This is a genomic window from Kribbella sp. NPDC004138, assembly GCF_053603655.1.
The window spans coordinates 115,344-171,119 of record NZ_JBSGFZ010000018.1; the positions used below are offsets into that span (position 1 = coordinate 115,344).

Sequence of the window (55,776 nt, forward strand, 5' to 3'; positions counted from 1 at the left end):
ACAGACGGCAGTGGCGCGGTGGGTACGGTCGAGGCGCCGCGGCGCGGGCGCTGGATCGACGTCTGGGATCCCGAGGACGCCACGTTCTGGGCCGGGAAGGGCCGGGCGCTGGCCCGGCGGAACCTGTGGCCCTCGATCTTCGCCGAGTTCCTCGGTTTCTCGGTGTGGCAGCTGTGGAGCATCGTCGTGGTGTCGATGCCGAAGGCCGGCTTCACCTACAGCACCGATCAGCTGTTCTGGCTGGTCGCGCTGCCGAGCCTGGTCGGCGCGACGCTGCGGTTGCCGTACACGTTCGCCGTACCGCGGTTCGGCGGGCGGAACTGGACGGTGTTCTCGGCGCTCCTGCTGCTCGTCCCGACCACCGGGCTGGCGTACTTCATGACGCAGCCGGACACGCCGTTCTGGCTGATGGGCCTGGTCGCGGCGACCGCGGGCGTCGGCGGCGGCAACTTCGCCAGCAGCATGACGAACATCTCGTTCTTCTACCCGGAGAAGGAGAAGGGCTTCGCGCTCGGCGTGAACGCGGCCGGCGGCAACCTCGGCGTCGCCGTGGTGCAGCTGCTGGTCCCGGTGGTGATCGTCGCCGGCGCCGGTCTGTCGCTGAACCGGTCCGGCCTGATGTGGCTGCCGCTGATCGTGCTGGCCGCGTTCTGGGCCTGGAAGGCGATGGCCAACCTGTCGGTCGCGAACTCGTCGTTCCGGACGTCGATCGCCGCGGCGAAGCGACCGCACACGTGGGTGATCTCGTTCCTCTACATCGGCACGTTCGGGTCGTTCATCGGCTTCGGCGCCGCGTTTCCGCTGCTGATCAAGACCACGTTCCCCGACATCACGCCGGCGCACTACGCGTTCCTCGGCGCGCTGGTCGGGTCGGTCTCGCGGCCGTTCGGCGGCAGGCTCGCCGACCGGGTCGGCGGTGCGTGGGTGACGGTCTGCTCGTTCGTGGTGATGGGCCTCGGAATCCTGTCCGCGGTGTTCGCGCTGAAGGCGGAAAGTTTCCCCGCGTTCCTGCTCAGTTTCCTGGTCCTGTTCGTGGCCAGCGGCATCGCGAACGGGTCGACGTACCGGATGATTCCGGCGGTTTTCCGGCTTACCACGCCGGGTGACCCGGGCCGGGCCCGGCGGGAGGCGGCGGCCTGTATCGGGATCGCCTCCGCGGTCGGCGCGTACGGCGGTTTCCTGGTCCCGCGCGGGTTCGCGATGTCGACGAGCCACTTCGGCTCGCTGATCCCCGCGCTGTACGTGTTCTGTGGCTTCTACGTGGTCTGCCTCGCGGTGACGTACTTCTGCTACCTGCGCAAGGGTGGCCCGCTCACCCAGGAGCGCGTGTGACTTCTACCCACTGTCCGTACTGCGCTCTGCAGTGCGCCACCACGCTGCACCCGGTCGCGCGACCGGGTGCCGTGGAGGTGCGGCCTCGCGACTTTCCCACCAACCGGGGTGGGTTGTGCCGGAAGGGCTGGACGGCGCCCGAGGTCCTTACGGTGCCGGACCGGCTGACCGTGCCGCTCGTCCGCAACGCGGCGGGCGACCTGGTGGAGACGAGCTGGGACGCCGCGCTGGACTTCGTGACCGAGCGGATCGAGGCGCTGCAGGCCGCCCACGGGCGGGACGCGATCGCCGTGTTCGGTGGCGGCGGGCTGACGAACGAGAAGGCGTACGCGCTGGGCAAGTTCGCCCGGGTGGCGCTGAGGACCGCGAACGTGGACTACAACGGCCGGTTCTGTATGTCGTCCGCCGCGGCGGCGACGAACCGGGCGTTCGGGATCGACCGCGGACTGCCGTTTCCGCTGGCCGATCTGGGCGGGGCCGGTGCTGTCCTGCTGGTCGGCAGCAACATCGCGGAAACCATGCCGCCGGCCGTGGCACATCTGCAGGGCGCACGCGACTCGGGTGGACTTCTGGTCGTCGACCCGCGTCGCTCCGCCACCGCAGGCCTGACCGAGGAAAACGCCGGCATTCACCTGCAGGCAACGCCGGGGACGGACCTCGCGCTGGTGCTCGCGCTCACCCACGTCGTACTGCAGGAAGGCTTGGCGGACACCGCATTCCTGGCCGAACGGGTCGACGACCCCGACGTGCTGATTCGTTCTACGGCGTCGTGGTGGCCGGAGCGGGCCGAGCGGGTCACTGGTGTGCCCGCCGCCACGATCCGGCGGGCCGCTCGAGTGCTGGCCGCGGCCGCACCGGTGCACGGCGGCGCCGGGGCGTTCATCCTCACCGGACGTGGAGCCGAGCAGCACAGCAAGGGCACGGACACGGTGACCGCTTGTATCAACCTCGCGTTGGCGCTCGGGTTGCCCGGGCGGGTGGGGAATGGATACGGGTGCATCACCGGGCAGGGGAACGGGCAGGGCGGGCGCGAGCACGGGCAGAAGGCGGATCAGCTCCCCGGGTATCGGAGCATCGAGGACCCGGCGGCACGCTCGCACGTTGCGCAGGTCTGGGGTATGGACCCCGAGGACTTGCCGCGGTCCGGGAAGAGCGCTGTCGAGCTGATCGATTCGCTCGGTACGGCGGATGGTCCGAAAGCGCTGTTCGTGCACGGGAGCAACCTGCTGGTGTCGGCGCCCAATCTCGCCTCGGTGCGGGAACGGCTGTCTGCGCTGGATCTGTTGGTGGTCGCAGACGTGGTGCCGTCCGAGACGGCGCTGCTGGCGGACGTGGTGTTCCCGGTGACGCAGTGGGCCGAGGAAGAAGGCACCATGACGTCGCTCGAAGGGCGGGTGCTGCGGCGGCGTGCCGCGGCGACCGCTCCGGGTGAGGTGCGCAGCGACCTCGCGGTGTTCGCGGGGATCGCGGAAAGGCTCGGAATCGCAGGGTTTTCCGCCGACCCCCGCGAAGTGTTCGAGGAGCTGCGGCGGGCGAGCGCCGGCGGAAAGGCCGACTATTCCGGGATTTCCTGGGCGCGGCTGGACGCGGACGAGGCGCTCTTCTGGCCGGTGCCGCACGACGGGCATCCGGGCACGCCGCGGCTGTTCGCCGACGGTTTCCCGACCGCGGACGGCCGGGCCCACGTCGTACCGGTCGATCACCGGCCGGTGGCGGACGATCTCAACGCCGACGCACCGCTCTATCTGGTGACGGGGCGGTTGCTGCAGCACTACCAGAGCGGTGCGCAGACGCGGCGTGTTCCGGAGCTGGCGGAGGCCGAGCCGGAGGTGTACGCCGAGATCCACCCGCGGGTCGCCGCGCAGCTCGGGATCGGCGACGGCCGCCCGGTGCGGCTGCGTACGGCGCGCGGGTCGATGGTGCTGCCGGCCCGCGTGACGGCCGACGTCCGGCCGGACACCGTTTTCGTGCCGTTCCACTTCGGTGGCGCGGAGGCGGTCAACGAGCTGACCAACGACGTCCTCGACCCGGTGTCGCGGATGCCCGAGTTCAAGGCGTGTGCCGTCGAAGTCACCGCCGCTGCCCTGCCAGCGACGGGAGTGCCGGCATGAGAGTAGTGATCATCGGCGGTGGAATGGCCGGCCGGCGGCTGGCCGAGCTGCTGCCGCCGGACGACGTGACGGTCCTCGGCGACGAGCCGTCGTACAACAGAGGCCGGCTGACCGAGTACGTCGCGGGCCGCGCAGAGGTTGCTCGCGGCAACGAGCCGAGAGCAATCGCGGTCGCGGTCGACCGGCGGCGACAGGTGGTGACAGACGCCGAGGGATGCCAGTATCCGTACGACCGGCTGGTCTTCGCGACCGGCGCGGTGCCGGTTGTGCCGGAAGGAGTCGGCCCGGCGGCGGGCATTCGTACGCTGCGGTCGGCCGACGATGCCGAGGCGATCGTCGCCGAGGCGGCGCAGGTACGGCGCGCGGTGGTGCTGGGCGGCGGCGTACTCGGCGTCGAGACGGCCTGTGCGCTGCGTGAACGCGGCGTCGCGGTGACCCTGGTCCACGACGGGGAAACCCTTCTGGACAAGACGGTTCGGCCGTCCGCGGGACGGAGGGTGACGCGCGCCGTCCGGCGGCTCGGCGCCGAGGTGCTCCTCAACGCGGAGCTGGCCGGCGCCGACACGAAGGACGGCCGGTTTCGCCGCCTGAGGTTGCGGAACGGCTCCGAGGTGTACGGCGAACTCCTGGTCGTGGCGTGCGGTGTGCGCGCGCGAACCGAGCTGGCGGACGGCCTGACGGTGCGCGGTGGGATCGTCGTCGACGGCACGCTGACGAGCCCGGACGATCCGCGCGTGCACGCGATCGGCGACTGTGCCGAGATCGAAGGCCGGCTGACCGGCACGGTCGAGTCCGCATGGACACAGGCCGAGGCGCTGGCGAAACACCTGACCGGCGAGGCCGCCCAGCTGCCGGACTACGAGGTCGTGCGGGTGACCGCCGGCGGACTCGACCTGCTCGTCCTCGGCGACAAGGACGAGGACGGCGAGGTGGTGCGGCTCGAGGACGACGCGCGCTACGTACGAGCCGTCCTGCGTGACGGCGTGGTGCGCTCGGCCGTTGCGGTCGGTGCGCCGGACGTCGCCGCGGAGCTGGTGCTGCTGGCGGACCGGGGCACGCCGGTGGTCGCGGACGGGCTGCTCGGCACGCCGCCCGCCGTACCGACGAAGAAGAAGGTGGCGACCGTCTGCAGGTGCAACGGCGTCACCAGGGTCGCGATCGAGGCGGCCTGGCGTGGAGGTGCCGACAGTGTCGCCGGCATCGCCGCCACGACGCGGGCGACGACCGGGTGCGGCAGTTGCACCGGCGCCGTCGGCGAACTGCTCGACCGCTTCCGGCGCGGCGAGACCGAACCAGTCCCGAGCAGGAGGGCGACGATGGCAGAGCTGAACAAGGCCAAGCACGTGGTGGTGGTCGGTGGCGGAATGGTCGCCCACCGGCTGGTCGAGGCGCTCCGGCAACGCGACACCGAGACCACCTACCGGATCACGGTCTTCGGCGAGGAGCCGCGGCTGCCGTACGACCGCGTCGCACTGACCAGCTACTTCTCCGGCCGCGACCCGCACGATCTCTCGCTCGGCGACCCGGGCCTCTGGGACGACCCAGCGGTCAACCTGCGCAAGGGCGTCCAGATCACGTCGATCGACACCAAGGCCATGACCGTCACGACGGCCCGCGGCGAAGAGGTCCTGTACGACGAGCTCGTACTGGCGACCGGTTCCGCGGCGTTCGTGCCGCCGGTGAAGAACAACGACGCGCAAGGCTGCTTCGTCTACCGGACCATCGACGACGTCGCCGCGCTGCGGGTGTACGTCGAGCGACTGAAGAGCGAGGGCAAGCAGGTCAACGGCGTCGTGGTCGGCGGCGGCCTGCTCGGCCTCGAAGCGGCCGGTGCGCTACGGGCGCTCGGCGCCGGGACGAAGGTCGTCGAGTTCGCGCCGCGGCTGATGCCGCTGCAGGTCGACGAGGGCGGCGGTTCCGCGTTGGCCCGGTTGATCGAGGGCCTCGACGTCGACGTCCTGACCGGGACGCAGTGTCAGCGCGTGAAGCTGACCTCGCAGGGCGCGGCGCGTGCGATGGGCGTTGCCGACGGCCCCGATCTGCCCGCCGATGTGGTCGTGTTCGCGGCCGGTGTCCGGCCGCGTGACGAACTCGGTCGCGAAGCGGGGCTGCAGATCGGGGAACGGGGCGGCGTCGTGGTCGACGAGGCCTGCCGGACGTCGGTTCCCGGTGTCTGGGCGATCGGCGAAGTCGCTTGTATCGAAGGGCGGGTCTGGGGCCTGATCGCCCCCGGCTACACGATGGCAGAGATCGTCGCCGACCGGTTGCTCGGTGGCGAGGCGACCTTCCCGGGCGCGGACACGTCGACGAAGCTGAAGCTCCTCGGTGTCGACGTGGCGAGCTTCGGCGACGCGTTCGGCGCCACCGAGGGCGCGCTGGACATCGTGTACGCCGACCCGGTCGCGGGGGTCTACAAGAAGCTCGTGCTGTCCGACGACGCCCGTACGCTGCTCGGCGGCATCCTGGTCGGCGACGCGTCGGCGTACTCCGGACTGCGGCCGATGGTCGGTCGCGAGCTCGGCGCGGACCCGGCCGCGTTCCTGCTGCCGGAAGGCGCCGGGCCGGTGCAGCTCGAGCTGCCCGACGACGCGCCCGTCTGCTCCTGCAACAACGTCGATGCCGGCACGATCCGCTGCGCCGTCCGCGACGAGGGCTGCACCGACATCAAGTCGGTCTGCGGCAAGACCAAGGCCGGCACGTCCTGCGGATCCTGCCTGCCGATCGTCAAGAACCTGCTGAACAGCGAGCTCACCAAGGCCGGCGTCGAGGTCAGCAAGGCGCTGTGCGAGCACTTCGCGCTGTCCCGGGCCGAGCTGTTCGACGTCGTCCGGATCACCGAGCTGCGGACGTTCAGCGAGATCGTCGAGCGGCACGGCACCGGCCGCGGCTGCGACATCTGCAAGCCCGTCGTCGGGTCGATCCTGGCGAGTCTCGACCCGGCCGGTCACGTGCTCGAAGGCGAACGCGCGACGCTGCAGGACACCAACGACCACGTGATGGCCAACATGCAGAAGGACGGCACGTACTCGGTCGTCCCGCGGATCCCCGGCGGTGAGATCACGCCCGAGGGGCTGATCACGATCGGCGAGGTGGCCCGCGACTTCGGCCTGTACACGAAGATCACCGGCGGCCAGCGCGTCGACCTGTTCGGGGCCCGGATCGAGCAGCTGCCGGCGATCTGGAAACGGCTGGTCGACGCGGGCTTCGAGTCGGGCCACGCGTACGGCAAGGCGCTGCGGACCGTGAAGTCGTGTGTCGGGTCGACGTGGTGCCGGTACGGCGTCCAGGACTCGGTCGGGATGGCGATCGCGCTGGAGCTGCGGTACCGCGGGCTGCGCTCGCCGCACAAGCTCAAGCTCGGCGTCTCCGGCTGTGCGCGCGAATGCGCGGAGGCGCGCGGCAAGGACGTCGGCGTGATCGCGACCGAGAAGGGCTGGAACCTGTACGTCGGCGGCAACGGCGGGATGACGCCGCGGCACGCGGAACTGCTCGCGTCCGACCTGACCGACGAGCAGCTGTTCCAGGCGATCGACCGGTTCCTCATGTACTACGTGCGGACCGGCGACCGGCTGCAGCGGACCTCGGTGTGGATGCGCGAGATCGGTCTGGACCAGGTGCGGGACGTTGTCCTCAACGACAGCCTCGGGATCGCGGCCGACCTGGACGCGGCGATGGCGAAGCACGTGGATGCGTACGTCGACGAGTGGCGCGCGACGCTGAACGATCCCGACAAGCTGGCCCGGTTCGTGTCGTTCGTGAACGCGCCGGACCAGCCCGACGCCGACCTGCGGTACGTGGTCGAGCGCAACCAGCCGCGCCCGGCCACCTCGGCCGAACGCGGGCAGCTGGAGCCGGTCCTGCTGGCCGGCCCCCGATTGGAGGTACGCCGATGAGTGTCACGGCCGTTGGTACGACGGTGATCTGTGCTGTCGACGCGCTGCTGCCCGAGCGCGGGGTCGCCGCGCTGCTCGGGGACGTGCAGATCGCGTTGTTCCGCACCCACGACGGCGAGGTGTTCGCCATCGGCAACCAGGATCCGTTCAGCGGGGCGAACGTGATGTCGCGGGGCATCGTCGGCAGTCGCGGCGACGTACCGACGGTGGCGTCGCCGATGTTCAAGCAGGTCTTCGATCTGCGCACCGGGGCGTGCCTCGACGATCCGGACGTGTCCCTGCCCGTATATCCGGTCGAGATCGTCGACGGACGGGTCGTGGTGGGTACCCAGTGACGACCAGGCCCGGGCCGCTCAGCGGCTGCACGATCGCGATCACCGCGCACCGGCGCGCGGAGGACCTGATCGCGTCGTTCGAGCGGCGCGGCGCGAAGGTGCTGCACGCGCCGACGCTGCAGATCGTGCCGGTCGCGGACGACCACGCACTGCTCGAGGCGACCCGGCGGGTGATCGCGAACCCGCCGGACGACGTCGTGGTGACCACCGCGGTCGGGTTCCGCGGCTGGATCGAGGCGGCCGACACCGCGGGCCTGGCCGCGGACCTGCTCGGCACGCTGGAGCAGTCGCGGCTCCTCGCCCGCGGCCCGAAGGCGCGCGGCGCGATCCGGGCGGCCGGGCTCGTCGAGCACTGGTCGGCGCGATCGGAGACGACGGCCGAGGTCGTCGACTGGCTGCGCGCGCAGGGCGTCGGCGGGCGGAAGATCGTCGTACAGCTGCACGGCCTGTCGGATCCCGCCCTGCAGGACGCGCTGCGCTCGGCCGGCGCGTCGGTGCGCGGGCTCGAGGTGTACCGGTGGGGCCCGTCGCCCGATCCGGTGCTCGTGGAGCGGATGATCTCGCAGGTCTGCGCGGGCACCGTGGATGCTGTCGTCCACACGTCCGCGCCCGGGGCGCAGGCGATGCTCGACGCGGCGGCGCTGAACGGGCAGTACGACGAGCTGACGTCGTCGCTGCGGACCGGTCGCGTGCTGAACGCCTGCGTCGGCCCGGTGACCGCGGGACCCTTCGTGGCGCTCGGACTGGACCCGCTGGTGCCGGACCGGTACCGGTTGGGTGCGCTGATCCGGATCGTCACCGACAGGCTCACCGACGACAACGCCCGCTCGATCGAGACAGCCTTCGGCCAACTGGTCATCCGCGGCGGCGCGGCCGTGCTCGACGGCGTCGTCCTGCCTTTGGGCCCCGGCCCACGCGCCGTGCTCGCGGCCCTGGTCGCTGCCGGCGGCGACGTGGTCTCCCGCCCCGAGCTGCTCGCCGTACTCCCCGGCGCCGAAGACGTCCACGCCGTCGAGGTCACCGTCAACCGCCTACGCACAGCGGTAGGCCGCCCCGAACTGGTCCGCACAGTAGTCCGCCGCGGCTACCGCCTCGCCGTAGAACCCGCCGGAGTCCCCTCATGACCGACCTCGTCGCGGTAGCCCACGGAACAGCCGACCCGGCCGGCATCCGCGTCGTCCACGACCTGGTTCGGGAGATGGCCGCGCAACGCCCGGACCTCCCGATTTCTTTGGGTTTCGTGGACCTCCTCACTCCGGCGCTCCCGTCGCTGGTCCGGCGCATCACCTCGGACACCGACGACGCCGTCGTGGTCCCGCTGCTGCTCAGCGCCGGTTACCACGTGTACGTCGATGTCGCCGCAGAAGCGCGGCGCTATCCGGGGAGGGTTCGCGCGGCCGGCGCGCTGGGTCCGGATCCGGTCCTGGCAGAGGTTCTGGCCGATCGGCTCGGCGACCTGAACCGCATCGATCACGTCGTACTGGCGGCCGCCGGCTCGTCCGACCCCCGCGCGCTCCTGGACTGCGAGGAAACCGCGGCTCTCCTCGCGCGCCGCATCGACCGCCCGGTGACCGTCGGGTACCTGTCCGGCGCCGGCGACCGCCTCCCGGCCGTCCTCGCCCGCACCCCGGGCCGCGTGGCAGTGGCGAACTATCTCCTGGCCCCAGGCTTCTTCAACTCCCTCGTCCACCGCCACGCCCACGGTCACCAGATCGCGGACCCACTCGGCGCCGACCCCCGCCTCGCCACACTGGCCCTCCAACGCCACGCCGCCGCCCTCCACCCCACCGCCGTCGCCGTCTGATCCCACCCCCAGCCGATAACCTCGCGCCTATGGCGGATTCGGCGATCGCGGCCTGGGGCGCGCTCCTCGACCGATCGGTGGAGCAGATCGCGGCGGCGTCCCAGGACGCGCGCACGTTCGACCGGGAGCTGATCATCAAGGTCTCGGACGTTTGGGACAACAACACGTACCCGTTCGTGAAGGCTGCCCTCGCTCGTGGTGCTCGCCGCGAGCAGCGGGCCGCGGAGGGCATGCGATGGATGGCGGATCTCGGGTCCGAGCGCCGAGCTTGGGTGCTCGAACAGCTGAGGGTCTCGGGGTACGACCTCGAGCTGCCACCGCCGTCGTACCTGGAGGGCGTGCACGGACGGGACTCTGCGGGACGCATCATGCCGACCCAGGACCCTCTGACTGCGGAAGTGGCGGCCCGGATCCGGAACGATTACGTGCTGACGACGGCGGCCGTCAGCACGCTGGTGGTCGAGCGCTCGGGCACGAGATTGCGAGGTCGGCTCTTACTGGTGTTGGAGCGTCGGTACGTGCTCGACGCGGCTGACGTCCCGCCGGCGGAGCTCGACCTGCGTTTCGACGGCATCACCGACGTACGGTTCGACCTCGACGACTCCGACGGGGTGACCATCGATCCGGCCGCCGCGCTGACGATCGGGCAGAACGGGCTGATCCGCGCAGCCCGTGCCACCGCCTGGACTCATGACTCGCACTGGCATCTGTCCGACGCCGGCCGGGCGGCCGATGCGCGGACCTCGGCGAAGATCTGGCGGCCTGTCCCGCCACCTTCGGCAGGCCGTGCGCTCGGAGGTGCGGCCCGGGTGGCTGAGGCCCTTCTGCACTGGGCGATGCTGGAGATCCGGATGGTGCGGTACCCGCATCATGCCGACCGCGCCCCGGTGCATCGCATCGCGCAGGTCCTCGCCGGCGCCGGGTCGGCCATCGTCGCGGCCGGGGCCCGTCGGTGGGGCCGCGAGGCCGCGTTCCGGCGGCTGGTCCAGCAGTGGATCACCCTGGGCGGTGACGAGCTCGCCGAAGTCTTCCGCCGCGTGCTGCTCGACCTGGCACAGGACGAGCACGAGCAGCCCTCGGTACGACGCTTGGCGCGCGAGCTGGCACCCGACGCCGCGGACGAGATCACGCTGCGCACTGCCGAGGCACCCGCGGAGGTGGTGCTGGTGTGCTACTCGGCTCGCCAGGACCCCCATCCACGCGCGGTCGTCATCCAATCCGCCGTACCCGAAGGCACCCGGTGGGTTCTGTGCGGCTCCGAGGTCGAGGATCCGCACCACGTTGCCATCGCCGTACGGGCGGACTCGATCACGGTCGGCCTGGGATGAGTTGTCAGGCGGGCACTGCAGGGGCATCGTGGAGGGATGGCCGGGAAGAAATGGGCTGAGTTGAGCCCTCAGCAGCAGCGGTTGGTCATTGCGGGAGTCGTTGTCGAGAGCGTGTTGAAGGCCGTCGCGCTGGCCGATCTGGCGCGGCGTCCTGCGGCTCAGGTTCGCGGGCCCAAGCCGATGTGGGCCTTGCTCCTCACCCTGTCCAACTCCCTCGGCGTGGCTCCGGTCATCTACTGGTTGTACGGGCGCCGGACGTAGGCGGAATCGGAGGGGCGGCATGCCCGAGGCTGTGCACACGGTTCGGATCCGGCGGCCGGTGGGGGTCGTGTTCGCGTACTTCGCGGACGGCGAGAACGATCCGCAGTGGCGTCCACTGGTGAAGGACATCGTTCGGAACGGACCGATCGGGCCGGGGGTGACGTACCGCCAGCGGATCGCCGGACCCGGCGGCCGCGCGATCCCGTCGGACTACCGCGTCACGGCGTTCGAGCCGGACAGCCACCTGGCGTTCGAGGTCATCGCCGGCCCGGTGCGACCGGTCGGGGATTACCGCTTCACGCCGGTGGCCGACGGGACCGAGGTCACCTTCAAAATCTCGGCCGGACTGTCCGGCCTCAAGAAGCTCCTGATGACCAAGCCGGTTCAGCAGTCGATGAATACCGAGGTCGCCGCCCTCGATCGCGCAAAGGAAATCCTGGAGCAGCAGGGCTAGCGCCTACGAGGACGCTGCCTGGCGGTTGCGGAGGGTGTTCAGGTCGGCGTGGCAGCGGGCCTCCACCTCGGCGAGGTCCTGGAGGGTTTCCTCGATGTCGCGGCGGCGTTGTTCGAGTTCGGTGCGACGGTGGGTGATCTGGTCGAGGAGGTAGACGAGCTGGCCTTCCTCGCCGGGTTCGGCGTCGTACATGTCGACGATCCTGGCGATCTCGTCGAGGGAGAAGCCGAGGCGTTTGCCGCGCAGGATGAGGGCGAGGCGGACGCGGTCGCGCGGGTGGTAGACGCGGGTGGTGCCGCGGCGTTCGGGGGTGAGCAGGCCGCGGTCCTCGTAGAACCGGATCGTGCGGAGCGTGACGTCGTACTCGGCGGCCAGTTCGGCGATCGACCAGGTTTCTGCGGGCACCTGGCTATTGTGCATGCTGCCTAGCGTGCTTTACGTTTACGTAAGCGTCAAGCATGAAGGGGTGCCGCATGTTCGAGTTGTCCGCGGAGCATCAGGAGTTCCGCCGTAGCGTTCGCGACTTCGCGGAGGCGGAGATCGCGCCGCACGCGGCCGAGTGGGACCGCAAGCACTACTTCCCGGTGGAGGTCGTGCAGAAGATGGGGCGGCTCGGGCTGTTCGGGCTGACCGCGCCGGAGGAGTACGGCGGCGCGGGCGGCGACTTCACCAGTCTCTGCGTGGCGATCGAGGAGATCTCCCGGGTCGACCAGTCGATGGGGATCACGCTCGAGGCGGCGGTCGGGCTCGGGATCAACCCGATCCTGACCTTCGGCACCGACGAGCAGAAGGCCACCTGGCTGCCGGACCTGGTCGCGGGCACCAAGCTGGCCGGGTTCGGGCTGACCGAGCCGGAGTCCGGGTCGGACGCCGGCGCCACCAAGACCCGCGCGGTGCTCGACGGCGGCGAGTGGGTGATCGACGGCTCGAAGCAGTTCATCACGAACTCGGGATCCAGCATCACGAGCTGCGTCACCGTCACCGCGCGCACCGGTGAGCGTGCGGACGGCAAGCCGGAGATCTCCACGATCATCGTCCCGAGTGGTACGCCGGGATTCACCGCGGAGGCGGCGTACGACAAGCTCGGCTGGCACGCCAGCGACACGCACCCGCTGTCGCTGGTGAACTGCCGCGTCCCGGAGGCCAACCTGCTCGGCGAGCGCGGCAAGGGGTTCGCGCAGTTCCTCGCCACGCTCGACGACGGCCGGGTCGCGATCGCGGCCGTCGCGCTCGGCTGTCTCCGGGCGTGCCTGGAGATGTCGGTGCAGTACGCCGGTGAGCGCCAGACGTTCGGCGTACCGATCGGGCGGAAGCAGGGCGTCGCGTTCCAGATCGCGGACCTGAAGGTGATGGCCGACGCAGCGGAGCTGCTCGTCTACCGGGCCGCGGCGCTGAAGGACGCCGGAGCGTCGATGGCGGACTTCAAGCAGGCCGCGTCGGTGGCCAAACTGTACGCGACCGAGTCCGCGGTGACCGCGACCCGGATCGCCACCCAGGTCTTCGGCGGCTACGGCTTCATGGAGGAGTACCCGGTCACCCGCTTCTACCGCGACGCCAAGATCCTGGAGATTGGCGAGGGGACGTCGGAAGTCCAGCGCATGCTCATCGCCCGCAGCGTGGGCCTCCCCGTCGAATGAATCGTTACGTCCGAAGAACTGGAGGGAGGTCTGTCCGGTTCTTCGGACGTAGCAGGTAGAAAGGCATTTATGACGCGCGATCACTGGACCGAGGTGAAGGTCGCTCGCGAGGCGACGCTGGCGCCGCCCGACAAGGCTGCCGCGAAGCTCGCGAGCCAGAACAAGCTGTATGTCCGCGACCGGATCGCGCTGCTGGTCGACGAGGGCAGCTTCGTCGAGGACGCGCAGTTGGCGAACGCGCTGAAGGCCGGCCTGCCCGCCGACGGCGTCGTCACCGGCCGCGCGCTCGTCGACGGCCGCCCGGCGCTGATCGTCGCCAACGACCCGACCGTGAAGGCCGGCTCGTGGGGTGCGCGGACGGTCGAGAAGATCGTCCGGGTCACCGAGGTCGCGATCCGCGACGAGCTGCCGATCTTCTGGCTGATCGACTCCGCCGGCGCCCGGATCACCGACCAGGTGGAGCTGTTCCCGGGCCGCCGCGGCGCGGGCCGGATCTTCCACAACCAGGTCGCACTGTCCGGCAAGGTCCCGCAGATCTGCTGCCTGTTCGGCCCGTCGGCGGCCGGCGGCGCGTACATCCCGGCGTTCTGCGACATCGTGATCATGGTCGACGGCAACGCGTCGATGTACCTCGGCTCGCCCCGGATGGCCGAGATGGTCGTCGGCGAGAAGGTCACGCTGGAGGAGATGGGCGGCGCCCGGATGCACACCAGCATCTCCGGCTGCGGCGACCTGCTGGCGAGCGACGACACCGAGGCGATCGAGCTCGCGAAGCAGTACTTCTCCTACCTGCCCGGCTCGTGGCGCTCGCGGCCGCCGTCGTACGACGCCTCGGACGCCGGCCGCGACTTCACCCGGGACCTGGTGCCGGCCGAGGAGAGCGTCGGGTTCGACATCCACGACGTGATCGACGCGGTCGTGGACGCGGACACCTTCTTCGAGATCAAACCGGCGTACGCACCGGAGCTCGTGGTCGGGTTCGGGCTGCTCGCCGGTCAGGTGGTCGGGATCGTCGCGAACCAGCCCGCGGTCAAGGGCGGCGTGCTGTTCGTCGACTCCGCCGACAAGGCGGCCCGGTTCATCTGGCTGTGCGACGCGTTCAACGTGCCGCTGGTGTACCTGTGCGACGTGCCGGGCTTCATGATCGGCAGCGAGGTGGAGCGGGCCGGGATCATCCGGCACGGCGCGAAGATGATCACCGCGGTGTCCGAGGCGACCGTGCCGACGGTGTCGGTGATCGTCCGGAAGGCGTACGGCGCGGGGCTCTACGCGATGTGCGGCCCGGGGTTCTCGCCGGACGCGTGCGTGGCGCTGCCGACCGCGAAGATCGCGGTGATGGGTCCGGAGGCGGCGATCAACGCCGTGTACTACAACAAGATCCAGGAGATCGCCGACGAGGGCGAGCGGGTCGAGTACGTGTCCAAGCTGCGCGAGGAGTACGAGACCGACATCGACATCCTCCGGCTGGCCGCCGACCTGGTCATCGACGCGATCATCGAGCCGGAGGACCTCCGCGCCGACCTGATCGCCCGGCTCGCCGCGGCCCAGTCCAAGGACCGGACGTTCTCCCACCGCCGACACGGCGTCCCGCCGGTGTAGATAGGCTAAACCCGTGAATGCAAACGATTTCGCGCGCAGGGTCAGGTCGCGGGAGAAGCTCGTCGGGTACTGGGTCACGCTGGACGTGCCGCCGGCGGCCGAGCGGATCGCCCGGTTGGGGTACGACTATGTGGTGCTCGACGGGCAGCACGGCCTGATCGGGTACCAGGGGCTGATGACCGGGCTGCTCGCGATCGACGCCGGGTCCGCGATCGGGCCGCGGCCGACCGCCGGGATGGTGCGGGTCGAGGCGAACGACCCGACGCCGATCGGGCGGGCGCTGGACGCCGGCGCGACCGGTGTGATCGTGCCGCTGGTCGACAGTGCGGACGACGTGGCGCGGGCGGTCCGCGCGGCGAAGTACCCGCCGGCGGGGGCGCGCTCGTTCGGTCCGATGCGGGCCGCGCTGCGGATCGGGCCGGTGCCCGCGGACAGCAACGACGCGACCGTCGTGCTCGCGATGATCGAGACGCCGCTCGGCCTGCGCAACGTCGCCGAGATCTGCGCGACGCCCGGTCTCGACGGCGTGTACGTCGGCCCGTCGGACCTGAGCCTCGCGCTCGGGGCGCGGTTCCCGGGCGACCCGGAGGTCGAGGGGCCGTTCGAGGAGGCGGTGGAGCTGATCGCGCGCACCGCGCAGGAGGCCGGCATCGCGGCGGGCATCCACACCTTCGACGGCGACTCGGCGAAGAAGCGGCTGGACCAGGGCTACACCTACGCGACGGTGGCCTCCGACCTCAGCCACCTCGAGGCGGTCGCCGCCGCGCACCTGAACACAGCCCGCTCCTAGAGCGGACTTCCATCACTCACCAAGCGGCCGCCCCTCGGGCGGCGCACGCTCAGCGCGGTCCCGCATCCGGCCGGCGGCGTGGGTTGGTGAGTGGTGGCGGTCCGGAACATCTCGGTGCGTTCTCGGGTTAAGTTCGTCAGAGCACACCGAGGAGGCCGGGATGAAGGCACCCGAGCGCGGCGCGTTGCCGCTGGGGCTGGCGGCGACGCTGGGGCGAGCCTACGGGCGGCTCACCGAGACGGTGCAGGGGCTCAGCGACGCGGACTTCCAGCGCGAGACCCGCTGCACCGGTATGCCGGTCGGTCCGCTGCTGGTGCACCTGCTGTACGACGCCGAGCGCGCGCTGATCGCGTTCGCCAGCCCGGCCGTCGCCGAGCCGGACCGGGACTTCGTGACGTACTGGCACGACTTCCCGCCGAACCCCGACGGCGACACCAGCTTCGTGCAGGGCGTGGCGGCGTCGTACCGCAAACCCGGCCTGCTCGTGCAGCACTGGCGTGAGGTGTCCGAGGCGGCGGTCCGCGCGGCCGCGGCGGGCCTGGCGACCAAGGGCCGTCGGGTCGAGACCCAGGGCCATGTCCTGCGGGCGACCGACCTCGTGGCCACCTTGGTGCTCGAGGCAACCGTCCACCATCTTGACCTGACCGTCGGCCTGCCGGACGCGCCGGAGCCCGATCCCGAGGCGTTGCAGGTCACCGCGCGGACGCTGGACGGACTGTTCGGTCCGGAGGCCTGGGACGTGATCGGCTGGGACACCACGACGTACGTCCTGAAGGCCACCGGACGGCTGCCGCTCGACGAGGCCGACCACGACATGCTCGGCCAGCACGCCGGCCGGCTCCCGTTGCTTGGCTAAAGCACCCCGGCGAACGGGTCGTCGAGGCTCGTCCAGTCGAGGTCGGCCAGCTCGGACTCGGTGAGCAGGCAGGCGTCGAGGATCGCCTGCAGACGAGCCGGGTCCAGGCCCATGCCGGTCGCGACGACGGTGCACTCGGCCAGGTGCTCGGTCTCGGACCACTCGCCCAGCGTCCCCAGCGAGGCGCTGTAGCCGGCCGACTCCCACCGCACCCGCTGCGTCGGCCGGTTCGCCAGCCAGACCACGCCGCGGCTGCGCACCACACCGTCCACGATGTCCTCGAGCGCATCGTTCAGCCGGGCGGGATGCAGCGGCCGCGCCGACCGCCACAGGACCGTCGTCACGCCATCGCCGCTCGGCTGCACCCGATCCGAAGCCGCGAGCTCGCCGGCCCAGGCTTCGGCCGCGTCGAAGTCGAACCGCCCGGTCCGCGCGACCGGTCCGCGGGGCACGCCGGCCAGGTCCGCCGGCGTCACCGAGGTTCGCGGGTTCAGGTGCAGCAGCAGGTGCTCCAGCCGGGCGGCCGCCGTACTGCGATGCGCGTTCGCCAGCACGCAGACGTCGGCGTACTCGATCTGGCGGGCGGTCAGCTCCGCGACGTTGCGCCGGTCCGGTACGCCGAGGGCCAGGCCGCGCTCGGCGAGCAGCTCGTCACCGGACAGTTGCTCGACGAGCAGCACGGCGTCGGCGACGCAGGTGACCGTGTCGACGGCGATCTCCGGCAGGGCGGACACCAGCGCGCCGACGAGCGGCCGCGCCTCCATCGCCGGCGGTGCCGCGAGCACGATGTGGTCCCAGTGCTCGCGGGCGGCGAGCGTCTCCAGCAACGGCACGAGCGACTCGATCAGCTGGCACGCGCCGCAGTCGTCCCCGACCGCGAACTCGCCCGCGTCGATCGGCCCCGACGCGTCCCGCACCCGCCAGGACAGCACGCCCCGGCCCGGCAGGTCGTCCTGGTCGATCGCCACGACCACGGTGGCGGCGTCGGTCATCGCCTCCAGCACGGGCTCCCTCAACGTCGTGGAGAGCCCCACCAGCAAGGACAACGGGGTTTTCGCTCGGGCGGTCATCTCCGCATTATATGAAAACGGTTTTCATCAGTCCAGAGCTGGGCGTGCCGTGAAAAACGGCAGGTGAAGCGCCCGGTCGTCTGATAGGCAAGGGGACATGGCGATCGAGATCGGGCGGTACACCGGTGAATGGGACGAGCTCCTGGAGCTCCTGGACATGGCGTTCTCGGCGCCGTGGACCGACGAGCAGTACGAGTCCGAGCGGCGGGTGTGGGAGCGGGACCGCAGCGTCGTCGCGAGCGAGGACGGGCAGCTCGTCGGACACACCGGGACGTTCTCGCACCTGATGACAGTGCCCGGCGGGCAGTTGCCGGTCGCGGGCGTGACGATGGTCGGCGTCCGGCCGACGCACCGGCGGCGCGGCATCCTGCGCGACCTGATGCGCAGGCAGCTGACCGACGTCCACCAGGCGGGTGAACCGCTGGCCGCGCTGACCGCGAGCGAGCCGGTGATCTACCCGCGGTTCGGGTACGGGCTGGCGTCCGACCACCAGGAGATCGTCGTACCCAAGGCGTCGCGGGGACTGCGCCCGGTGGCCGGCATCGACGACGTCCGGATCCGGCACGTCGACATCCGCGAGAACCGCGCCCGCTGCGCCGAACTGCGGAACACGCTGGCCCTGGAGCGACCCGGTCTGTTCGTGCACGACGAGCGCTGGCAGGAGTACGCGATCAGCAACACCGTCACGCTCAACTCAGGGAACGCCTCCAAGCGCCGCTGTGTCGTCGCCGAGCGGGACGGCGAGCTCACCGGTTTCGCGTACTACCGCACGCGGCGGGCCGACAAGGGGTACGTCGACGTGCAGCGGGTGCATGCGGTCGACCTCGCGTCCCACGCGGCCCTGTGGAGGTACCTGCTCGAGCCGGATCTGCTCAGCGAGACGCGCTGCGAGATGGTCGCTTCGGACGACCCGCTGCTCGACCTGCTGCTCGATCCGCGCGCGCCGAGGCCGATCACCCGGGACGGGCTGTGGGTCCGGCCGGTCGATGTCGGACGCGCGCTCGCCGGCCGCACGTACGCGCGGGACATCGACGTCGTGGTCGAGGTGGTCGACGACTTCCTCCCGTGGAACGCGGGGCGCTGGCACCTGAGCGGCGGACTCGACGGCGCCTCGTGCGAGTCGGTGTCGCGCGACGCCGACCTGACCCTCGACGTGCGCGACCTGGGCGCGGTGTACCTCGGCCGCCCGTCGCTGGAGCGGCTCGGTCGCGCGGGTCTGGTCGCCGAGCACACCGCCGGTGCGCTGGCCGCGGCCTCGGAAGCGTTTTCCACATCTCGGCTTCCGTTCCTCGACACGGGCTTCTGAGGGGGTAGCCTGCCGAGATGCAGACGCAGCGTCGGGGTGCGCTCGCGGTGGTCGCCGTGCTGCTCGTGGGGGTTGTGGTGGCCGGCTTCGTCGTGCTCGCCTCCGCGAGCGGGCCGGTGCGCCCGGTCAGCGACAGCACGCTGAGCGCGAGCCCGCGCCCGCTGCCGACCCGGTCGCTCAACGCGACCCCGCCGCCGCAGTCGCAGCCGACGCCGAGGCTCACGATCCCGCCGGGCAGGACGCCCGGGTGGGTGCTGTCGCTGTGGCAGGCCGTGGTCTACCTGGTGATTGCCGCGGTAGTGGCGTTCGTGATCGTGGTGATCGTCCGGATCCTGCGCCGGGTCCGGCTGCCGCATTTGGAGGCGGAAGAGCCCGATTGGGAGCGGATGAAGACCGAGCGGCTGGCCGAGGCGGTCGACACCGGGCTCGCGCGCATCGACAGCGGTACGGCGACGGACTCGGTCATCGCGTGCTGGGTCGCGCTGGAGCAGGCGGCCGCGTCGGCCGGCGTACCGCGGGATCCGTCCGAGACACCGGCCGAGTTCACCGTGCGAGTGCTCGGAGTCGGCGGGATCTCCGAGCAGCACCTGGTCCGGCTCGGCGAGTTGTATCGCGAGGCCCGGTACTCCACGCATGGCTCGAGCGAACCGGCGCGTTGGGAGGCCCGCGCGGCACTGCTCCGACTGCGCGAGGAGCTCACCGCAGGCGAGGCTGCCCGATGACGTCGTACCGCTGGTCTCCCTTGGAGGAGAAGGGGCCGCCGCCGGAGGTCAAGCCGAAGTGGCGGCTGTGGCCGAGCAAGCTGCTCGTGCAGCATCTCGGGCTGGCGGTGCTGGCGAGCCTGTTGTTCGTCGGGATCTTCAGCGCCGCCGGGATGGCGCCGCGGCCGTTGTGGTTCGTGGCGACGGGGATCGCCGTCGCGGTGGCGTCGCTGGCGATCCGGCTGGTGGTGCCGCAGATCCTGGAGACGAGCTGGCCCGGCCGGAACGACGACAAGCTGGCCGTGCTCCGCGCCCGGAACAGCGACAACCGCACGCAGTTCGTCGCCACCTGGCTGCTGGAGTCGGGCCGCGAGCGACGCGCCGGCGAGGGATCGCGGACCTTCCAGCGCCGGATCCAGCCGCTACTGCTGGAGCTGGCCACCGACCGTCTGGTGCACCGGCACGGCGTGAACCCGGAGCTCGAGCCCGAGCGCGCCCGGGCGATCACCGGCGACCGGCTCTGGCTGTTGATGACCGACGACGACAAGCGCACCGCGTCCCTCGACGAGATCGAGTACGCGATCCACACCATCGAGAACCTGTGAGGGATAGCAGTGACTGAGGCGGAGTTGACACTCGGTGAGGTGTCCGCACTGAGCCGGCAGGTGCTGGAGCGGGTCAGCCAGGCCGTGGTCGGGAAGGCCGAGGCGCTGGAGCTGGTGCTGGCGGGCATCCTGGCCGGCGGCCACGTGCTGCTCGAGGACTACCCGGGCCTGGCGAAGACGCTGGCCGCGCGGTCGTTCGCGCAGGCGCTCGGGCTGGAGTTCCGGCGCGTGCAGTTCACGCCGGACCTGCTGCCGTCGGACGTGACCGGCGCGTTCGTGTACGACCAGAAGGAGTCCGAGTTCGTCTTCCGCCCGGGCCCGATCTTCACCGGCCTGCTGCTGGCCGACGAGATCAACCGGACGCCGCCGAAGACCCAGGCAGCGTTGCTCGAGTCGATGCAGGAGCACCAGGTCACGGTCGAGGGGCAGACGTTCCCGCTGCCCAGCCCGTTCCACGTGCTCGCCACCGCGAACCCGGTGGAGTACGAGGGCACCTACCCGTTGCCGGAGGCGCAGCTCGACCGGTTCATGCTGCGGATCGGCTTCGGGTACCCGAGCCCCGCGGAGGAGTGGGAGGTGCTGCGCCGGCGGATGAGCCGCCGTCGCGAGGACCAGTCGGTCGAGGCGGTCACGGACGCCGAGGGGCTGCTCGCGGCGCAGCGTACCGTCGAGACGGTGACGGTGGACGACACGGTCGGTCAGTACTGCGTGGACCTCGCCACCGCGACCCGCCGCGACTCTCAGGTGCTGGTCGGTGCGTCGCCCCGTGGCTCGCTGGCGTTGCTGCTGACGGCACGCGCGTACGCCGTGATCCAGGGCCGCGACTACGTCGTACCGGAGGACGTGAAGGCGGTCGCGGTGGCCGCGCTGGCGCACCGGATCACCGTGCGGCCAGAGCTCTGGCTGCACGAGGTCACCGGCGCCACGGTCGTCCGGGCGGTCCTGGGCTCGGTCGCGGCGCCGCCCACCGTGTCGGGCCCGGCCGTCGCCCGCGCATGAGCTGGCGGCCGACGCACGCGCAGATCCGGGCGATCTGCGTCGCTGCGGTGCTGCTCACCGTCGCCGTCCTGCTGCGGCGACCCGATGCCGCCGTGTTCGGGTTGCCGCTGGCGTTCCTGGCGGCGTGGGGCCGGTTCTTCCGTCCTCGGGAGCGGCCCGAGGTGCACACCGAGCTGGACGCCGACGTGCTGTTCGAAGGGCAGGGGACTACGTACCGGCTGCGTGTCACGCCGTCGAGTTCGGGATCCGTGGACCCGGACATCGATCTGATCGTGGCCGCGCTGCCGCGGGCGGCGTGGTTCCAGTTCGACCCGCCGCAGGCCGCGATCGCCGAACCGGTGACGCACGGTGCGGTGCGGCTCGAGGTCGGCGTACGGTCGAAGCGGTGGGGCCTGCGCTCGTTGGATCGGCCAACGGTCGCGGCGACGTCGACGGTCGGGGCGTACCGGATCCAGGTGACGTCGGCCGAGACGCTGGCGGTGACGACCCTGCCGCTGCGCGAGGGGTTCGCGGCGGTGGACGCCGTACCGCGGCCGGCCGGGCTGGTCGGGCTGCACCGGTCGCGACGGCCCGGCGAAGGGACGGAACTGGCCGGTGTCCGGCCGTTCCGGACCGGTGACCGGTTGCGGCGGATCAACTGGGCGGTGTCCGCGCGGACGCAGGAACTGCACGTCACGTCGACGTGGTCGGACCGCGACACCGAGGTGGTGATCCTGGTCGACACCGGCGGTGAGATCGGGATCAGCGAAGGGATCGACGGGCGCTCCTCGAGTCTCGACACCGCAGTCCGGGGCGCCGCCGCGATCGCCGAGCACTACCTGCGCAACGGCGACCGGGTGCGGCTGATCGACACCGGGAGTCTGTTCCGCGGCGTGCGATCGGGGAGCGGCCGCGGGCATCTGCGGCGGATCCTGGACACGCTCGTGCACGCGGACCAGCGCGGCCGGCAGCAGGACGAGGAGCAGTTGGCGCGGCGCAACCGGATCCGTTCGGACAGCCTGGTGCTCGTCCTCAGTCCGCTGCTGCGGCCGACGATCCTCGGGTACGTCGTCACGCTCGTGCACTCCGGCTGCACGGTGATCGCCGTCGACACGCTGCCGCCGGACATCGCCTCGATCATGGATCTCGACGCGCACGACGCCCGTACCTGGCCGCTCGCCTGGCGCGTACGGCTGCTCGAACGCCGCCGCGACCTCGACCGCCTCAGCGACCTCGGCGTACCGACCGTCCGCTGGCAAGGCGCCGGCACCCTCGACGAGGTCCTGCGCGACGCCTCCCGCCTGTCTGCGGCTCCAAGGATCCGCTCATGACCGCGGATGAGCAGATCACCCTGTGGCTCGCGCAGTTGCGGGCGGCGGGGCGTGGTGTGCTGGTGGCCCGGTTGGTGATTGCGGCGGCGGGGATCCTCGCGCTCGTCGTACCTGCGGTGCAACCGTGGGATCAGGCGGATCTGGTTCCGATCGCCGGTGCGGTGCTGCTGGTCGGCACGGTCGTCCTGCCCGACTCGCTGGCCGGGATGATCTTCCTGTTCGTGGTGGCTCTCGGCTGGCTGCTGCGCGGACCCGCCGCGCCGAGCTGGGACCTCGTCCTCACCGCGGCCGCGCTCGTCGTCGTCCACCTGGCAGCCGCCTTCGCCGGCCAGATGCCGTCGTACGCCCGCGTCCACCGAGCCGCCCTCCGTCGCTGGTGGTTGCCCGGGGCAATCGCCGTCGTCCTGACACCCGCCGTCGCCCTCGCGACCGCGCTGATCCGAGGCGCCGACGTACCAGGCTCGCTCCTGGTGACAGTCGCCGCCATCACCCTCACCGCCACCACCATCTGGTTCGCAGCCGGCCAGAAACTCGGCCGCGACTAAGCGACGTCAGGAGTGCGCCGTCGGCAAACTAGTGGTCCTCGTGTCCCACGATCCGTAGACCCTCGTACTCCGCGAAGTCGATGAAGTCCTTGACGTTGAGCGTTGCCAGCGACAAGTCATAAACCAGGCAGCATGCCGCGATCCAGCTGTCGTTCTGAGGGCGTGGACGGCCTCGTCTGGTGGCATAAGCGGAGATCTCACCCCACCGCCGAGCCACAGCTTCGGTGTATGGCAGCGTCGGACGGGTGCTGAGCCAGGCCTCGAGCCCGGCGACCTTGGAAGGCCCCCAGTTGCGAAGGTGGGCCTAGCGACTCAGCTCTCCCAAGGTGACGAACGTGATGCCGACCTGAGCACCTAGCAGCTCGCGAAGCAACGCAGGTGGAAGCGCGTTCTTGATGCTCAGAGAGGCAACATCGGTGTCCAGCACGATCCTGCGTAGGGTCACGCGACGTCGGCCCGGCGCATCGTGCTCAGGTCGGCGAGGAACTCGCGCAGTTCTCCGTCGTCATCGAACACGCCGTCTGCGGCGAGATCCTCGGCGGACCGCACCGGAGCAGTCTCGCGGAAGAGTTCGTCGACGGACGCGGCCGCGCGCGATCGGCCGGAGTGTTCAGCGTTGTCAGCAGTCACGGCGCACCTCCAATGTCGACTACTGCTCCGAGAATATCCCACGCTTGTCGGACGGGTCGGCGCAGCAACGGCCGCGACTAGGGAGTGTCCTGGCCGAAGGTGTTGGTGATCTCCTCGGCCCAGGGCATCGGGATGGCGTTGGGGCCGAGGACCTGCATCGCGGCCATGACGGTCATCAGCATGCCCGCGGACAGGAACTCGCGGGCCTCCTGGGGTGACGCGCCGGTGAGGTCGCGGACCAGGGTGTAGATGCGGCCGAAGCGGTCGCGGACGCAGTCGCCGATGGCCGGGTCGCCGCTGGCCGAGAAGCCGTGCAGGAGGACGAGCAGGAGCTCGCGCTCGGACAGCAGCCGCTTGTAGTTGTGGCCCAGCGCGCTCAGCTCCGGCGTCTCGGCCGCGGCCTCGCGGAAGATCTCCTCGATCCGCCCGCAGACGCTGTGCAGCGCGGCGAGGAACAGCTGCTGCTTGGTCCCGAACAGCCGGATCACGTACGGCTGCGAGACCCCGGCCAGCCGCGCGATCTCGTCGGTCTTGGTGCCCTCGTACCCGGACGCGGCGAATGCCTGCACCGCGGCCCGCAGCACCTCGTCGCCGCGCTCCTTGGCGGTCAGCCGGACCTTCGTCGCCATACCTGCTCCTTCCGTTCCCTTGACATGTTATCAGTGGATGCATACTCTCGTCATCAAGCTTGTTATCAGTCAATTACAACTAGGAGTACGAGATGACCTCGACCGCTCTCGAGAGGGAAGTGGCGGCGGTACCGCGGCGCCGTGGGCTCGGTGTGGTGCTCGCCGCCGTGGGGATCCCGACGTTCATGGTCACGCTGGACAACCTGGTGGTGACGAACGCGCTGCCGGTGATCAAGTCCGAGCTGGGCGCGTCACTGTCGGACCTGCAATGGTTCGTGAACGCCTACACGCTCGCGTTCGCCGCGCTGCTGCTGACCGCGGCCGCGATCGGTGACCGGCTCGGCCGGCGGCGCGTGTTCCTGGCCGGGATCGCGCTGTTCACGCTCGCCTCGGCCGCGTGTGCGCTGGCCAGCGAGCCGTGGATGCTGATCGGGGCCCGCGCGATCCAGGGCATCGGCGCCGCGGCCGTGATGCCGCTGTCGCTGACGTTGCTCGCGGGCGCCGTACCGGAGAAGCTGCGCAGCGCCGCGATCGGCATCTGGGGCGGCATCTCCGGCCTCGGGATCGCGGTCGGCCCGGTGGTCGGCGGAGCCGTCGTCGACGGCCTGAACTGGCAGTGGATCTTCTGGCTGAACGTTCCGATCGGCGCGATCGCCGTCGTACTGGCCGCGCGGGTGCTGACCGAGTCCCGGGGTGCGGCGAAGCGGCTCGACCTGGTCGGACTCGTGCTGGCGACCTCCGGTGTGCTGTCCGTCGTCTGGGGTGTCGTGCACGGGGCTGACGACGGGTGGACCTCCGCGGGTGTGCTGGGCTCGTTGGTCGCGGGCGGTGTGCTGCTGGCCGCGTTCCTCGGCTGGGAGCGCCGTACGCCGGCGCCGATGTTGCCGCTGCGGCTGTTCTCGGTCCGCTCGTTCAGCGTGGTGAACGTGGTGGCGTTCACGTTCGCGGTCGGGGTGTTCGGTGCGGTGTTCCTGCTGGCGCAGTTCTTCCAGGTGGTGCAGGGGTACACGCCGTTCCAGTCCGGCGTCCGGACGCTGCCGTGGACCGCGGCGCCGCTCGTCGTCGCGCCGATCGCCGGCCTGATCGTCGACCGCGTCGGTCCGCGCACGCTGATCGTCGCGGGGCAGGCGCTGCTGGCCGTCGGGCTCGGGTGGATCGCGCTGATCACCACGGCGACCACGCAGTACGGCGACATGGTCGCACCGTTCGTCCTCGCCGGGATCGGCATGGGTCTGACCTTCGCCCCGTCCGCGAGCGTGGTGATGGCCAGTGCCTCCGACGCCGACCGCGGCGTCGCCTCCGGCACCAACAACACGATCCGCGAGGTCGGCGTCGCGATGGGCGTCGCCGTACTCGCCTCCGTCTTCGCGTCCTCCGGCTCCTACGAGTCCCCGACCCAGTACGCCGCCGGCCTGGTCCCTGCCGTCTGGACCGGGGCCGCCATCGTCGCCGCCGGCACCCTCGTCGCGCTCCTGCTGCCGGGGCGTGAGCGCTCTAGAGTGTGAGCGTGCTGGACGCTGATGACGTACGACGGATTGCGCTGTCCTTCCCCGGGACCGTGGAGAAGCAGCGGTGGGGGCATCCGACGTTCGACGTGGCGGGGCGGATGTTCGTGACGGTGCCGGACGACCAGTCGTCGTTCGCGGTGCGGTGTCCGCGGCTGGAGCGGGACGAGTTGATCGCCGCGGAGCCGGAGAAGTTCTGGGTGCCGAAACACGAGGCGGGCTCGAACTGGGTTCGAGCCCGCCTCGAAGCACTCGAGGACGCCGACGAACTGCACGACATCCTCGTCGACTCCTGGCGGCAGGTCGCGCCGCCGGGACTCGTCAGCTGACGTTGGCCGGTGAGGCCGAGAAGGTGTTGCAGCTGGCCGGGTTGGCCGTGTTGAACGACTTGCCCATGAACCGCGCCTGGCTGGCCACACTTCCGTGGTCGCCCTCTTCGGGCTTGTCGCCCGCGGTGACGACGTACTTCTTCCAGACGTACAGCAGGTTCCCGTTGATCGGGTAGCTGCGCTTGTTCGCGGCCAGGAAGACGCCGGCGAAACAGTTCGCCTGCAGCTCCATCCGGCGCGTCATCCGTGTCCGGCCCTCGTAGTCCGGCTGCTCGTAGCGCAGGTTGCTGGACGCCTGCAGGATGCCGGTCATGAACTGCACGCTGTGGCCGTACTCGTGGGCGATCGACCGGCTGTACCACATCCGCGCGTACGCCTGACCGATCGGATCACCCGGGTACTGGGTGTACGCCTTCACGAAGACGTCCACCTTCATGTACATCATGTGGTTGCCCGAGCAGTAGAACGGTACGGCGACCGGGCCGTCACCGCACGGGGTCGACATCGACGTTCCGGACCAGTACGTCATCCGCGGCGCGGTGAACTTGTAGCCCGCCTTCGCCACCAACGGCGCCCAGGACCTGTCCAGGCACGGTTTGATCGCGGCCCAGTAGGCGGCCGCGCCGCTCGCGTTCGTCGGCCGGGCCTTCGGCTCCTTGCAGTTGACCGTCCGCATCTGGCCGACCTTGTAGAGCGCGTTCTTGCCGACCACGACCGCGTCCGACGGCTTGTTCGGCGTGCTCGAGGTCTCCGTCGTGGTCGGCTCGGTCGTGGTGGGCTCGGTGGTCGTCGGCTCTTCGGTCGGCGACCCGGTGGGCTCCTCGGTCGGCGACCCGGTCGTGGTCGGCTCCGGTGTGTACCGCGACGGGGTCACCGGCGGCGTGGTGACGTCGGTGGTTGCCTTCCGCACCAGACCGATGATCGCGCCGCCGACGACGGCGATCCCGACGATCGTCAGGATCGCGATCAGCGGCGCCTTCGACTTCTTCCGCGGCTGCTGCGGCTGCCACCCCATGCCTGGACCACCAGGACCACCAGGGCCGCCGGGACCACCAGGACCGCCCGCGCCGAAGCTCGGACCCCAGCCGAACCCAGGCCCCTGCTGCTGCGGCGGCGAGCTGTACTGCGGCGGACCGCCGTACTGACCAGGGGGCGGACCGCCGTACTGACCCTGCGGCGGCGGACCGTACTGACCGGGCGGAGGACCCTGCGGCGGCGGGCCGTACTGCCCCGGGGGCGGGCCCTGCTGGTACGGCGGGTTCTGGCCGGGCGGCCCGTAGGGTGGCTGGCTCAACGCCGTTCCTCTCGTCCCTCGTGCTGGCATTCAGCGACCGCCACAGTATCGGCAACAAACAGGTCAGCCCCGCCGACCCTCGGCGGGTAGGGTCGGCGTGTGACCGATGTCAGTACGCCGAACAGCCCGATCGACCAACTCGCCGAGCGGCACCTCGAGCAGGAGATCGCGCTCGACCCGCTGCTGGCCACCGAGCTGGGCGTCACCGGCCACGACCACGAGCTGCCGGACTTCACACCTGCTGGGTTCGCGGCCCGCATCGAGCTGACCCGCGGGTCGCTCGCCGAGGCCGCGTCGATCGAGCCGGGAAGTCCGCGCGAGGAGGTCGCGAAGGACGCCTTCGTGGAGCGGCTCGGCCTGGAGTTCGAGCGCTACCAGGCCGGCGTACCGCAGCACCAGCTGAACTCGATCGCCTCGGTGCCGGTGGGCTTGCGGCAGGTGTTCGACCTGATGCCGACCGCGACCCCGCAGGACTGGGAGATCGTCGCGATTCGGCTCAACCAGATCGGTACGGCGCTCGACGGGTACCGCGACACGCTGCTCGAGCAGGCCGATCAGGGGCGGGTCTCGGCCGTCCGTCAGGTGACCGGGCTGGCCGACCGGATCGCCAGCTGGACCGGTGCCGACGGCGACGACTTCTTCGGCAGCCTGGCCGCGCAGGCGCCGGACGACGCGGTCAAGCCGACCGTGGAAGCCGCGGCCGCCGCGGCGCGGAAGGCCTTCGACCAGTTCGGCGCCTGGCTGACCAGCGACCTCGCGCGGCGCGCGCCGCAGCGCGACGCATGCGGCCGGGAGGTGTACGAGCTGGCGTCGCGGAGCTTCCTCGGCGCCGCGGTCGACCTCGAGGAGGCTTACGCGTGGGGCTGGGCGGAGCTGGCCCGGATCGAGTCGGCGATGCAGGACATCGCGGCTGGGCTGAACGGCGGCGACCGGACCATCGAGGCGACCGCGGCCCTGCTGGACGCCGACCCGGCGCGGACGATCCACGGCAAGGAAACCTTCCGGGACTGGATGCAGGAGCTGTCCGACACCGCCGTCGCCGAGCTGGCCGGCACCCACTTCGACATCGCCGACGAGATCCGCCGGCTGGAGTGCATGATCGCGCCGACCTCGGACGGCTCGATCTACTACACGCAGCCGAGCGAGGACCTGACCACGCGGCCGGGCCGGATGTGGTGGGCGGTCCCGAACGGCCTGGACACGTTCGCCACCTGGCGTGAGGTCACCACGGTCTACCACGAGGGCGTGCCCGGGCATCACCTCCAGGTCGCGCAGACGATGTTGCGCACCGACCTGCTGAACCGCTGGCAGCGGCTGGCCTGCTGGGTCTCCGGCCACGGCGAGGGCTGGGCGTTGTACGCCGAGCGCCTGATGGAGGAGCTCGGCTACATCGAGGACCCCGGCGCGCGGTTCGGCATGCTGGACGCGCAGGGGTTCCGCGCCGCGCGGGTGATCGTCGACATCGGCATGCACCTGGAGCTGGAGGTGCCGCGGGACAACCCGTTCGGCTGGCGGCCGGGCGAGCGGTGGACCGCCGATCTCGGGTTCGAGTTCCTGCGGGCGCACTGCCGGATGGAGACCGAGTTCCTGCAGGCCGAGCTGAACCGGTACCTCGGGTGGCCGGGCCAGGCGCCGGCGTACAAGGTCGGCGAACGGATCTGGCTGCAGGCGCGCGAGGAAGCCAAGCAGCGCAAGGGTTCCGCGTTCGACCTGCGGGCGTTCCACTCCGGCGCGCTGAACCTGGGATCGATCGGCCTGGACCCGCTGCGACGCGCGATGGCGAAGCTGTGAGCCCCCGGTTCGTCCTGGCGTCGGCGTCGCCGGCCAGGCTGAAGACACTGCGGGCCGCGGGGATCGAGCCGGAGGTGATCGTCTCCGGCGTCGACGAGGACGACATCACCGCGGAGAACCCCGGCGAGCTCGCCCGCCTGCTCGCGACGCTGAAGGCCCGCGCGGTCGTCGCGAATCTGACGGACCACGCGACCGTGCTCGGCTGCGACTCGGTTCTCGAGTTCGACGGGGAGCCGTACGGCAAGCCCGAGACGCCGGACATCGCCCGCGAGCGCTGGCGGATGATGCGCGGGCGCAGCGGCGTACTGCACACCGGGCACTGCCTGATCGACACCGCCGGCAAGCAGGAGCTGCGGGAGCTGTCGTCCACGAAGGTCGAGTTCGCGGACCTGACCGACGAGGAGATCGACGCGTACGTCGCCACCGGCGAGCCGCTCGTCGTCGCCGGAGCCTTCACCGTCGACGGCCTCGGCGGCCCGTTCGTGACCGCGATCGAGGGCGACTACCACAACGTCGTAGGCCTCTCGCTGCCGTTGCTGCGCCGGATGCTGATCGAGGTCGGGATGTCCTGGCCGGAGCTGTGGAAGACGCAGCAGCCGTACAGCTACGACGAGACCGTGGCGTCGTCGTACGACGAAACCCGCGGTGGTCTCGTCCGCGCGGAGGCCGCGGCCCGCGCGGTCGACTCCCTGCTGCCGAAGGGCGGACGGGTGCTCGAGCTCGCGGTCGGTACCGGCATCGTCGGGGCGGAGCTGGTTGCTCTCGGCAACTTGGTGCACGGCGTCGACCTGTCCACCGCGATGCTGCGCCGCGCGCGGGTCCGGCTCCCCGGGCACGTCGCCGCGGCGGACGCGGCCCGCCTCCCGGTGGCCGACCGGCGCTGCGACGCGGTCGTCGCGGTCTGGCTCCTGCACCTGCTCGACGACAGCGAGCCCGTGATCGCCGAGGTCGCCCGCGTCCTCCGCACCGACGGCGTCTTCGTCACCACCACCGAAAAGTCCGACGCCAGCCGCTACGCCGACAGCCGCACCCCCGACGACACCCGCTCCCAGGACGCCCTCACCCACTTGGCCGCCACCGCAGCGCGCTACGGCCTCGTCCTGGACGGCGCGACAAGTTTCGTTGGCCCGACCCGCAACACGGGAGACGCGCCGGTCTATCCGCTGGTCCGCTTCCGCCGAACCTGACCGCTAGGGTTCGCCCGTGGACGAGTACATCAACGGCGTCCGGGTGGTGCGGCATCCCGGCGAGCAGCGGCAGACCGACGTCACCTTGACCTTCGCCGTCGGCAGCCGGGACGAGACGCTGCGCACGATCGGGGTCGCGCACGCGCTCGAGCACCTGGTGATGTACAGCGTCCGCGACCTGCCGATCGAGATGAACGCCGAGGTCGACCTGCTGACCACGACGTTCGTCGCCTCCGGCTCATCGGCGCGGGTCGGCGAGTTCCTCGACCGCATCGCCCGCGCGCTCGCCGCGCCGCCGGTCGACCGGCTCGCCCTCGAAGCGCAGGTGCTGACAGCGGAGGAAGGCCACGTCGCCCACCCGGTCGTCGCGTTTCTGCTCAACGTGCGGTTCGGCGCTCGGGGGCCGGGGCTCGCCTGGCTCGAAGGGCCGGGGTACGACGGGCTCACGTCCGAGCAAGTGCTGTCCTTCGCCAAGGAATGGTTCGTCCCGCAGAACGCGGTGCTGCAGGTGACCGGTCCGCTCCCCGAGGGACTCGAGCTGGCCTTGCCGAGCGGCCCGGCGCCGGTGCGGGTGCTGCCGCCGGCACGGTCGTTCGACGGCCCGGCCGTGGTCGGGTTCGGCATTCCCGCGGCCGGCGTACTGCTGACGTTGCCGCCGGAGGACGACGTACGGCTCTCGACGCTCGCGATCATGACGTTGCGGCAGCGGATTGAGGAGAAGTGCCGCTTCGTCGGCGGGCACAGCTACGAGATCGACCTCGACATGGTCCCGGGCCCGGGCGGATCGAGCGACTGGGTGGTGTACGCCGAGGCGCGTGACGGCAGCGAGGAAGCGGTCTCCCGGGCGGTCGTCGAGGCGCTGACCGACCTCGCGGCGAACGGGCCGACGCCGTCCGAGCTGGCGCACCAGATCGCGCGCGCCGAGGAGAAGCTGGTCGCCGACGATCCCGAGCTACGGCGAGCGTGGAGCATCGCGATGAGCCGGATCTTCGGCGAGCCCGAGTTGCCGCGGGTCGACCCGGCGCGGCTGGCGGCAGTGCAGTCGCCGGACATCGCCGCCGTACTCAAGACCGCGCTGCCCGGTGCGATCGGGTATGGCGAGGAGGACGCGCTGGCGGCCTGGCAGGAGGCGGGGTTCACGGTCGTCGCGCCGTGCCCGGTGATCGCCGAGCTACCGGCCGGCCGGATCTTCAAGCCGCCGCTGACCGCGCGGGCCTTCGTCAAGGAAGCCCGCTCGATGCTGTGGGTCCGCACCAACGACGCGCTGGTCCTGCGCGACGCGGACGGAATCCACGAGGTCCGCTGGGACGAGATCGCCGGGGTGCTGCGCAGCCCCGACGGCATGACCCTGGTCTTCGGCGCGAACGGCTGCACGATCCCCGTCGACCCCGACATGTTTCGCGGCGCGACTGCCGTCGTCGACGAACTGACCACCCGCGTCCCCGCCGACCTCTGGTTCGACGAGTCGAAATTCAGCAGCGACGACTAAGCATCGGCGGTGAGTCCGGTCTTCTCGTCGAGGTACTGCAGCAGGTCGTGCGCGGCGAGCTCGACGGCCTTGTGGCGCCATTCGGAGGCTCGGTAGACCGAGGCGATCAGCGCGGTGCGGTGGATACGGCGGAAGTCGCCGAGCACGAACCCGTAGCGCGCCTTGGTCTCCTCGCCGGCGCCTTCGGTGAGCCCGAGGTGCCAGGCGCCGTACTCCTGCCAGCTGTGCTTGTCCAGATACGTGTTCTGGTCGTCGGCGCGCGGCTGCACTTCACCCCAGTCGCTGTCCAGCACGTACTGCCGCGCGTCGATCAGCTTCCGCGCGTTGTCGATCGCTTCGGGATTGACCGCGTATTTGGCCATACCGCCAGTGTTTACGGATGAGCGCTGGCGCGCCACTGGCCCGGGCCCGGGTGGAACGGGGTGCGGGCGTTGCGCCAGTAGGTGGACCAGTTGCTGGCTCGGTCGGTCTCCGCCTCGGCGGCCGGTGCGGCGGCGCGCGCGGCGATCACCGTGATCAGGGCCGCGAGTTCCTCGGGCGTCGGGTCGCCCTTGACGATCTTCACGATGTCGCTCACAGGGGGATGTTCCCATGCTTCTTGGGGGGCAGGGTGTCTCGTTTGGTGCGGAGGAGGCGGAGGGCGCGGACGATTTCGGCGCGGGTTTCGCTGGGTTTGATCACCGCGTCGATGTAGCCGCGTTCGGCGGCGATGTAAGGGTTCGCGAGGTGGTCCTCGTACTCGGTGATCAGTTGCTGCCGGCGGCTGTCCGGGTCCTCGGAGCCGGACAGTTCGCGGCGGTAGAGGATGTTGACTGCGCCCTGGGCGCCCATCACCGCGATCTGCGCGGTCGGCCAGGCGATGTTCATGTCCGCGCCGAGGTGCTTCGAGCCCATTACGTCGTACGCGCCGCCGTAGGCCTTGCGGGTGATCACGGTGATCATCGGGACGGTCGCCTCGGCGTAGGCGTAGATCAGCTTGGCGCCGCGGCGGATGATGCCGTTCCACTCCTGGTCGGTGCCGGGCAGGAAGCCGGGCACGTCGACGAAGGTGAGGATCGGCAGGTTGAACGCGTCGCAGGTGCGGACGAACCGGGCCGCCTTCTCGGAGGCGTCGATGTCGAGGGTGCCGGCGAACTGCATCGGCTGGTTCGCGACCACGCCGACCGGACGGCCCTCGACCCGGCCGAAGCCGACGATCATGTTCGGCGCGAACAGCGTCTGCACCTCGAGGAAGTCGCCGTCGTCGACGACCGCCTCGATCGCGGTGTGCATGTCGTACGGCTGGTTCGGCGAGTCCGGGACCAGGGTGTCGAGCGCCAGGTCGGTCTCGGTCGGCTCCAGGCCCCCAGTGTCATACAGCGCGTCGTACACCGGCGGGTCCTCGAGGTTGTTCTGCGGCAGGTGACCGACGAGCGCCTTCACCCACTCGATCGCGTCCTCCTCGTCGGAGCCGAGGTAGTGCGCGTTGCCGGACTTGGTGTTGTGCGTCCGGGCGCCGCCGAGCTCCTCCTGGGTGACGTCCTCGCCGGTGACGGTCTTGATCACGTCCGGGCCGGTGATGAACATGTACGACGACTCGTCGACCATGACCGTGAAGTCGGTGACCGCGGGGGAGTAGACCGCGCCGCCCGCGCACGGGCCCATGATGAGGGAGATCTGCGGGATCACGCCGGACGCGCGGACGTTGCGGCGGAAGATCTCGCCGTACAGGCCGAGCGAGACCACGCCCTCCTGGATCCGGGCGCCGCCGGAGTCGTTGATGCCGATCAGCGGGCAGCCGATCTTCATCGCCAGGTCCATCACCTTGACGATCTTCTCGCCGAAGACCTCGCCGAGACTGCCGCCGAAGACGGTGAAGTCCTGCGCGAACACGCACACCTGACGGCCGTCGATGGTGCCGAACCCGGTCACCACGCCGTCGCCGTACGGGCGGTTCCCGTCCAGGCCGAAGCTCGTCGACCGGTGCCGGGCGAACTCGTCCAGCTCGGAGAAGGAGCCCTCGTCCAGCAGCAGCTCGATCCGCTCGCGGGCGGTCTTCTTGCCGCGCGCGTGCTGCTTCTCCACCGCGCGCTCCGACCCGGCGTGCACGGCCTCGTCGAGCCGGTGCTCGAGGTCCGCGATCTTCCCGGCGGTGGTGTGGATGTTCACGGTCTCTCCCATGAATGGGCAGCCTACGCGCCAGTACGCCGTACCGCTTGTGACCTCGCTCGCAGACCCCTGACTGAACCGCTCCGGGGATAGGTTTCCGGCGTGGCTGCCGTCGACAGACTCGTCCAGCAGGTGATCCGGCTCGTCGAGAGGGACACCGTCGACGGTGTCGCTTCGAGACGGCCGCCCGAGCTGAGCGAGGGGCACGTGGAGATGCTCCAGCCGCTCGCCGACAACCTGGACCTGCCGGGACGGCTGGCGACGACGCTCCGGGTGGTCTCGAACCGCCAGGACGGCCGCTGGTACGACCGGCGCGAGGACGCCCGCGCCGGGCTGACCGAGCTGGTCGCGCTGTGTGCGGACTCCCTCGAGCCGGACCCGGCACTGCCGCCGCCCGTCGACGCCGGGGCGCGGGACCGGCTGGCCGGGGCCGTCAGCCGGGCGTACGCCGCCAACGCGACACCGCGGCTGGTCGCGGACCTGTTCACGGACGGACGGCCGGACGACCTCGGACGGTTCGCGCTGCCGCAGCTCGAAGGGGACGTTGCGGCGGCCCGGGCGATGGCGATCGCGATCGGCGCCCGGACCGCGACCCGGGAGGAGGACGTCCTGCGGAAACTCGTTGCCGAGGGCCACGGCGGGGCGGCGTACGCGGCCGCGGGGATGCTGCTGGACGACCGGCTCGACTACCAGCGGCTGCCGGCTGAGCAGCAGCCGGGGATCCGCCGGCACCTTGCCCGGAGCATCGAAGCCGGCTTCGCCACCCGGGACATCCGGGAGGCCAAGCAGCGGGAATTCACCGAGGAGCTGGAGAACCGGCGCGAGGACGTCACCGGCGGCGCGGGGACGATCGACGACGCCAGCAAGATGGCCACCGAGGAGCTGGGCAAGCTGAACGGGTTCCTGGCGGACATCGACTACTGGCAGCGCTCGGCCGAACCGCGCCTCGAGGACGTCCGCGGGATCGTTGCCGAGCACCTCGTGTCCAGGGTGGAACACCATGCCGGGATCCAGACCGATCTCACCGCCGGCCAGGTGACCTCACCCGCTGCCGCGACGACCGCCGCAGCGCAGACGATGGTGACGGCCTCGTCCATCCCAGCCGCGAGCCGTCCGGCGGCCGCCGCTGCGACCGCCACCATGCTGACCGAGGGCTTCGACGAACTCCCGGCGCTGGTCGCCAGCTGGCAGGCCGACGGCGCGAACGTGAGCCGCCAGGCAGAGCTGTACGGCGCCACCCTCGGCGACCGGACTCTGACAGCTGTCCGCACCTTCGAGCAGCAGCCGCCCAACCCCAACGGCGCGGCCCTGAACCGCGAGCAGGCCGGCCCGGCGGCGTTCGCGGCCGATCCGGCGATCCCGCCGCTGCGCCGCATCCACTCCGGCGAAGCGCGCCGCCCCGACGAAGGCGCCACCCGCCCGCGGACCGGAGGATCCGACGGCCTGACCCGGTGACTAGGCCGGGCCCGCGCTGAAGAGTTTGGGCAGGCGGGCGGCCTGGGCCAGGTCGCCGCGGACGGTGAGGCGTTGTTTGAGGACGGCCACGACCGGGTCCTCGTTGCCGGTGACGATCCGCAGCAGCGTGGTGGGGTCGGTGCGGATCGAGATGTCCGGGGGAGTGGGCCCCCGGGGCACCAGCTTGCACCGGCCGTCGTGGACGCGGGTCCAGTACTCGTCGACCGCGTCCGGACGACCGGCCCCGCCCGCGCCGGTGATCTGCCAGCTGATCACAGCGTCGAACCCGGCGGCCCGGGCGGGTCGGAGGTACTCCGGCATCCGGCGAAAGATCTCGCGCAACGCGATCTCTCGTACTCCCCCGATGAGTCGATGCCGAAGCTCCCGCTCCGACGTCCGGTCGACCAGCCGGGCGAGCTCGCTCGCGTCCAGGGCGGTGATGCCCGCGGACTCGAGCCAGCCGGCACTGCCTCGCTCGGTCATCGACCACCCCCGCGGCAGTTCCTACCAGACCGTAGGAATTTCCTACGATGAGGTAGGTTTGTCAAGTGGTCGCGGATGCTGAGAAACGCCGGCGCGCGCGGCATCTCGGCCCTGAGCGCCGCCGGCCGATGATTCTGGACGCCGCGCTCGAGGTCTTCAACGCCAAGGGGTATCCCGGCACGACGATGCAGTCGGTGGCGGACGCGGCCGGCGTCACGAAACCGGTGGTCTACGACTCATTCGCGAACCGAGACGAGCTGCTGCTCGCCCTGCTGGCCCGCGAGGAGCAGCATCTGGTCATCTCGATCGTGTCCGCGCTCCCGGCCGACCCGACCGTCGGCACCCCCCAGGAGCACGTGCTGGAGGGACTGACGGCCTTCCTGACCGCGGTGCAGAAGAATCCGCAGTCCTGGCGGATCGTGTTCGGTGCGCAGTACGGCGCCGCGCCGGTCGTCTCGGAGCGGGTCCGCGCCGCCCGGGCGTTCCTGGTCGAGAGCCTGCGACTCACCCTGCTGCAGTCGTTGCCCGGCGTCACGGACCCGGACGCGAACCTCCCGGTCCTGGCCGAGCTGCTCGCCTCGATGACCGAGGCGTGCGCGCGGATGCTCGTCATCGACGGAACCACCCGCACCCCGGCCGAGCTGGCCCGGACCGTCTCCCAGGTCGTCGGCGGCGGATTCGGCAACGTCTGACGGACCTGTCCGGCGTACATACTGTGAAGTAGCTGAACAACCGGTCACGATCGGCTTCCAGTGGGCGGACTCGGCAGCGTGGACGGGCGTCCGCCGATAGGGTGGGCGAACGTGAGCGAGACCGGTAGTGAGACCCGTACCCGCGCGCGGTTCGAGGTGCCTGAAGAACTCAGGGCCGACGTCCGCCTGCTCGGCGAGATCCTCGGCAAGGTCCTGGTCGAGTACGCCGGTCAGCCGCTGCTCGACGACGTCGAGAAACTGCGCGAGCTGACCATCGCCGGCGACGGCGCCGCGGCCGAGGAACTGGTCGCGTCCTGGCCGCACGAGCGCGCCGAGGACGTTGCCCGGGCGTTCACCTGCTACTTCCACCTGACGAACCTCAGCGAGGAGCTGCACCGGGCGCGGGTCCTGCGGGAGCGTGACCGGGCCGGCAGCGAGGCCGTCGTGTCGGAGCTGGCCCAGGCCGTCGAGCAGATCTCCCGCGACAGCGGCGAGCAGCAGGCCCGCGCACTGCTGAACGGCCTGGAGTTCCGCCCGGTGCTGACCGCGCACCCGACCGAGGCCCGGCGCCGCGCCGTGCTCGCGACGATCCGCCGGATCACGTCGCTGCTCGACGAGCGGCACGACCCGCGGGCCGGCGACAGTGACCTGGCCGAGAACCGTCGCCGCCTGGTCGAGCAGGTCGACGTCCTGTGGCGTACGTCGCAGCTGCGCACCAGCCGCCCGTCCCCGCTGGACGAGGTGCGGTCGGCGATGGCGGTGTTCGAGGAGACGCTGTTCACCGTCGTCGGCAACGTGTACCGGCGCCTCGACGACGCGCTGGCCGGTGACGCGGCCGGGACGCGGACGCCTGTGGTGGCGCCGTTCGTGCACCTCGGTTCGTGGATCGGCGGCGACCGCGACGGCAATCCGAACGTCACCGCCGCGATCACTCGCGAGGCGATGCAGATCCAGGCCGACCACGTGCTCCGCGCACTGGAGCAGGCCACCGAGGCGCTCGGCCGCGCGCTGACCCTGGACGCCGCGACCACGCCGCCGTCGGCCCCGGTGCGCCGCATCCTGGAAGACGCGCGGGCGGTCAACCCGGAGCTGATCACCGACATCGAGACGCGCTCCCCGGCCGAGCCGCACCGGCAGCTCCTGCTGCTGGCTGCTCGCCGGCTGGCCGCGACCCGGTCCCGCGACGCGGACTTCGGGTACCCGCGGGCCGCCGACTTCCTGCACGAGCTCAAGGTCCTGCAGGACTCGCTGGTGACCGCCGGTGCTCCGCGCCAGGCGTTCGGCGAGCTGCAGCAGCTGATCTGGCAGGTGAACTCGTTCGGGTTCCACCTGGCCGAGCTGGAGATCCGTCAGCACTCCTCGGTGCACGCGAAGGCGCTGGAGGAGGTGCTCGGCGGCGGCGAGCTGTCCGACCAGACGGAGGAAGTGCTCGCGACGCTCCGGGTGATCGCGCAGATCCAGCAGCGCTTCGGCCCCGAGGCCTGCCGCCGGTACGTCGTGTCGTTCACGCGCAACGCGGGCGACCTGGCGGCCGTGTACGAGCTGGCCGACGCGGCGCTCGACGGACGTCCGATCGAGCTCGACGTCGTACCGCTGTTCGAGACCGGCGAGGACCTGCAGAACTCGGTCGAGGTGCTCGACAACGCGATCCAGCTCACCCGGGTCCGGCACCGGCTCACCGCGAACGACCGGCGTTTCGAGGTCATGCTCGGGTACTCCGACTCCGCGAAGGACGTCGGCCCGGTCTCGGCGACGCTGGCGCTGTACGACGCGCAGGCGCGGATCACGGCGTGGGCGCAGCGCAACGCGATCCGGCTGACGCTGTTCCACGGCCGGGGCGGCGCACTGGGGCGTGGTGGTGGCCCGGCGAACCGCGCCGTCCTCGCCCAGGCTCCCGGATCGGTGGCCGGGCGGTTCAAGCTCACCGAGCAGGGCGAAGCGATCCCGGCCCGGTATGGCAACGCGGCGATCGCGCAGCGGCACATCGAGCAGGTGACGGCAGCGACGCTGCTGGCATCGACCCCGGCTGTCGAGGAGCGGGCCGCGGTGGCGGCCGAGCGGTTCTCGGTGATGGAGAAGACGCTCGACGAGGCCGCGCGGACGGCGTACCACCGGCTGGTGAAGGCGGACGGGTTCGCGGAATGGTTCAGCACCGTGACGCCGCTGGAGGAGCTGGGGCAGCTGCCGCTCGGATCGCGCCCGGCGCGCCGGGGCGTCGCGGTGTCGTCGCTGGAGGACCTCCGGGCGATCCCGTGGGTCTTCGCGTGGTCCCAGGCCCGCGTGAACGCGCCCGGCTGGTTCGGTCTCGGTACGGCGCTCGCCGCGGTCGGTGACGTCGACCTGCTGCGCGACGCGAACCAGAACTGGCCGCTGTTCCAGGTGATGCTGGAGAACGCGGAGATGTCGCTGGCCAAGACGGACCGGCGCATCCTCGGCCGCTACCTCGAGCTGGGCGACCGGCCCGAGCTCACGCAGCAGATGCTCGACGAGCACGAGCTGACCACCGAGTGGGTGCTCAAGGTGCTCGGCCAGGAGCGTCTGCTGCAAGGGCGGCGTGTGCTGGGCCGTGCGGTCGAGCTGCGCAACCCGTACGTCGACGCGCTCAGCTACCTGCAGCTGCGGGCGTTGCGGACACTGCGGACCGACGACTCACTGGACGAGGAGCAGATCGTCCGCACCCGCCGGTTGCTGTTGCTGACCGTTTCGGGTGTCGCCGCCGGTCTGCAGAACACCGGCTGATGTTCAGCGACCTGGACCGGCCCCCGCTGGACGAGAAGTTCCTGCGGGGGCGGCTGGTGCGTCCCGGTGCGCTGTGGACGCAGATCGACGTACTCGCGGAGACGCCGTCGACGAACGCTGTCGTGGCGGCTGCGGCCGCGGCTGGTCAGCCCGAGGGGCTGGTCGTTGCCGCGGAGTACCAGTCGTCCGGGCGCGGACGGCTGGGGCGGACGTGGACCACTCCACCGCGGTCTGCGTTGCTGATGTCTGTGCTGCTGCGTCCTGTTGCGGTCGATGCCGCGCGCTGGCCGTGGCTGGGTCTCCTTGTGCCGCTGGCCGTTGCAGCCGCCGTACGAAAGGTCGCCGAGGTCCCGGCACAGGTGAAGTGGCCGAACGACGTGCTGGTCGAGGACCGCAAGCTCGCCGGCATCCTGCTGGAGCGCGTCGACGGTGCCGCGGTCGTCGGCATCGGCTTGAATGTGACGCTCCGCTCCGACGAGAAGCCCCACGAGGCCGCCACGTCCCTGGCTCTCGAGGAGGCGACCACGACCGACCGAGCCACTGTCATGGCGGCAGTACTGCGCGAGCTCGCTGGTCGTTATCAGTCCTGGGTCGACGCCAGTGGCGATCCGTCGGTCGTACTTCCGGAATACCGCGCGCTGTCGGCAACCCTGGGACAGGCAGTCCGCGTGGAGTTGCCCGATGGCACCTTCCTCGAAGGCACCGCCCGCGACCTGGCCGACGACGGCCGCCTCATCGTCGACACCCCCGACGGCCCACGCCCCCTGGCAGCAGGCGACGTCACCCACCTACGCCGAGCCGGCTGACTTTGTGCACCAGGTCCGCACATTCGGGCGCCGAAGGTGCGGATCTGGTGCACAAAGTCGCCCTACCAGCCGCGCTACTCGGTGAAGATCTTGGCTGCGGTGATCAGGGTTTCGATGACGCCGTAGCCGAGGAGTACGGCGACCAGGAGCCAGGAGATGACGAGGCGCGGGGTCTGGTTCATGACGTTGCCTCCAGCGTGGACTCGGACTTCTCGTGGAACCGTTGGGAGACGGAGCGGATCAGCAGGTTCGCGACGAACCCGACGGCCAGCACGCCGACCATCGTGAACAGGGCCGGCCGGTACGCCGACGCGGTCAGCGTGCCCGGTTTGCCCTCGCGGTCGAGGAACCCGTTGATGATCAGCGGACCGGCGATACCGGCCGCGGACCACGCGGTCAGCAGCCGGCCGTGGATCGCGCCGACCTGGTAGGTGCCGAACAGGTCCCGCAGGTACGCCGGAACCGTCGCGAACCCGCCGCCGTAGAACGAGATGATGACCGCGGCCAGCAGCACGAACACCACGGTGCTGCTGTCTCCGATGCTCGCCAGCAGCGTGTACGCGATGATCCCGACGCCGAGGTACATCGCATAGATGGGCTTGCGGCCGATCAGGTCGGACGTCGAGGACCAGCCGAACCGGCCGGCCATGTTGAAGATCGACAGCAGGCCGACGAAGCCGGCCGCGGCCGCGACGGCGACGCTCGACTTGCCCCCTGTGACACCGTCGCCGCGGAAGAAGTCCTGGATCATCGGACTGGCCTGCTCGAGGATGCCGATCCCGGCGGTGACGTTGCAGAACAGCACGACCCACAGCAGCCAGAACTGCGGCGTCTTGATCGCGTTCGCCGCCGAGACGTTGCCGGTGGTGACGAGCGTCTTCTGCCGCACGGCCGACGAGTCGAAGCCCGCCGGCGCCCACCCGTCAGCGGGGACGCGGATGTTGAAGACGCCGAACATCATGATGACGAAGTAGCCGATGCCCAGCGTCAGGAACAGCCCGACGAGTGCGCCGCCGCCGGCCACCGACGTACTGACGTTCGGGTCGTAGCCGGAGTCGTAAAGGCCGAGCAGTTGCCGGGACAGCGGGCTGGCGACCAGCGCGCCGCCGCCGAAGCCCATGATCGCCAGGCCGGTCGCGAGTCCCGGGCGGTCCGGGAACCACTTGATCAGCGTCGAGACCGGCGAGATGTAGCCGATCCCGAGACCGATGCCGCCGATCACGCCGTACCCGAGATAGACGAGCCAGAGCTGGCCGGTGCCGATGCCGAGGGCACCGACTCCGAAGCCGGAGGCCCAGAAGCAGGCGGCGACGAACATCGCCTTCCGCGGGCCGTTGCGCTCCACCCAGGTGCCGCCGACGGCGGCGGACAGGCCGAGCATCACGATCGCGATGCTGAACACCACGCCGACAGCGGTCTGACTGCTGTCGAAGTGCTTCACCATCGAGGTCTTGTACACGCTGGTCGCGTACGCCTGGCCGATGCACAGGTGTACCGCGAGCGCGGCGGGCGGGATCAGCCAGCGGCTGTAGCCCGGCGGTGCGACGGTGTGTTCCCGGTCGAGTATCGACAAGACTGCCATCACGGCTCCTTCTCGTCCCCCAGCTGATAACCCCTCGCGCATCCTGGCTCACTGTATGCATTTTGTGAAGTGTTAAACCTCTTTGCCGCCCGATCGTGCCCGCGGGAGTGCCCTCGATCGTGTCGGGAGGGGACAACCGAACCCGGGACCTGTGAGACTGGGTCCATGGCGATCTCGGCGAAGTTGTTGGGTGAGGACGAGTACGTCGTCGTCAGCACCCGAACGCACTGGAAGGCGCTGATCGGCCCGGTGCTCCTGCTGCTGGTCGTCGCGGCCCTGGGCGGTTTCCTGGCCGCGATCGTGCCGTCCGGCTCGCTGCAGACGCCGGCCCGGATCGCGATCCTCGCGGTCGGCGTGGTGGTCCTCGCGACGTTCGCGCTGAAGCCGTTCCTGAACTGGTTCTTCTCGACGTACACGATCACCAACCGGCGGCTGATCACCCGGCACGGCATCCTTACCCGGACCGGCCGCGACATCCCGCTGATGCGGATCAACGACGTGTCCTACGAGCACGGCCTGGTCGACCGCCTGCTCGGCTGCGGCACGCTGCACATCGAGTCCGCCGGCGAACGCGGTCAGGTCGTGCTCCCCGACGTACCGCACGTCGAGCACGTCCACCTACAGATGTCCGACCTGCTGTTCGGCGGGCCCGAGGGCCGGCCCGGCGACGGCATCCTCGAAGACGAGCAGCCGCCGGAGCACATGCGCCGCCGCCCGCAGCCGCAGGAGCAGCAGCCGCGGACCGACGACGGCACGATCTTCAGCTCGGACGACGACCGCTAGAAGACTTCCAGGGTCACCGGTGCGACCGGCCAGCCGAAGGCTGCTGTCGTGCGGGTCAGCGCGCCCGGGGTGTGCTCGGTGACGCGGCCGGTGGCGGCGAACTCGGTCAGGGGACGACCGCCGAGGTAGGCGCCGCCGAGTTCCGTGACCGACAGGCTCAGGTCGGGCGCGTCGTTGGTGCGGTCGCACGTGACCGTCGAGCCGTCGGCGGTCAACCGGAACCGTCCGGTGTTCGACTCGATCACGTTGTCCGTCACGTCCAGCACGACGTCGAGCGGTGTGGCATACCGACGCTGCCGCAGGGCCCGCGGTACGTCGGTCACCCGCAGCCACAGCGATTCGCCGAGCCGGCGCTCCAGGGCGGTCGGGTAGCTGACGAGTTGCTGGAGCGGCTCGTCCACGGCGCCGTACTCGTAGGTGAGCTTGGCGCTCAGGTCCATCGTCAGCAGGTGCTGCCAGAGCGCCTTGTACGCCGGGAGCTCGGGTGCGACCAGTTCCTCGACGGACACCTCGTGCGCCGGGCCGGTCGGTCCCCAGATCATCTTGCCCCGCCACAGCGCGTACCCGTCGATGCTTCCGGTCTCGTCGCGGTGCGCCAGGATCCGCCGCTCGGTCCGCCCGCCCCGGTCGTCCGGCTTGTCCTGGAGGCGGGCCTGCCAGCGCAGCTCGGACCGCCCGGACACCCCGGATCGTTGCGTCTGCAGCCTGCGCAGGATCGCCGGCAGCTCCTTGAGCGCCTCGTCCACGGTGAGTACACCGAGCTCGCCCGGACGGATCCGGTCGTTGGACGGACCAACACGGTGCAGGTCGACGGTGTACTCCACGCCCCACGCGGCCGCGGCGTACCCGAAGCGCCCGTAGATCGCCGGCTCGCTCGCCCACAGTACGGCGATCGCCTCCGGCACCTCGCGCAACTGCCGCCCGATCAGCTGGGACATCACTCCGCGCCGACGATGTGTGGGCTGCACGCCGACACCGGTCACGTGCGCAGCGTCCACCAGCGCACCAGGCACCGACAACTCCCGCGTCAGCGCCCTGGTCGTCCCGATGATCTGGCCACCGTCAGTCGCCACCAACGCCCGATCCGGCTCGAACAGCCGCTGCCACAGCTCGTCCGGCTTCGGGTCGAACATCATCGCCCCGCCGAACACCGCCTGCACCGCGCCGTACTCGCCGGCCTGTGCCGCCCGTACCTGGATCTCGCTCATCCCCGCATCTTCACATGCCGTATCGACAACCGCCGCCGATTTAGGACCATCAAGGTAGGTAGAAGGGGGTGGACCAATGATCAAGCCACTCGCAACAACCGCGGCGGCCCTGCTCGCCGCAGCAACCCTGGCGCCGGCCGGTACGGCGTCCGCCACATCGACGGACAGCTGCGGTCTGTCGGCTTCGTCGGTCACCGCGGGAGGTGACCACAACAACGTCGGCATCCTGTCCACCAGGCCGCCCACGGTGAGCCGCCAGGCGCTCGGGCGCGCAGCGTTCGCGCCGGGCCGGGTGAAGGTGATGGCGACGATGTCGGTACTCGCCGACCAGGGCCCTGACGGCTCTCAATACGCCGTGTACGGCTACGTCGTCATCGGCGACGCGCTCTACCAGGCGGCGTACGACGCGCACGGCGACGGGATCATCGACAACCCTCCGGCGGCCTTGCGGCGGATCGGTGGCGGCTGGGGGAACTTCACGACGGTGGAGGAGGCCGAGTACCAGGGGCCGACCCAGGGCGGCGTCTCGCGCTGGAACGTGTACGGCCTGCGCAGTGACGGCGTGCTCTTCCGGTGGAGCGTCAGCAGCAAGGGCGTCTGGCGCAGGACCGGGTCCGCGCCCGGCTTCAGCTCGGTGAAGTCGATGGCGCTGGTCAGCAAGTCGGCGACCTACGACACCTTCGTCGCGAACACCCGCGGCGGAGCGCTCTACACGATCCACATTCCGACCAGCTCACCGATGAAGCCGGTGGTCAAGGTGGTCCGCACCCGCACCTGGCAGGGGTTCGAAACCTTGATCGCGCACAAGTGCGGTGTCTACGGCACGCTCCTGCTCGGCATCGACAAGGACACCGACTCGGCCTACCTGTACGCCGTCGGGCGCTTCACCGGGACCAGCACCGTGATCCAGTCGGTGGGCAAGGTCCCCGCAACCTTTGCCGACAACGTCTACGCCGGGCTGAAGGACCCGGGCACGCCCTTGAACGGCGAGTGACTCAGCGAACGACGGGGAGGTCGCCGGTCGACTCCCCGTCGAGCTCGGCGGGGGAGTCCGGGGCCGGGGTGTGTTCGACCTCGTCCAGGGCGATCTCTTCCCTGAAGACGAACTTCCGGTACGACCAGAAGCGGAACAGGGTGCCGAGGCCGAGACCGATGAAGTTCGCCGCGATGTTGTCGGACAGCCAGGTGTGCAGGTCCAGCACGTACCGCGAGAAGGCCAGACAGCCGGCCGCGATCAGCAGGCCAATGCCGTTCAGCACGAAGAAGAGCACGTACTCACGGTGCAGGCCGCTGCGCTCGCGGTGCCGCCACGTCCAGTACCGGTTGCCGAAGTAGGTCACGATCGTGGCGACCGTCGTCGAGATCAGCTTCGCGGTCAGCGGCTTGTGGTGCAGCATGCCCTCGCCTGAGTCCGCGAGGACCAGCGGGTTGTTGAACACCAGCCAGTTGTAGATCGGCAGGTCCACGACCAGCCCGAGGACACCCACCAGACCGAACTTGGCCACTTCGTGCACCAGGTGCTGGAACTGGTGGTACAGCTTGGTGACGAGCTTCAACGGGGTTCGGAACCTTCTGTGATCACACCGCGACGGGGAGGGCAGCTTCCCACGGTACCCGGCGACCGGTGCTACCCCGAAATCGCCCGCGCGCCCCAGAGTGTCAAACCTGGCCGCCGTCGGGCCGATGCTGTAAGGACATTAGGCTCCCACCGTGAAGTTCGATCGGAAGGACCTCCCCGCCGGTACGCCGGTGGTCGGCATGGTCGGTGGCGGGCAGCTGGCCCGGATGACCCAGGAGACGGCCGTCGCGCTCGGCATCCAGCTCCGCGTGCTCGCGGAGGGCGCGACGGTGTCGGCGGCGCAGGCGGTCGCCGACGCGCCCGTCGGCGACTACCGCGACCCGGAGACGGTCCGCCGGTTCGCCGCCGAGGCGGACGTGGTGACGTTCGACCACGAGCACGTCCCGACCGACCTGCTGCACACGCTCGAGGCGGACGGGGTCGCGGTCCGGCCCGGCCCGGACGCGCTCGTGCACGCCCAGGACAAGGCCGTGATGCGGGCCCGGCTCGACACCTTCGACGCGCCGTCGCCGGCGCACCAGGTGGTCGCGAACGCCGCGGACGTCGAGGACTTCGCCAAGCGGGTCGGCGGCTTCCCGGTCATCCTGAAGACCACCCGCGGCGGGTACGACGGCAAGGGCGTGTGGTTCGTCGACGGCCCGGACGACCCGCAGATCGCGACCGCGTTCGGCAGCGGCGTACCGATCCTGGCCGAGGAGAAGGTGGACTTCGTCCGCGAACTGTCCGCGATCGTTGCGCGCTCGCCGCACGGCCAGGCGGTCGCCTACCCGATCGTCGAGTCGGTGCAGCGCGACGGCATCTGCGTCGAGGTGACCGCGCCCGCGCCCGGCCTGGCACCGGAGCGCGCCGCCCAGGCACAGCAGACCGCGCTGCGGATCGCCGGCGAGCTCGGCGTGGTCGGCATCCTCGCGGTCGAGATGTTCGAGGCCCGGGACGGCCGGTTGCTGGTCAACGAGCTCGCGATGCGTCCGCACAACACCGGGCACTGGTCGATCGACGGCGCGGTCACGTCGCAGTTCGAGAACCACCTGCGCGCGGTGCTCGACCTGCCGCTCGGATCACCCGCCGCGCGGGCGCCGTACACCGTGATGGTGAACGTGCTCGGCGGCGACGTCGAGGACATGCACCGCGGCCTGCTGCACTGCATGGCCCGCGACCCGGGGCTGAAGGTCCACTTCTACGGGAAGTCGGTGAAGCCGGGCCGCAAGGTCGGCCACGTCACGGCGTACGGCGACGATCTCGAACAGACCCGGGAACGCGCGCGGCACGCGGCGGCGTACCTGACCGGCACCATCGACGAGTAAGGGTGAACATGTCCGTTGGAATCGTGATGGGGTCGGACTCCGACTGGCCGACGATGAAGGCCGCGGCGGAGGTCTGCGCCGAGTTCGACGTGCCCTTTGAGGCAGATGTGGTCTCGGCGCACCGGATGCCGACCGAGATGATCGACTACGGACGGTCAGCGCACGAGCGGGGCCTCAAGGTCCTGATCGCCGGCGCCGGCGGGGCCGCGCACCTGCCCGGGATGCTCGCGTCGGTGACGCCGCTGCCGGTGATCGGCGTCCCGGTACCGCTGAAGTACCTCGACGGGATGGACTCGCTGCTGTCGATCGTGCAGATGCCGGCCGGCGTTCCGGTTGCGACGGTCTCGATCGGGAACGCTCGGAATGCGGGGCTGCTGGCGGTCCGGATCCTGGCGGCTTCCGACGAACGGCTGCGGGAGCGGATGATCGGCTTCCAGGAGTCGCTCGCGGAGATGGCCCGGGGGAAGGGCGGCACGGTGCGTGACGGGGCGGCAGAGTTGCGTAAAGGTTGAGGTCTGGACTGGTTTTCCACAGGTCGGGGGCGGGTAGTCGTGAGATCCCATTGGTTGTCGTCTAAGGTCGTCGATCGTGACTCCGCCCACTGACTCGGACACGCAGCGCATTCCGGTCCGCTACTGGATCTGGCTGTTCGGCGCTGCCGTGTCCCTCCTCGGCGATCTGACGATGTCGTTCGCCATCGGCTGGTCCGCCACCCGCCACGGCGGCAGCGTCGCCGGGCTCATCCTGCTGCTCGCCGCCGCCCCGAGAGCGATCCTCTTGCTGGTCGGCGGCGCGGTCGGCGACCGGTACGGCGCACCGCGCGTGCTGCTGGTGAGCTGCACCGCGATGTTCCTGGTGACCTCGGCCCTGGTCCCGGCGACCCGGGCCGTGGGCGAGCCGGTGTGGCTGCTGATCATCCTGGCCCTGGTGGTCGGTGTCATCGACGCGTTCTTCCTGCCCTCGTCGCGCGCGATGCCGCGACTGCTCGTGCCGCCGCCGCAGGTCCCGCGCGCACTGGCGAGCTTCCAGGTGACGGGAGTCGTGTTCGCAGTCACCGGTACGGCGGTGGGCGGCGTCCTGGTGAACTGGGCCGGTCTGTCCGCGGCCGCCGGCTTCGACGCGATCACCTTCGGCATCATGATCGTGGTCCTGCTCGTGCTGCGGAACACGATCGCGCCTCCCGGCCGGACGCCGGCCGGCATGCTGCGCTCGATCGGCGCCGGGATCCAGGTCGCCTTCGGCCGGCCGCTGACCCGCGCGCTGCTGATCATGATGACCGTCGCGGCCGGTCTGCTGATGCCGCTGGACGCGCTGCTGTTCCCGCTGCTCGCCCGGGACCACGGCTGGGATGCCGCGACCGCCGGTCTGCTCGTCGCCAGCCGCAGCCTCGGAGTGGGCGTGATCGCCGTGCGCATCCTGCTGCGGGGCGCGTTCCCGCGGCCCGGCATCTTCGCCGCGGTCGGTCTGCTGGTGGCGGCGGTCGGACTGCTCGGCCTGTCGGTCCTCGATCCGCTGCCCCTGACGTTCGCCGCCGGTGTGCTGAGCGGGATCGGCGTCGGGACGTTCACCGGTCACGTGCTGCCGTTGCTGATGAACTCGGTGGAGCGTGAGTTCCAGTCCCGTCTGCAGTCCATCGTCGTGCTGTGCCAGAGCCTCGCGATCATGATCGCGAACCCGGTGCTCGGCACCCTGGCCGATGTGAGCGGCATCGGCATCACCGGCGTCTGCCTCGGTATCGCGTGCGCCTCGGCGCTCACCGGATGCGTCGTCCTGACCCGCCCGGTCCTGCGGGAGGCGAAGGTCGCCTAGGGCTTCCCGGGCGCGCGGTAGGTCCAGCCGGCGGCGCGCCAGGCGGCGGCGTCCAGGTTGAGGCGGGCGTCGACGACGACCGGGGTGCTGACGACCTGACTCAGGGCGACCGGGTCGAGCTCGCGGAACTCGGACCACTCGGTGAGGTGCAGGACGGCGTGGGCCTCGCGGCACGCCTCGATCGCAGTCGGGGCGTAGCGCAGCGTCGGGCGGACCTTGCGGGCGTTCTCCATCGCCTCCGGGTCGTAGACCGTGACATTCGCGCCGTGCAGCTGGATCCGGCCGGCCACGTCGAGCGCGGGCGAGTCGCGGACGTCGTCCGTGCCGGCCTTGAAGGCGGCGCCCAGGACGGTGACGTTCTTTCCGATCCATTCGCCGCCGAGGGCGTCGTGGGTGACGTCGACGATCCGGCCGCGGCGGTGGTGGTTGATGTCGTCGACCTCGCGCAGCAGCGTGATGACCTCTTCGACGCCGAGCTCGCCCGCGCGGTGCATGAACGCGCGCAGGTCCTTCGGCAGGCAGCCGCCGCCGTACCCCGGGCCGGCGTTCAGCATGCCGCGGCCGATCCGCTTGTCGTACCCGAGCGCGTCGGCCAGCTGGGTGACGTCGGCGCCGGTCGCGTCGGCCATCTCGGCGAGCGCGTTGATGAACGAGATCTTCGTGGCCAGGAACGCGTTCGCGCCGCCCTTGACCAGCTCCGCGGTCGGCAGGTTGCACACGACCACCGGCGAACCTTCCGCGATCGGTGTCGCGAACACCTCGCGCAGCCGCGCCTCGGCCGCCGCGGACTGGACGCCGAACACCAGCCGGTCCGGGTGCAAGGTGTCGTCGACGCCGTGCGCCTCGCGGAGGAACTCCGGCTGCCAGGCGACCTCCACCGCCGAACCGGCCGGGGACTCGCTGTGGAAGCGCTGCTCGAGGACCTTCGACGTACCGACCGGGACCGTGGAGCGGCCGACCACCAGCGTCGGCTTGGTCAGCAGCGGGGCCAGCATGTCGACGACTGAGTGCAGCTGGGACAGGTCAGCGGCCTCGCTGCCCTCGAGCTGCGGGGTGCCGGCGCAGATGAAGTGGACGTCGGCCCAGTCCGCGATCTCGCGGTAGTCGCTGGTGAACCGCAGCCGGCCGGAGTCCACGTGCTTCTTCAGCAGCGGGTCCAGCCCGGGTTCGTAGAGCGGCGCCTTGCCGTCGTTCAGCAGCTTCAGGCGGTGCTCGTCGATCTCGACCCCGATCACGTCGAAACCGAACTCGGCCATCCCGGCGGACGTGTTGCAGCCGAGGTAGCCGGTGCCGATCACGGCGATCCGGAGCGGACGGGGCGTCGCTTCACTCATGTCGGGGACTCTACCCATCGTGGTTATCGGCCGGTGACCGGCTCATGTATGGCCTGTGCGTACTTGGTCACTTTCGGGGTACGACGTCCTGCCGGCGCGCGTTGTTCGTCGTACTGTGTGACTCGTGAGTAACTCATTCGAGCTGTACGCGCTGTCCGAGGAGCACCAGGCGATCCGCGAGGCCGTTCGCGACGTCTGCGACGCCAAGGTCGCCCCGCATGCCGGGGACGTGGACGAGCTGGCCGAGTTCCCGAAGGCGTCGTACGACGCGCTGAAGGCGTCGGACTTCCACGCGCCGCACATCCCGGAGCAGTACGGCGGTGCGGGCGCGGACGCGCTGGCCACGGTGATCGTGATCGAGGAGGTCGCCCGGGCGTGCGCCTCGACCTCGCTGATCCCGGCCGTCAACAAGCTCGGCTCGCTGCCGCTGCTGCTGTCCGCCTCCGAGGAGGTGAAGCAGCGCTACCTGCCGCCGGTCGCGGCCGGTGACTCGATGTTCTCGTACTGCCTGTCCGAGCCCGAGGCCGGCTCGGACGCTGTCTCGATGAAGACACGCGCGGTTCTCGACGGCGACGAATACGTGGTGAACGGCGTGAAGCGGTGGATCACGAACGCCGGAGTCAGCGATTTCTACACGGTGTTCGCGGTCACCGACCCGTCCGCGCGCTCCCGTGGCATCTCCGCGTTCGTCGTGGAGAAGTCCGACGAGGGTGTGTCCTTCGGCGCGCCGGAGAAGAAGCTCGGCATCAAAGGTTCGCCGACGCGCGAGGTGTACTTCGACAACGTCCGGATCCCGGCGTCGCGGCTGATCGGGGAGCCTGGCACGGGCTTCAGCACCGCGATGGCGACGCTCGACCACACCCGGGTGACGATCGCCGCGCAGGCGCTCGGGATCGCGCAGGGTGCGCTCGACTACGCGCTCGGCTACGTGAAGGAGCGCAAGCAGTTCGGCAAGGCGATCGCGGAGTTCCAGGGCCTGCAGTTCATGCTCGCGGACATGGGCATGAAGATCGAGGCCGCCCGGCAGCTCACCTACGCCGCCGCCGCCCGCTCCGAACGCGGCGACACCGACCTCACCTACTTCGGCGCCGCCGCCAAGTGCTTCGCCTCCGACGTAGCCATGGCCGTCACCACCGACGCCGTCCAACTCCTCGGCGGCTACGGCTACACCCACGACTACCCGGTCGAACGCATGATGCGCGACGCCAAAATCACCCAGATCTACGAAGGCACCAACCAGGTCCAGCGCATCGTCATGGCCCGCCAACTCCTGAAGGGCATCAGCTGAGCCTGTCGTCCGGTACGGCGTCGTAGTCGGGAAGTTCAGGGCCGCCGACCGCGCGTTCCACCAGCGCGGTGATGGCATCCATGTCGGGCTCCGGACTCGGCTCGCCCTCCGGGCCGGCGCTGGTGAGCATCTGGACGTGCATCCGGCCGATCTCCTGGTTGTCCTCGACGTACGCGCGCATCCGCCGCTCGTACCCGAGGAACCCGGCCGCCGGGTCCCAGCCGGCCGTGGCGAGCTCTCCGGCCAGCATGTACGCGCCCACCAGCGCCAGTCCGGTGCCCGCGCCGGACATCGGTGACGCGCAGTACGCCGCATCGCCGAGCAGCCCGACCCGCCCGTCGGACCAGCGGTCCATCACCACTTGGGCGACCTGGTCGAGGTAGAAGTCGGGGGTGTCGTCCAGGTGCGACAGGATGCGGGGGGTCAACCAGCCGACACCGGTCATCTGCTCGCGCAACAGCCGTTTTTGGGCCTCGATGTCGCGGTAGTCGACGTCGAAGCCGGGCGACGGGAACGAGAGCATGGCGATCGCGCGGGTGGCGTCGGGAACGGGCCGCAGGCCGGCGGAGCGGCCGGCCTCCTGGTAGTCGAGCATCCAGCGGTCCAGCCCGAATTCGTTGGGCACCGTGTAGAACGCCAGTACGAGACCCAGGTGCCGGACGAAGCGTTCGCGAGGCCCGAAGACCGTCCCGCGCAGCGCCGAGTGCAGCCCGTCGGCGCCGATCACCAGGGCGAAGCGCCGCCGGACACCGCTCGCGAAGGTGACGTCGACTCCGTCCGGATCCTGACTGAGCTCGGCGATCCGGTCGCCGAAGATGTACTCGACGCTGTCGCGCGTGTCGTCGTACAGCACCTGGGAGAAGTCGCCGCGGAGGATCTCGATCTCGGAGATGTACCCGTCGCCGTCGTTGTCCTCCGCGCGGAGGTCTCCAGCACGTTCCCCCCCGCGTCCACCGTGTACGCGCCGGCGGTGTCGGTGCACGCCGCGCGCACCGCGGCGTCCAGCCCCATGCGCCGGATGACCTCCTTGGCCACCCCGCGGGCGTCCACGGCCTGCCCGCCCGGCCGTAGACCGGGCGCCTGCTCCACGACGGTCACCTCTGCACCCCGCCGGCGCAACCAGTGCGCCAACGCCGGCCCTGCGATACTCGCCCCCGACACCAACACCTCGACGCTGGTCATCGTGCCCCCTGTTCACCCGGCTGAGGTTGAGCCGACCTCGCGACCGCCGCGTCCCAGCGGTCGCCGAACGGTCGGCCAAGGCGACGATATCCGCCGGTAGGACGACGTCCGGAACAGCGCACCGGTCGGCCTGTCAGCCGGCGACCTCGTCCGACGGGGGGACGGCCACGATCTTGCCGTGAATCTGTCCGGCCTCGGCCTGCTCGTGGATCGCGGGCAGCTCACTCAGCGGCACGCGGCGGGCGATCTCGACGTGCAGGTCGCCACTGTCGACGAGGGCGACGAGGTGCGAGAGCACGTCCGCGTCGGGGTGGACGAAGATCGTTGCCGCGCGCACGTTTCGCTTCTCGTCGCCGGGTGTCGGCACGGTCGGTGTCGTGGAGACGACCACGCCGCCGTCGCGAACCCGTGCGACCAGGGCGGCGAACCCGTCGGGTGTGATCGGGGCCAGGTTGAGCAGTACGTCGACGGGCTCGGTGACCGCACCGAGTACCGAGGTGACCGTGTGGTCGATGATCTCGTCCGCGCCGGCCGCCTTGACGATCTCGGTGCTGCGCGGGCTCGCGGTGGCGATGACGTGCGCGCCGGCGCGCTTGGCCAGCTGCACGGCGTACCCGCCCACCGGACCCCCGGCGCCGTTGATCAGCACCCGCTGACCGGCCTCGAGCTCGCCGGCCTCGAAGAGCGCCTGTGAGGCGGTGAGACCGACCGACGGCAGCCCGGCGGCATCGGCGAGCGGGATGCTCGCGGGAGCCTTCACCAGTGCGTCGGCCGGGGCGACGACGTACTGCGCGGCCGAGCCGTCGGCGTGCATCGGGATGAAGCCGACGACGGCGTCGCCCACGGTGAGACCGTCGACCCCGTCGCCGAGCGCGTCGACGGTGCCGGACACGTCGTAGCCCGGGATGTGCGGCAGTATCACCGGGATGGGCAGGAATCCGCCGCGGATGCCTCCGTCGGCCGGGTTGTACGCCGACCCTGCGACCTGGACGCGTACCTCGCCCGCGCCGGTGACCGGCTGGTCGGCGTCTTCGTAGCGCAGAACCCCTGGGTCGCCCGTTGCGTGGAACCGTACTGCCTTCATGGTGCTTCCCTTCCTATGTGCTTCGGATTCGAAGCAACTGGCAATGACGCTAGCACTGCTTCGAATTAGAAGCAAGTACTTCGAGTTAGAAGCACTGGTAGGCTCGGCTCATGACCTCTTCGCCGCCTGCTCTGGACGCCACGCAGCTGAGCGCCTACTTCGCCCTGATCGAGGCGAGCAGCCTGCTGAAGCACGCCGTTGAGCAGCAGTTGCAGGAGGCTGGGAGGCTCAGCTACGTGCAGTTCCAGCTCCTGGCCACCCTCGGCGACTCCCCGGGTGGCAGCCGGCGGATGACCGATCTGGCCGACGGTGTCGTCTACAGCCGCAGCGGACTGACCTACCAGGCCCAGACACTCGAGACGCGGGGCCTCGTCACCCGGACGCCGTCCACCGACGACGAGCGCAGCATCACCGTCACCATCACCGAGGACGGACGTTCCGTGCTCGCCGGGGTCTTCCCCGGTCACGTCGCAGTGCTCGGGGACCTGCTGTTCGCCCCACTGTCCCGCGCCGACATCGAGAGCCTCGCCGATATCCTCGGCCGCGCACGCGACCACATGCGTCAGACGCCGCCACGGTCGGCACAGCAACGACGCCACAAGAAACCGTCCGGAACGGATCAGGCTCCTGGCCGGCGTGGCTGACCATGCGCGAGCCGATGGTTCTACGGCCGGTCGAACTGGCCGACATCGCGGAGTACGTCTCGTGGGGGCTCGATCGGCGGTTCTGCGAACAGGCCGGATGGACGGTGGATCTGCCCGCGGCCGCTCATGAGGCGCACTGGCGTGCGTTGATCGAGGACCCGAAGCCAGATCCGCTGCGGCGCGCGGCCGTGCTAGGGGAGGAGGTGGTCGGGTACGTCGATCTCGCGGGTGCGGAGCCCGAGCGGCGGGAGCTCGGATATGTCATCGGGCCCTCGGAGCGTTGGGGGCGCGGGCTGGGCGGGATCGCGGCGCGGCTCGGGCTCGAATGGGGGTTCGGCGAGTTGGGGCTCGCGGAGATCTGGGCCGAGGCGGTGGACGCGAATCGGGCGTCGGTGCGGATCCTGCAGTCGCTCGGGATGACCGAGGCCGGGCGCGGGGAGGACGAGGAGTTCCTCGGGGTTGCGAGCTACTACCGGCGGTTCACTCGGTTGCGATGGCGGTGACCAGGATCGTGGCGCGCTTGGTCAGCTCGGTGCGGTTGGTTGCGCCGGCGTGGATCTGCATCGCGACCCCGTCCAGCACGGACGTGATCAGCCGGGCGCGCATCCGGGTCTCATGGCCGGACAGTCCTGGCGTGCCGCGCTGGATGAGGACATCGAGCTCGCGGTAGAAGGCCTCGTAGATCTCGTGGTTGAGGCGGCGGAAGCGGGCGTGGTGGTACGCGAGCAGTGACATCGTGCCGAACACGGCGCCGGCCCCGGTGGTCCAGTTCCGGACCAGGGCACGTGCGGATTCGGACAGTCCGTCGATCGTGGTGGCCCGTCGTACGGCCGCGAGGTCGTGCTCGAACTCGGCGCGGATCACGGCCTCGAGCAGGTCGTCGCGGGTCGCGAAGTAGTACTGCAGGTTTCCGAGCTTCATCTCCGCCTTCGCCGCGACCCGGCGCAGGACGAACTGGTCGAAACCTTCGTCGACCAGCAGTTCCCGCGCGACGGCCACCACGGCGTCCCGCCGCGCCGCGCCACGGTCGCTCAACGAGTTGGTCACGCCACGCACCTTACCGCCGTCTAGGTCGTTGACCTACAATTAGGTCAACGACCTAGAACAGGAAGGTATTCGGATGCCAGACCGTATGACCCGGGCCGAGCGGGAGGCCTTTCTCACTGACGTACGTGTCGGGGTGCTTGCCGTCACGTCGGACGATCCGGAGCGTGCGCCGGTCAGCGCGCCGGTGTGGTACGACTACTCGCCGGAGATCGGCGTGACCGTGATCATGAACGCGAAGTCCCGCAAGGGCGTCGCGATCGAGGCCGGCCGGCGGTTCGTGCTCGTCGTCCAGTCGGAGGCGACGCCGTACCGCTATGTGACCGTGGAGGGGCCGGTCACCGAGATCCGAAAGCCCGACACCGCGAAGGATCTCCTGCCGCTCGCGATCCGGTACCTGGGCGACGACTTCGGCACGACGTACACCAAGGAGTGGGAGGCGGCCGGCGGGCCGGAGACCGACCTCGTGTACGTGATGCGGCCGCAGCAGTGGAACACGGCGGACTTCACCCGCGACTTCGCCTGAGCAGTCGCGTCAGCCGTCGGCGTACTACGGTGTGCGTCGAGCGGCGAGGCGTGGGAGGTTCACGGGGTGGCGGATGTGTTCGCCGGGCGGTTCGAGCTTCTCGACCCGATCGGGGTCGGTGGGGCCGGGACGGTGTGGCGGGCCTGGGACCGGCGGCAGGAGCGGCTGTGTGCCGCGAAGGTACTGCGGCAGCGCGACGCCGGTGCCTTGCTGCGTTTCGTCCGTGAACAGGGGCGGCGGCTCGATCACCCGAACGTGCTGTCGCCGTACGGCTGGGCGGCCGACGACGACATGGC

Annotated in this window: 55 protein-coding genes and 1 pseudogene (2 of these 56 running past the window's edge); 38 read left to right on the top strand and 18 right to left on the bottom strand. The window is 70.5% G+C overall.

From position 1 onward, the window contains the following. The 9 genes in view from ACWEOO_RS25045 to ACWEOO_RS25085 are tightly spaced (at most 36 nt apart) and all read left to right on the top strand, a layout consistent with a single transcriptional unit that may run on beyond the window. Nucleotides 1–1,332, top strand: the 3' portion of a protein-coding gene (locus ACWEOO_RS25045) for an MFS transporter (RefSeq protein ID WP_452145067.1). Its footprint begins 45 nt before the window's first position; 1,332 of the gene's 1,377 nt are visible here — the last part of the coding sequence; the start codon falls outside the window, past its left edge; the stop codon is at nt 1,330–1,332. Continuing rightward, nucleotides 1,329–3,443 (top strand): molybdopterin oxidoreductase family protein, encoded by a 2,115-nt coding sequence (locus ACWEOO_RS25050; protein ID WP_452145068.1) that lies wholly within the window; start codon nt 1,329–1,331, stop codon nt 3,441–3,443. The genes ACWEOO_RS25045 and ACWEOO_RS25050 overlap by 4 nt, the downstream gene beginning before the upstream one ends. Then, nucleotides 3,440–7,336, top strand: a complete 3,897-nt coding sequence (nirB, locus tag ACWEOO_RS25055) for a nitrite reductase large subunit NirB (RefSeq protein WP_452145069.1) — start codon at nt 3,440–3,442, stop codon at nt 7,334–7,336. Before ACWEOO_RS25050 ends, nirB begins: the two co-directional genes overlap by 4 nt. Continuing rightward, complete coding sequence (nirD, locus tag ACWEOO_RS25060; protein WP_359935106.1) at nt 7,333–7,671, top strand: nitrite reductase small subunit NirD; 339 nt, start codon at nt 7,333–7,335, stop codon at nt 7,669–7,671. Before nirB ends, nirD begins: the two co-directional genes overlap by 4 nt. After that, nucleotides 7,668–8,795, top strand: a complete 1,128-nt coding sequence (locus ACWEOO_RS25065) for a uroporphyrinogen-III synthase (RefSeq protein ID WP_355696452.1) — start codon at nt 7,668–7,670, stop codon at nt 8,793–8,795. The genes nirD and ACWEOO_RS25065 overlap by 4 nt, the downstream gene beginning before the upstream one ends. Further along, a complete protein-coding gene (locus ACWEOO_RS25070) occupies nt 8,792–9,475 on the top strand; it encodes a sirohydrochlorin chelatase (protein ID WP_452145070.1) in 684 nt (227 codons plus the stop codon). Before ACWEOO_RS25065 ends, ACWEOO_RS25070 begins: the two co-directional genes overlap by 4 nt. A 29-nt stretch (nt 9,476–9,504) precedes the next feature. After that, entirely contained in the window at nt 9,505–10,803 is a 1,299-nt protein-coding gene (locus ACWEOO_RS25075) for a hypothetical protein (RefSeq protein WP_452145071.1), read from the top strand. A gap of 36 nt (nt 10,804–10,839) precedes the next feature. Next, a complete protein-coding gene (locus tag ACWEOO_RS25080; protein ID WP_359935112.1) occupies nt 10,840–11,064 on the top strand; it encodes a hypothetical protein in 225 nt (74 codons plus the stop codon). 19 nt (nt 11,065–11,083) lie between these two features. Continuing rightward, entirely contained in the window at nt 11,084–11,518 is a 435-nt protein-coding gene (locus ACWEOO_RS25085) for an SRPBCC family protein (RefSeq protein WP_452145072.1), read from the top strand. 3 nt (nt 11,519–11,521) lie between these two features. Here the strand turns inward: ACWEOO_RS25085 and ACWEOO_RS25090 are convergent, their stop codons facing one another. Then, the gene (locus ACWEOO_RS25090; protein WP_363710410.1) at nt 11,522–11,923 is read right to left on the bottom strand and encodes a MerR family transcriptional regulator; all 402 of its coding nucleotides are present in this window, start codon (nt 11,921–11,923) and stop codon (nt 11,522–11,524) included. A gap of 68 nt (nt 11,924–11,991) precedes the next feature. Between ACWEOO_RS25090 and ACWEOO_RS25095 the strand changes: the two genes are divergently transcribed. From ACWEOO_RS25095 to ACWEOO_RS25110, 4 genes are all read left to right on the top strand, one after another. Beyond that, nucleotides 11,992–13,155, top strand: coding sequence for an acyl-CoA dehydrogenase family protein (locus tag ACWEOO_RS25095; protein ID WP_452145073.1), 1,164 nt, complete (start codon nt 11,992–11,994; stop codon nt 13,153–13,155). Nucleotides 13,156–13,224: 69 nt separating this feature from the next. Next, a complete protein-coding gene (locus ACWEOO_RS25100) occupies nt 13,225–14,754 on the top strand; it encodes an acyl-CoA carboxylase subunit beta (protein WP_452145074.1) in 1,530 nt (509 codons plus the stop codon). A 13-nt stretch (nt 14,755–14,767) separates the two neighbouring features. Next, nucleotides 14,768–15,544, top strand: coding sequence for an HpcH/HpaI aldolase family protein (locus tag ACWEOO_RS25105; RefSeq protein ID WP_452145075.1), 777 nt, complete (start codon nt 14,768–14,770; stop codon nt 15,542–15,544). Between the two features lie 160 nt (nt 15,545–15,704). Beyond that, the gene (locus tag ACWEOO_RS25110; RefSeq protein WP_452145076.1) at nt 15,705–16,400 is read left to right on the top strand and encodes a maleylpyruvate isomerase N-terminal domain-containing protein; all 696 of its coding nucleotides are present in this window, start codon (nt 15,705–15,707) and stop codon (nt 16,398–16,400) included. Here the strand turns inward: ACWEOO_RS25110 and ACWEOO_RS25115 are convergent. Next, on the bottom strand, nt 16,397–17,470 hold the full coding sequence (locus ACWEOO_RS25115) for a CobW family GTP-binding protein (RefSeq protein ID WP_452145077.1): 1,074 nt from the start codon (nt 17,468–17,470) through the stop codon (nt 16,397–16,399). The two genes, ACWEOO_RS25110 and ACWEOO_RS25115, sit on opposite strands and share 4 nt — an antisense overlap. A 97-nt stretch (nt 17,471–17,567) precedes the next feature. Between ACWEOO_RS25115 and ACWEOO_RS25120 the strand changes: the two genes are divergently transcribed. From ACWEOO_RS25120 to ACWEOO_RS25145, 6 genes are read left to right on the top strand one after another with little or no spacing between them, the layout of a single operon-like run. Further along, a complete protein-coding gene (locus ACWEOO_RS25120; protein WP_452145078.1) occupies nt 17,568–18,776 on the top strand; it encodes a GNAT family N-acetyltransferase in 1,209 nt (402 codons plus the stop codon). Between the two features lie 17 nt (nt 18,777–18,793). After that, nucleotides 18,794–19,498 (top strand): DUF4129 domain-containing protein, encoded by a 705-nt coding sequence (locus ACWEOO_RS25125; RefSeq protein ID WP_452145079.1) that lies wholly within the window; start codon nt 18,794–18,796, stop codon nt 19,496–19,498. Then, nucleotides 19,495–20,082 carry a hypothetical protein gene (locus ACWEOO_RS25130; RefSeq protein WP_452145080.1) on the top strand — a complete coding sequence of 196 codons (588 nt, stop codon included), beginning with the start codon at nt 19,495–19,497 and terminating at the stop codon, nt 20,080–20,082. Before ACWEOO_RS25125 ends, ACWEOO_RS25130 begins: the two co-directional genes overlap by 4 nt. 39 nt (nt 20,083–20,121) lie before the next feature. Continuing rightward, a complete protein-coding gene (locus tag ACWEOO_RS25135; RefSeq protein WP_452145081.1) occupies nt 20,122–21,081 on the top strand; it encodes an AAA family ATPase in 960 nt (319 codons plus the stop codon). Next, nucleotides 21,078–22,391: a DUF58 domain-containing protein gene (locus ACWEOO_RS25140; RefSeq protein ID WP_452145082.1), complete on the top strand. Its 1,314-nt coding sequence runs from the start codon at nt 21,078–21,080 to the stop codon at nt 22,389–22,391. The genes ACWEOO_RS25135 and ACWEOO_RS25140 overlap by 4 nt, the downstream gene beginning before the upstream one ends. Continuing rightward, entirely contained in the window at nt 22,388–22,936 is a 549-nt protein-coding gene (locus ACWEOO_RS25145) for a hypothetical protein (RefSeq protein WP_452145083.1), read from the top strand. The genes ACWEOO_RS25140 and ACWEOO_RS25145 overlap by 4 nt, the downstream gene beginning before the upstream one ends. A gap of 441 nt (nt 22,937–23,377) precedes the next feature. On the opposite strand, the gene ACWEOO_RS25150 is transcribed toward ACWEOO_RS25145, so the two are convergent. After that, nucleotides 23,378–23,566, bottom strand: a complete 189-nt coding sequence (locus ACWEOO_RS25150) for a hypothetical protein (protein WP_359935139.1) — start codon at nt 23,564–23,566, stop codon at nt 23,378–23,380. A 77-nt stretch (nt 23,567–23,643) separates the two neighbouring features. Then, entirely contained in the window at nt 23,644–24,195 is a 552-nt protein-coding gene (locus tag ACWEOO_RS25155) for a TetR/AcrR family transcriptional regulator (RefSeq protein ID WP_452145084.1), read from the bottom strand. A 92-nt stretch (nt 24,196–24,287) separates the two neighbouring features. On the opposite strand from ACWEOO_RS25155, the gene ACWEOO_RS25160 reads away from it, so the two are divergent. Then, complete coding sequence (locus ACWEOO_RS25160) at nt 24,288–25,700, top strand: DHA2 family efflux MFS transporter permease subunit (protein ID WP_452145085.1); 1,413 nt, start codon at nt 24,288–24,290, stop codon at nt 25,698–25,700. 2 nt (nt 25,701–25,702) lie between these two features. Further along, nucleotides 25,703–26,029 carry an MmcQ/YjbR family DNA-binding protein gene (locus ACWEOO_RS25165; RefSeq protein ID WP_452145086.1) on the top strand — a complete coding sequence of 109 codons (327 nt, stop codon included), beginning with the start codon at nt 25,703–25,705 and terminating at the stop codon, nt 26,027–26,029. Here ACWEOO_RS25165 and ACWEOO_RS25170 read toward each other — a convergent pair. Then, on the bottom strand, nt 26,022–27,323 hold the full coding sequence (locus ACWEOO_RS25170; protein ID WP_452145087.1) for a neutral zinc metallopeptidase: 1,302 nt from the start codon (nt 27,321–27,323) through the stop codon (nt 26,022–26,024). The genes ACWEOO_RS25165 and ACWEOO_RS25170 overlap by 8 nt on opposite strands. Nucleotides 27,324–27,422: 99 nt before the next feature. On the opposite strand from ACWEOO_RS25170, the gene ACWEOO_RS25175 reads away from it, so the two are divergent. From ACWEOO_RS25175 to ACWEOO_RS25185, 3 genes are read left to right on the top strand one after another with little or no spacing between them, the layout of a single operon-like run. Beyond that, nucleotides 27,423–29,114, top strand: a complete 1,692-nt coding sequence (locus ACWEOO_RS25175; RefSeq protein ID WP_452145088.1) for a DUF885 domain-containing protein — start codon at nt 27,423–27,425, stop codon at nt 29,112–29,114. Further along, nucleotides 29,111–30,301, top strand: coding sequence for a Maf family nucleotide pyrophosphatase (locus ACWEOO_RS25180; protein ID WP_452145089.1), 1,191 nt, complete (start codon nt 29,111–29,113; stop codon nt 30,299–30,301). The genes ACWEOO_RS25175 and ACWEOO_RS25180 overlap by 4 nt, the downstream gene beginning before the upstream one ends. 16 nt (nt 30,302–30,317) lie before the next feature. Then, a complete protein-coding gene (locus tag ACWEOO_RS25185) occupies nt 30,318–31,790 on the top strand; it encodes a M16 family metallopeptidase (protein WP_452145090.1) in 1,473 nt (490 codons plus the stop codon). On the opposite strand, the gene ACWEOO_RS25190 is transcribed toward ACWEOO_RS25185, so the two are convergent. The 3 genes from ACWEOO_RS25190 to ACWEOO_RS25200 are packed head-to-tail and all read right to left on the bottom strand — an operon-like array spanning nt 31,787 to nt 33,950. Beyond that, the gene (locus ACWEOO_RS25190; RefSeq protein WP_452145091.1) at nt 31,787–32,152 is read right to left on the bottom strand and encodes a hypothetical protein; all 366 of its coding nucleotides are present in this window, start codon (nt 32,150–32,152) and stop codon (nt 31,787–31,789) included. The genes ACWEOO_RS25185 and ACWEOO_RS25190 overlap by 4 nt on opposite strands. 11 nt (nt 32,153–32,163) lie before the next feature. Continuing rightward, on the bottom strand, nt 32,164–32,367 hold the full coding sequence (locus tag ACWEOO_RS25195) for an acyl-CoA carboxylase subunit epsilon (protein WP_452145092.1): 204 nt from the start codon (nt 32,365–32,367) through the stop codon (nt 32,164–32,166). Next, entirely contained in the window at nt 32,364–33,950 is a 1,587-nt protein-coding gene (locus ACWEOO_RS25200) for an acyl-CoA carboxylase subunit beta (RefSeq protein ID WP_452145093.1), read from the bottom strand. Before ACWEOO_RS25200 ends, ACWEOO_RS25195 begins: the two co-directional genes overlap by 4 nt. A 90-nt stretch (nt 33,951–34,040) precedes the next feature. Here ACWEOO_RS25200 and ACWEOO_RS25205 point away from each other — a divergent pair, with 90 nt between their 5' ends. After that, on the top strand, nt 34,041–35,393 hold the full coding sequence (locus ACWEOO_RS25205) for a hypothetical protein (protein WP_452145094.1): 1,353 nt from the start codon (nt 34,041–34,043) through the stop codon (nt 35,391–35,393). On the opposite strand, the gene ACWEOO_RS25210 is transcribed toward ACWEOO_RS25205, so the two are convergent. Beyond that, on the bottom strand, nt 35,394–35,876 hold the full coding sequence (locus ACWEOO_RS25210) for an SCP2 sterol-binding domain-containing protein (protein WP_452145095.1): 483 nt from the start codon (nt 35,874–35,876) through the stop codon (nt 35,394–35,396). A gap of 65 nt (nt 35,877–35,941) precedes the next feature. Here ACWEOO_RS25210 and ACWEOO_RS25215 point away from each other — a divergent pair, with 65 nt between their 5' ends. The 3 genes from ACWEOO_RS25215 to ACWEOO_RS25225 all read left to right on the top strand — a co-directional run bounded on the left by ACWEOO_RS25215 (nt 35,942) and on the right by ACWEOO_RS25225 (nt 40,113). Further along, complete coding sequence (locus ACWEOO_RS25215; RefSeq protein WP_452145096.1) at nt 35,942–36,568, top strand: TetR/AcrR family transcriptional regulator; 627 nt, start codon at nt 35,942–35,944, stop codon at nt 36,566–36,568. Nucleotides 36,569–36,679: 111 nt separating this feature from the next. After that, nucleotides 36,680–39,307, top strand: a complete 2,628-nt coding sequence (locus ACWEOO_RS25220) for a phosphoenolpyruvate carboxylase (RefSeq protein WP_363710434.1) — start codon at nt 36,680–36,682, stop codon at nt 39,305–39,307. Beyond that, on the top strand, nt 39,307–40,113 hold the full coding sequence (locus tag ACWEOO_RS25225) for a biotin--[acetyl-CoA-carboxylase] ligase (protein ID WP_452145097.1): 807 nt from the start codon (nt 39,307–39,309) through the stop codon (nt 40,111–40,113). Before ACWEOO_RS25220 ends, ACWEOO_RS25225 begins: the two co-directional genes overlap by 1 nt. A 74-nt stretch (nt 40,114–40,187) precedes the next feature. Here the strand turns inward: ACWEOO_RS25225 and ACWEOO_RS25230 are convergent, their stop codons facing one another. Both ACWEOO_RS25230 and ACWEOO_RS25235 read right to left on the bottom strand, forming a co-directional pair. Then, nucleotides 40,188–40,295, bottom strand: a complete 108-nt coding sequence (locus ACWEOO_RS25230; protein ID WP_422386627.1) for an MFS transporter small subunit — start codon at nt 40,293–40,295, stop codon at nt 40,188–40,190. After that, the gene (locus ACWEOO_RS25235) at nt 40,292–41,695 is read right to left on the bottom strand and encodes an OFA family MFS transporter (protein WP_452145098.1); all 1,404 of its coding nucleotides are present in this window, start codon (nt 41,693–41,695) and stop codon (nt 40,292–40,294) included. Before ACWEOO_RS25235 ends, ACWEOO_RS25230 begins: the two co-directional genes overlap by 4 nt. A gap of 165 nt (nt 41,696–41,860) precedes the next feature. Here ACWEOO_RS25235 and ACWEOO_RS25240 point away from each other — a divergent pair, with 165 nt between their 5' ends. Then, nucleotides 41,861–42,478 (top strand): PH domain-containing protein, encoded by a 618-nt coding sequence (locus ACWEOO_RS25240; protein WP_452145099.1) that lies wholly within the window; start codon nt 41,861–41,863, stop codon nt 42,476–42,478. Here the strand turns inward: ACWEOO_RS25240 and ACWEOO_RS25245 are convergent. Next, nucleotides 42,475–43,686, bottom strand: a complete 1,212-nt coding sequence (locus ACWEOO_RS25245; protein ID WP_452145100.1) for a GNAT family N-acetyltransferase — start codon at nt 43,684–43,686, stop codon at nt 42,475–42,477. The genes ACWEOO_RS25240 and ACWEOO_RS25245 overlap by 4 nt on opposite strands. Nucleotides 43,687–43,762: 76 nt before the next feature. On the opposite strand from ACWEOO_RS25245, the gene ACWEOO_RS25250 reads away from it, so the two are divergent. Next, nucleotides 43,763–44,680, top strand: a complete 918-nt coding sequence (locus tag ACWEOO_RS25250; RefSeq protein WP_452145101.1) for a hypothetical protein — start codon at nt 43,763–43,765, stop codon at nt 44,678–44,680. A 1-nt stretch (nt 44,681) separates the two neighbouring features. Here the strand turns inward: ACWEOO_RS25250 and ACWEOO_RS25255 are convergent, their stop codons facing one another. Then, a complete protein-coding gene (locus tag ACWEOO_RS25255) occupies nt 44,682–45,242 on the bottom strand; it encodes a GtrA family protein (protein WP_355696517.1) in 561 nt (186 codons plus the stop codon). Nucleotides 45,243–45,396: 154 nt separating this feature from the next. On the opposite strand from ACWEOO_RS25255, the gene ACWEOO_RS25260 reads away from it, so the two are divergent. The 3 genes from ACWEOO_RS25260 to ACWEOO_RS25270 all read left to right on the top strand — a co-directional run bounded on the left by ACWEOO_RS25260 (nt 45,397) and on the right by ACWEOO_RS25270 (nt 48,378). Further along, on the top strand, nt 45,397–46,569 hold the full coding sequence (locus tag ACWEOO_RS25260) for a 5-(carboxyamino)imidazole ribonucleotide synthase (protein ID WP_452145102.1): 1,173 nt from the start codon (nt 45,397–45,399) through the stop codon (nt 46,567–46,569). Between the two features lie 8 nt (nt 46,570–46,577). Beyond that, nucleotides 46,578–47,081 (top strand): 5-(carboxyamino)imidazole ribonucleotide mutase, encoded by a 504-nt coding sequence (gene purE, locus ACWEOO_RS25265; RefSeq protein WP_452145103.1) that lies wholly within the window; start codon nt 46,578–46,580, stop codon nt 47,079–47,081. Between the two features lie 76 nt (nt 47,082–47,157). Further along, the gene (locus tag ACWEOO_RS25270; protein WP_452145104.1) at nt 47,158–48,378 is read left to right on the top strand and encodes an MFS transporter; all 1,221 of its coding nucleotides are present in this window, start codon (nt 47,158–47,160) and stop codon (nt 48,376–48,378) included. Here ACWEOO_RS25270 and ACWEOO_RS25275 read toward each other — a convergent pair. Beyond that, nucleotides 48,375–49,712, bottom strand: coding sequence for a UDP-glucose dehydrogenase family protein (locus tag ACWEOO_RS25275; RefSeq protein WP_452145105.1), 1,338 nt, complete (start codon nt 49,710–49,712; stop codon nt 48,375–48,377). The two genes, ACWEOO_RS25270 and ACWEOO_RS25275, sit on opposite strands and share 4 nt — an antisense overlap. A 124-nt stretch (nt 49,713–49,836) precedes the next feature. On the opposite strand from ACWEOO_RS25275, the gene ACWEOO_RS25280 reads away from it, so the two are divergent. Then, complete coding sequence (locus tag ACWEOO_RS25280; RefSeq protein WP_452145106.1) at nt 49,837–51,000, top strand: acyl-CoA dehydrogenase family protein; 1,164 nt, start codon at nt 49,837–49,839, stop codon at nt 50,998–51,000. Here the strand turns inward: ACWEOO_RS25280 and ACWEOO_RS25285 are convergent. The 3 genes and pseudogenes from ACWEOO_RS25285 to ACWEOO_RS25295 all read right to left on the bottom strand — a co-directional run bounded on the left by ACWEOO_RS25285 (nt 50,993) and on the right by ACWEOO_RS25295 (nt 53,266). Then, nucleotides 50,993–51,982: an FAD-dependent monooxygenase gene (locus tag ACWEOO_RS25285; protein WP_452145107.1), complete on the bottom strand. Its 990-nt coding sequence runs from the start codon at nt 51,980–51,982 to the stop codon at nt 50,993–50,995. The two genes, ACWEOO_RS25280 and ACWEOO_RS25285, sit on opposite strands and share 8 nt — an antisense overlap. Before the next feature lie 29 nt (nt 51,983–52,011). After that, nucleotides 52,012–52,182: pseudogene (locus ACWEOO_RS25290) on the bottom strand (NAD(P)-binding protein); the annotation flags it as partial. 133 nt (nt 52,183–52,315) lie between these two features. After that, nucleotides 52,316–53,266, bottom strand: a complete 951-nt coding sequence (locus tag ACWEOO_RS25295; protein WP_452145108.1) for an NADP-dependent oxidoreductase — start codon at nt 53,264–53,266, stop codon at nt 52,316–52,318. A gap of 110 nt (nt 53,267–53,376) precedes the next feature. On the opposite strand from ACWEOO_RS25295, the gene ACWEOO_RS25300 reads away from it, so the two are divergent. Together ACWEOO_RS25300 and ACWEOO_RS25305 are read left to right on the top strand one after the other, a co-directional pair. Then, nucleotides 53,377–53,910 carry a MarR family winged helix-turn-helix transcriptional regulator gene (locus ACWEOO_RS25300; protein WP_452145109.1) on the top strand — a complete coding sequence of 178 codons (534 nt, stop codon included), beginning with the start codon at nt 53,377–53,379 and terminating at the stop codon, nt 53,908–53,910. A 2-nt stretch (nt 53,911–53,912) separates the two neighbouring features. Continuing rightward, on the top strand, nt 53,913–54,413 hold the full coding sequence (locus ACWEOO_RS25305) for a GNAT family N-acetyltransferase (protein WP_452145110.1): 501 nt from the start codon (nt 53,913–53,915) through the stop codon (nt 54,411–54,413). Here ACWEOO_RS25305 and ACWEOO_RS25310 read toward each other — a convergent pair. Next, a complete protein-coding gene (locus ACWEOO_RS25310) occupies nt 54,391–54,957 on the bottom strand; it encodes a TetR/AcrR family transcriptional regulator (protein ID WP_452145111.1) in 567 nt (188 codons plus the stop codon). The two genes, ACWEOO_RS25305 and ACWEOO_RS25310, sit on opposite strands and share 23 nt — an antisense overlap. Nucleotides 54,958–55,030: 73 nt before the next feature. On the opposite strand from ACWEOO_RS25310, the gene ACWEOO_RS25315 reads away from it, so the two are divergent. Beyond that, nucleotides 55,031–55,480, top strand: coding sequence for a pyridoxamine 5'-phosphate oxidase family protein (locus ACWEOO_RS25315; RefSeq protein WP_452145112.1), 450 nt, complete (start codon nt 55,031–55,033; stop codon nt 55,478–55,480). A gap of 66 nt (nt 55,481–55,546) precedes the next feature. Then, nucleotides 55,547–55,776, top strand: the beginning of a protein-coding gene (locus ACWEOO_RS25320) for a serine/threonine-protein kinase (RefSeq protein WP_452145113.1). It continues 1,147 nt past the right edge of the window; 230 of the gene's 1,377 nt are visible here — the first part of the coding sequence; its start codon is at nt 55,547–55,549; its stop codon lies off the right edge, out of view.

Excerpts from the sequence above, each read along its gene's own strand:
- ACWEOO_RS25225 (WP_452145097.1), top strand. The coding sequence starts at position 39,307 with ATGTTCAGCGACCTGGACCGGCCCCCGCTGGACGAGAAGTTCCTGCGG.
- ACWEOO_RS25125 (WP_452145079.1), top strand. The coding sequence starts at position 18,794 with ATGCAGACGCAGCGTCGGGGTGCGCTCGCGGTGGTCGCCGTGCTGCTC.
- ACWEOO_RS25110 (WP_452145076.1), top strand. The coding sequence starts at position 15,705 with ATGAAGGCACCCGAGCGCGGCGCGTTGCCGCTGGGGCTGGCGGCGACG.
- ACWEOO_RS25295 (WP_452145108.1), bottom strand. The coding sequence starts at position 53,266 with ATGAAGGCAGTACGGTTCCACGCAACGGGCGACCCAGGGGTTCTGCGC.
- ACWEOO_RS25155 (WP_452145084.1), bottom strand. The coding sequence starts at position 24,195 with ATGGCGACGAAGGTCCGGCTGACCGCCAAGGAGCGCGGCGACGAGGTG.
- ACWEOO_RS25300 (WP_452145109.1), top strand. The coding sequence starts at position 53,377 with ATGACCTCTTCGCCGCCTGCTCTGGACGCCACGCAGCTGAGCGCCTAC.
- nirD (WP_359935106.1), top strand. The coding sequence starts at position 7,333 with ATGAGTGTCACGGCCGTTGGTACGACGGTGATCTGTGCTGTCGACGCG.
- ACWEOO_RS25085 (WP_452145072.1), top strand. The coding sequence starts at position 11,084 with ATGCCCGAGGCTGTGCACACGGTTCGGATCCGGCGGCCGGTGGGGGTC.
- ACWEOO_RS25235 (WP_452145098.1), bottom strand. The coding sequence starts at position 41,695 with ATGGCAGTCTTGTCGATACTCGACCGGGAACACACCGTCGCACCGCCG.
- ACWEOO_RS25190 (WP_452145091.1), bottom strand. The coding sequence starts at position 32,152 with ATGGCCAAATACGCGGTCAATCCCGAAGCGATCGACAACGCGCGGAAG.
- ACWEOO_RS25100 (WP_452145074.1), top strand. The coding sequence starts at position 13,225 with ATGACGCGCGATCACTGGACCGAGGTGAAGGTCGCTCGCGAGGCGACG.
- ACWEOO_RS25140 (WP_452145082.1), top strand. The coding sequence starts at position 21,078 with ATGAGCTGGCGGCCGACGCACGCGCAGATCCGGGCGATCTGCGTCGCT.
- ACWEOO_RS25120 (WP_452145078.1), top strand. The coding sequence starts at position 17,568 with ATGGCGATCGAGATCGGGCGGTACACCGGTGAATGGGACGAGCTCCTG.
- ACWEOO_RS25130 (WP_452145080.1), top strand. The coding sequence starts at position 19,495 with ATGACGTCGTACCGCTGGTCTCCCTTGGAGGAGAAGGGGCCGCCGCCG.
- ACWEOO_RS25145 (WP_452145083.1), top strand. The coding sequence starts at position 22,388 with ATGACCGCGGATGAGCAGATCACCCTGTGGCTCGCGCAGTTGCGGGCG.
- purE (WP_452145103.1), top strand. The coding sequence starts at position 46,578 with ATGTCCGTTGGAATCGTGATGGGGTCGGACTCCGACTGGCCGACGATG.
- ACWEOO_RS25275 (WP_452145105.1), bottom strand. The coding sequence starts at position 49,712 with ATGAGTGAAGCGACGCCCCGTCCGCTCCGGATCGCCGTGATCGGCACC.
- ACWEOO_RS25160 (WP_452145085.1), top strand. The coding sequence starts at position 24,288 with ATGACCTCGACCGCTCTCGAGAGGGAAGTGGCGGCGGTACCGCGGCGC.
- ACWEOO_RS25315 (WP_452145112.1), top strand. The coding sequence starts at position 55,031 with ATGCCAGACCGTATGACCCGGGCCGAGCGGGAGGCCTTTCTCACTGAC.
- ACWEOO_RS25250 (WP_452145101.1), top strand. The coding sequence starts at position 43,763 with ATGATCAAGCCACTCGCAACAACCGCGGCGGCCCTGCTCGCCGCAGCA.
- ACWEOO_RS25080 (WP_359935112.1), top strand. The coding sequence starts at position 10,840 with ATGGCCGGGAAGAAATGGGCTGAGTTGAGCCCTCAGCAGCAGCGGTTG.
- ACWEOO_RS25305 (WP_452145110.1), top strand. The coding sequence starts at position 53,913 with ATGCGCGAGCCGATGGTTCTACGGCCGGTCGAACTGGCCGACATCGCG.
- ACWEOO_RS25115 (WP_452145077.1), bottom strand. The coding sequence starts at position 17,470 with ATGACCGCCCGAGCGAAAACCCCGTTGTCCTTGCTGGTGGGGCTCTCC.
- ACWEOO_RS25210 (WP_452145095.1), bottom strand. The coding sequence starts at position 35,876 with ATGACCGAGCGAGGCAGTGCCGGCTGGCTCGAGTCCGCGGGCATCACC.
- ACWEOO_RS25200 (WP_452145093.1), bottom strand. The coding sequence starts at position 33,950 with ATGGGAGAGACCGTGAACATCCACACCACCGCCGGGAAGATCGCGGAC.
- ACWEOO_RS25245 (WP_452145100.1), bottom strand. The coding sequence starts at position 43,686 with ATGAGCGAGATCCAGGTACGGGCGGCACAGGCCGGCGAGTACGGCGCG.
- nirB (WP_452145069.1), top strand. The coding sequence starts at position 3,440 with ATGAGAGTAGTGATCATCGGCGGTGGAATGGCCGGCCGGCGGCTGGCC.
- ACWEOO_RS25240 (WP_452145099.1), top strand. The coding sequence starts at position 41,861 with ATGGCGATCTCGGCGAAGTTGTTGGGTGAGGACGAGTACGTCGTCGTC.
- ACWEOO_RS25095 (WP_452145073.1), top strand. The coding sequence starts at position 11,992 with ATGTTCGAGTTGTCCGCGGAGCATCAGGAGTTCCGCCGTAGCGTTCGC.
- ACWEOO_RS25075 (WP_452145071.1), top strand. The coding sequence starts at position 9,505 with ATGGCGGATTCGGCGATCGCGGCCTGGGGCGCGCTCCTCGACCGATCG.
- ACWEOO_RS25070 (WP_452145070.1), top strand. The coding sequence starts at position 8,792 with ATGACCGACCTCGTCGCGGTAGCCCACGGAACAGCCGACCCGGCCGGC.
- ACWEOO_RS25230 (WP_422386627.1), bottom strand. The coding sequence starts at position 40,295 with ATGAACCAGACCCCGCGCCTCGTCATCTCCTGGCTCCTGGTCGCCGTA.